Annotated in this window: 47 protein-coding genes and 1 pseudogene (1 of these 48 running past the window's edge); 28 read left to right on the top strand and 20 right to left on the bottom strand. The window is 52.9% G+C overall.

Features of this window, described 5'->3' with window-relative positions:
• On the bottom strand, positions 1-419 hold the beginning of the coding sequence (rutA, locus tag NYE92_RS00270) for a pyrimidine utilization protein A (protein WP_014604632.1). 673 nt of this gene lie to the left of the window's left edge; the window shows 419 of its 1,092 coding nt (coding positions 1-419); its start codon is at positions 417-419; its stop codon lies off the left edge, out of view.
• 398 nt (positions 420-817) lie between these two features.
• Between rutA and rutR the strand changes: the two genes are divergently transcribed.
• Positions 818-1,507, top strand: coding sequence for an HTH-type transcriptional regulator RutR (gene rutR, locus NYE92_RS00265; protein WP_014598333.1), 690 nt, complete (start codon positions 818-820; stop codon positions 1,505-1,507).
• A gap of 74 nt (positions 1,508-1,581) precedes the next feature.
• On the opposite strand, the gene NYE92_RS00260 is transcribed toward rutR, so the two are convergent.
• Together NYE92_RS00260 and NYE92_RS00255 are read right to left on the bottom strand one after the other, a co-directional pair.
• The gene (locus NYE92_RS00260) at positions 1,582-2,277 is read right to left on the bottom strand and encodes a hypothetical protein (RefSeq protein WP_259018305.1); all 696 of its coding nucleotides are present in this window, start codon (positions 2,275-2,277) and stop codon (positions 1,582-1,584) included.
• A gap of 153 nt (positions 2,278-2,430) precedes the next feature.
• Complete coding sequence (locus NYE92_RS00255; RefSeq protein WP_013027863.1) at positions 2,431-2,655, bottom strand: KTSC domain-containing protein; 225 nt, start codon at positions 2,653-2,655, stop codon at positions 2,431-2,433.
• A gap of 386 nt (positions 2,656-3,041) precedes the next feature.
• Between NYE92_RS00255 and NYE92_RS00250 the strand changes: the two genes are divergently transcribed.
• The 4 genes from NYE92_RS00250 to NYE92_RS00235 all read left to right on the top strand — a co-directional run bounded on the left by NYE92_RS00250 (position 3,042) and on the right by NYE92_RS00235 (position 7,608).
• On the top strand, positions 3,042-3,485 hold the full coding sequence (locus NYE92_RS00250; protein WP_014598335.1) for an antitoxin Xre/MbcA/ParS toxin-binding domain-containing protein: 444 nt from the start codon (positions 3,042-3,044) through the stop codon (positions 3,483-3,485).
• Positions 3,482-3,949, top strand: a complete 468-nt coding sequence (locus tag NYE92_RS00245; protein WP_013027861.1) for an RES family NAD+ phosphorylase — start codon at positions 3,482-3,484, stop codon at positions 3,947-3,949. The genes NYE92_RS00250 and NYE92_RS00245 overlap by 4 nt, the downstream gene beginning before the upstream one ends.
• Before the next feature lie 644 nt (positions 3,950-4,593).
• Positions 4,594-5,988, top strand: a complete 1,395-nt coding sequence (gene fliD / locus NYE92_RS00240; protein WP_014333136.1) for a flagellar filament capping protein FliD — start codon at positions 4,594-4,596, stop codon at positions 5,986-5,988.
• A 684-nt stretch (positions 5,989-6,672) separates the two neighbouring features.
• Positions 6,673-7,608: a flagellin gene (locus NYE92_RS00235; RefSeq protein ID WP_013027859.1), complete on the top strand. Its 936-nt coding sequence runs from the start codon at positions 6,673-6,675 to the stop codon at positions 7,606-7,608.
• A 61-nt stretch (positions 7,609-7,669) separates the two neighbouring features.
• Here NYE92_RS00235 and NYE92_RS00230 read toward each other — a convergent pair whose 3' ends face one another.
• Entirely contained in the window at positions 7,670-8,242 is a 573-nt protein-coding gene (locus tag NYE92_RS00230; protein ID WP_014598338.1) for an NADPH-dependent FMN reductase, read from the bottom strand.
• An 87-nt stretch (positions 8,243-8,329) separates the two neighbouring features.
• On the opposite strand from NYE92_RS00230, the gene NYE92_RS00225 reads away from it, so the two are divergent.
• The 9 genes from NYE92_RS00225 to NYE92_RS00185 all read left to right on the top strand — a co-directional run bounded on the left by NYE92_RS00225 (position 8,330) and on the right by NYE92_RS00185 (position 17,901).
• The gene (locus NYE92_RS00225) at positions 8,330-8,563 is read left to right on the top strand and encodes a DUF333 domain-containing protein (protein WP_013027857.1); all 234 of its coding nucleotides are present in this window, start codon (positions 8,330-8,332) and stop codon (positions 8,561-8,563) included.
• A gap of 39 nt (positions 8,564-8,602) precedes the next feature.
• Entirely contained in the window at positions 8,603-9,103 is a 501-nt protein-coding gene (locus NYE92_RS00220; RefSeq protein WP_014333134.1) for a GNAT family N-acetyltransferase, read from the top strand.
• A gap of 88 nt (positions 9,104-9,191) precedes the next feature.
• Positions 9,192-9,983 carry an MBL fold metallo-hydrolase gene (locus NYE92_RS00215; RefSeq protein WP_014333133.1) on the top strand — a complete coding sequence of 264 codons (792 nt, stop codon included), beginning with the start codon at positions 9,192-9,194 and terminating at the stop codon, positions 9,981-9,983.
• Between the two features lie 1,187 nt (positions 9,984-11,170).
• Positions 11,171-13,672, top strand: coding sequence for a glucan 1,4-alpha-glucosidase (locus NYE92_RS00210; protein ID WP_105080770.1), 2,502 nt, complete (start codon positions 11,171-11,173; stop codon positions 13,670-13,672).
• Position 13,673: 1 nt separating this feature from the next.
• Positions 13,674-14,678, top strand: a complete 1,005-nt coding sequence (gene gnd / locus NYE92_RS00205; RefSeq protein ID WP_014604624.1) for a phosphogluconate dehydrogenase (NAD(+)-dependent, decarboxylating) — start codon at positions 13,674-13,676, stop codon at positions 14,676-14,678.
• A 17-nt stretch (positions 14,679-14,695) separates the two neighbouring features.
• Positions 14,696-16,066: a glucose-6-phosphate dehydrogenase gene (gene zwf / locus NYE92_RS00200; protein WP_022622891.1), complete on the top strand. Its 1,371-nt coding sequence runs from the start codon at positions 14,696-14,698 to the stop codon at positions 16,064-16,066.
• 18 nt (positions 16,067-16,084) lie between these two features.
• Positions 16,085-16,780 carry an ROK family protein gene (locus NYE92_RS00195; protein WP_029571349.1) on the top strand — a complete coding sequence of 232 codons (696 nt, stop codon included), beginning with the start codon at positions 16,085-16,087 and terminating at the stop codon, positions 16,778-16,780.
• Positions 16,781-17,194: 414 nt separating this feature from the next.
• The gene (locus NYE92_RS00190; RefSeq protein WP_014604621.1) at positions 17,195-17,413 is read left to right on the top strand and encodes a hypothetical protein; all 219 of its coding nucleotides are present in this window, start codon (positions 17,195-17,197) and stop codon (positions 17,411-17,413) included.
• A 14-nt stretch (positions 17,414-17,427) separates the two neighbouring features.
• Entirely contained in the window at positions 17,428-17,901 is a 474-nt protein-coding gene (locus NYE92_RS00185) for a DMT family transporter (protein ID WP_029569538.1), read from the top strand.
• A 417-nt stretch (positions 17,902-18,318) separates the two neighbouring features.
• Here NYE92_RS00185 and NYE92_RS00180 read toward each other — a convergent pair whose 3' ends face one another.
• Positions 18,319-26,901: a glycoside hydrolase family 94 protein gene (locus NYE92_RS00180; RefSeq protein ID WP_259018294.1), complete on the bottom strand. Its 8,583-nt coding sequence runs from the start codon at positions 26,899-26,901 to the stop codon at positions 18,319-18,321.
• A gap of 157 nt (positions 26,902-27,058) precedes the next feature.
• Complete coding sequence (locus NYE92_RS00175; RefSeq protein ID WP_217267919.1) at positions 27,059-27,217, bottom strand: YnfU family zinc-binding protein; 159 nt, start codon at positions 27,215-27,217, stop codon at positions 27,059-27,061.
• 304 nt (positions 27,218-27,521) lie between these two features.
• On the opposite strand from NYE92_RS00175, the pseudogene NYE92_RS00170 reads away from it, so the two are divergent.
• A pseudogene (locus NYE92_RS00170) lies at positions 27,522-27,781 on the top strand (IS30 family transposase); the annotation flags it as partial.
• 432 nt (positions 27,782-28,213) lie between these two features.
• Here the strand turns inward: NYE92_RS00170 and NYE92_RS00165 are convergent.
• Positions 28,214-28,753, bottom strand: coding sequence for a chorismate mutase (locus tag NYE92_RS00165; RefSeq protein ID WP_013027843.1), 540 nt, complete (start codon positions 28,751-28,753; stop codon positions 28,214-28,216).
• 569 nt (positions 28,754-29,322) lie between these two features.
• Here NYE92_RS00165 and NYE92_RS00160 point away from each other — a divergent pair.
• Positions 29,323-31,251: a methyl-accepting chemotaxis protein gene (locus NYE92_RS00160; RefSeq protein WP_110015489.1), complete on the top strand. Its 1,929-nt coding sequence runs from the start codon at positions 29,323-29,325 to the stop codon at positions 31,249-31,251.
• A gap of 138 nt (positions 31,252-31,389) precedes the next feature.
• Here the strand turns inward: NYE92_RS00160 and arnF are convergent, their stop codons facing one another.
• From arnF to arnB, 7 genes are read right to left on the bottom strand one after another with little or no spacing between them, the layout of a single operon-like run.
• Entirely contained in the window at positions 31,390-31,767 is a 378-nt protein-coding gene (arnF, locus tag NYE92_RS00155; RefSeq protein WP_013027841.1) for a 4-amino-4-deoxy-L-arabinose-phosphoundecaprenol flippase subunit ArnF, read from the bottom strand.
• Complete coding sequence (gene arnE, locus NYE92_RS00150; RefSeq protein WP_014333104.1) at positions 31,764-32,087, bottom strand: 4-amino-4-deoxy-L-arabinose-phosphoundecaprenol flippase subunit ArnE; 324 nt, start codon at positions 32,085-32,087, stop codon at positions 31,764-31,766. Before arnE ends, arnF begins: the two co-directional genes overlap by 4 nt.
• Positions 32,087-33,748 carry a lipid IV(A) 4-amino-4-deoxy-L-arabinosyltransferase gene (arnT, locus tag NYE92_RS00145; RefSeq protein WP_014333103.1) on the bottom strand — a complete coding sequence of 554 codons (1,662 nt, stop codon included), beginning with the start codon at positions 33,746-33,748 and terminating at the stop codon, positions 32,087-32,089. The genes arnE and arnT overlap by 1 nt, the downstream gene beginning before the upstream one ends.
• A gap of 5 nt (positions 33,749-33,753) precedes the next feature.
• Positions 33,754-34,647 carry a 4-deoxy-4-formamido-L-arabinose-phosphoundecaprenol deformylase gene (arnD, locus tag NYE92_RS00140; protein WP_259018283.1) on the bottom strand — a complete coding sequence of 298 codons (894 nt, stop codon included), beginning with the start codon at positions 34,645-34,647 and terminating at the stop codon, positions 33,754-33,756.
• Positions 34,644-36,626: a bifunctional UDP-4-amino-4-deoxy-L-arabinose formyltransferase/UDP-glucuronic acid oxidase ArnA gene (gene arnA / locus NYE92_RS00135; RefSeq protein WP_014604617.1), complete on the bottom strand. Its 1,983-nt coding sequence runs from the start codon at positions 36,624-36,626 to the stop codon at positions 34,644-34,646. The genes arnD and arnA overlap by 4 nt, the downstream gene beginning before the upstream one ends.
• On the bottom strand, positions 36,626-37,606 hold the full coding sequence (gene arnC, locus NYE92_RS00130; protein WP_013027836.1) for an undecaprenyl-phosphate 4-deoxy-4-formamido-L-arabinose transferase: 981 nt from the start codon (positions 37,604-37,606) through the stop codon (positions 36,626-36,628). The genes arnA and arnC overlap by 1 nt, the downstream gene beginning before the upstream one ends.
• On the bottom strand, positions 37,607-38,743 hold the full coding sequence (arnB, locus tag NYE92_RS00125; RefSeq protein WP_014333101.1) for a UDP-4-amino-4-deoxy-L-arabinose aminotransferase: 1,137 nt from the start codon (positions 38,741-38,743) through the stop codon (positions 37,607-37,609).
• Positions 38,744-39,279: 536 nt separating this feature from the next.
• On the opposite strand from arnB, the gene NYE92_RS00120 reads away from it, so the two are divergent.
• A complete protein-coding gene (locus NYE92_RS00120; protein WP_158150445.1) occupies positions 39,280-39,666 on the top strand; it encodes a VOC family protein in 387 nt (128 codons plus the stop codon).
• Between the two features lie 35 nt (positions 39,667-39,701).
• Here NYE92_RS00120 and NYE92_RS00115 read toward each other — a convergent pair whose 3' ends face one another.
• Positions 39,702-40,013, bottom strand: a complete 312-nt coding sequence (locus NYE92_RS00115; RefSeq protein WP_013027833.1) for a hypothetical protein — start codon at positions 40,011-40,013, stop codon at positions 39,702-39,704.
• 176 nt (positions 40,014-40,189) lie between these two features.
• Between NYE92_RS00115 and NYE92_RS00110 the strand changes: the two genes are divergently transcribed.
• Complete coding sequence (locus NYE92_RS00110; RefSeq protein WP_041457878.1) at positions 40,190-40,474, top strand: hypothetical protein; 285 nt, start codon at positions 40,190-40,192, stop codon at positions 40,472-40,474.
• An 88-nt stretch (positions 40,475-40,562) separates the two neighbouring features.
• Here the strand turns inward: NYE92_RS00110 and NYE92_RS00105 are convergent, their stop codons facing one another.
• Complete coding sequence (locus NYE92_RS00105) at positions 40,563-41,369, bottom strand: MipA/OmpV family protein (protein ID WP_409035015.1); 807 nt, start codon at positions 41,367-41,369, stop codon at positions 40,563-40,565.
• A gap of 105 nt (positions 41,370-41,474) precedes the next feature.
• Between NYE92_RS00105 and NYE92_RS00100 the strand changes: the two genes are divergently transcribed.
• From NYE92_RS00100 to NYE92_RS00085, 4 genes are all read left to right on the top strand, one after another.
• Positions 41,475-42,167 (top strand): response regulator, encoded by a 693-nt coding sequence (locus tag NYE92_RS00100; protein ID WP_014604612.1) that lies wholly within the window; start codon positions 41,475-41,477, stop codon positions 42,165-42,167.
• The gene (locus tag NYE92_RS00095; protein WP_029569546.1) at positions 42,164-43,351 is read left to right on the top strand and encodes a cell wall metabolism sensor histidine kinase WalK; all 1,188 of its coding nucleotides are present in this window, start codon (positions 42,164-42,166) and stop codon (positions 43,349-43,351) included. The genes NYE92_RS00100 and NYE92_RS00095 overlap by 4 nt, the downstream gene beginning before the upstream one ends.
• 133 nt (positions 43,352-43,484) lie before the next feature.
• Positions 43,485-44,615 (top strand): efflux RND transporter periplasmic adaptor subunit, encoded by a 1,131-nt coding sequence (locus NYE92_RS00090; RefSeq protein ID WP_014604610.1) that lies wholly within the window; start codon positions 43,485-43,487, stop codon positions 44,613-44,615.
• Complete coding sequence (locus NYE92_RS00085) at positions 44,612-47,689, top strand: efflux RND transporter permease subunit (RefSeq protein WP_259018267.1); 3,078 nt, start codon at positions 44,612-44,614, stop codon at positions 47,687-47,689. Before NYE92_RS00090 ends, NYE92_RS00085 begins: the two co-directional genes overlap by 4 nt.
• Positions 47,690-47,855: 166 nt before the next feature.
• On the opposite strand, the gene NYE92_RS00080 is transcribed toward NYE92_RS00085, so the two are convergent.
• Positions 47,856-49,514 carry a methyl-accepting chemotaxis protein gene (locus tag NYE92_RS00080; protein WP_014333091.1) on the bottom strand — a complete coding sequence of 553 codons (1,659 nt, stop codon included), beginning with the start codon at positions 49,512-49,514 and terminating at the stop codon, positions 47,856-47,858.
• Positions 49,515-49,846: 332 nt separating this feature from the next.
• On the opposite strand from NYE92_RS00080, the gene NYE92_RS00075 reads away from it, so the two are divergent.
• Positions 49,847-50,194 (top strand): gamma-glutamylcyclotransferase family protein, encoded by a 348-nt coding sequence (locus tag NYE92_RS00075; RefSeq protein ID WP_014333089.1) that lies wholly within the window; start codon positions 49,847-49,849, stop codon positions 50,192-50,194.
• A 20-nt stretch (positions 50,195-50,214) separates the two neighbouring features.
• On the opposite strand, the gene NYE92_RS00070 is transcribed toward NYE92_RS00075, so the two are convergent.
• Positions 50,215-51,120 carry a DMT family transporter gene (locus NYE92_RS00070; RefSeq protein ID WP_064374353.1) on the bottom strand — a complete coding sequence of 302 codons (906 nt, stop codon included), beginning with the start codon at positions 51,118-51,120 and terminating at the stop codon, positions 50,215-50,217.
• A 169-nt stretch (positions 51,121-51,289) separates the two neighbouring features.
• Here NYE92_RS00070 and NYE92_RS00065 point away from each other — a divergent pair, with 169 nt between their 5' ends.
• The 4 genes from NYE92_RS00065 (at position 51,290) to NYE92_RS00050 (ending at position 54,295) form a co-directional block, all read left to right on the top strand.
• Positions 51,290-52,174, top strand: coding sequence for a helix-turn-helix domain-containing protein (locus NYE92_RS00065; RefSeq protein ID WP_210523870.1), 885 nt, complete (start codon positions 51,290-51,292; stop codon positions 52,172-52,174).
• Positions 52,175-52,340: 166 nt separating this feature from the next.
• Positions 52,341-52,640 carry a hypothetical protein gene (locus NYE92_RS00060; RefSeq protein WP_176017171.1) on the top strand — a complete coding sequence of 100 codons (300 nt, stop codon included), beginning with the start codon at positions 52,341-52,343 and terminating at the stop codon, positions 52,638-52,640.
• Between the two features lie 334 nt (positions 52,641-52,974).
• Positions 52,975-53,061, top strand: coding sequence for a magnesium transporter protection protein MgtU (mgtU, locus tag NYE92_RS23245; protein ID WP_353938854.1), 87 nt, complete (start codon positions 52,975-52,977; stop codon positions 53,059-53,061).
• A 199-nt stretch (positions 53,062-53,260) separates the two neighbouring features.
• Positions 53,261-54,295 carry an alpha/beta hydrolase gene (locus NYE92_RS00050; protein ID WP_259018261.1) on the top strand — a complete coding sequence of 345 codons (1,035 nt, stop codon included), beginning with the start codon at positions 53,261-53,263 and terminating at the stop codon, positions 54,293-54,295.
• A gap of 41 nt (positions 54,296-54,336) precedes the next feature.
• Here the strand turns inward: NYE92_RS00050 and NYE92_RS00045 are convergent, their stop codons facing one another.
• Complete coding sequence (locus NYE92_RS00045; RefSeq protein ID WP_259018260.1) at positions 54,337-55,797, bottom strand: mannitol dehydrogenase family protein; 1,461 nt, start codon at positions 55,795-55,797, stop codon at positions 54,337-54,339.
• Between the two features lie 742 nt (positions 55,798-56,539).
• Between NYE92_RS00045 and NYE92_RS00040 the strand changes: the two genes are divergently transcribed.
• Positions 56,540-56,734, top strand: coding sequence for a hypothetical protein (locus NYE92_RS00040; protein ID WP_013027819.1), 195 nt, complete (start codon positions 56,540-56,542; stop codon positions 56,732-56,734).
• A gap of 418 nt (positions 56,735-57,152) precedes the next feature.
• Here NYE92_RS00040 and NYE92_RS00035 read toward each other — a convergent pair.
• Positions 57,153-57,671, bottom strand: a 519-nt coding sequence (locus tag NYE92_RS00035; RefSeq protein WP_309600918.1) for an aromatic amino acid transport family protein, incomplete at its 5' end; no start/stop codon positions are given.

Genomic DNA, 57,671 nt, shown 5'->3' with positions numbered 1-57,671 from the left:
CGGCGGGAAAAATAGTCATCGCCAGGCCACATGCCCATTTGTTCGTATTCCGGTTTCTGCCAGCCGGTTACCACGTTCACGCCGAACCGGCCGTTGGAGATGGAGTCAATTGTGGCAGCCATGCGCGCAACGATTGCCGGTGGCATGACCAGGGTGGCGGCGGTGGCGTAGAGCTGAATGCGGGACGTTACGGCGGCCAGACCGGCCATCAACGTGAATGACTCCATGTTGTGTTCCCAGAATTCCGTTTTACCGCCGAAGCCGCGCAGTTTGATCATCGAGAGCGCGAAGTCGAAATGGTAGTGCTCTGCTTTCTGCACAATAGTTTTATTCAGTTCGAAGGTTGGCTTGTACTGCGGCGCAGTTTCTGAAATTAGCCAACCGTTGTTACCGATAGGAATAAAGACACCGATTTTCATAGCTCACCTCGATTGAAAATAATTGGGACGACAACAAGGGCTTGCGAAAATCTCTGCGCGGCTTAAGTGCGTCCTGCGGGTTCCTGTTGCACCGTGCTGAAATCTCCTGACGTAAGGACATTTGCAAAGCGGATGCCAGTTTTTAAAAAGTCATTTAAAACAGAATGTTATAGGATTATGTAGATTTATAATGGAGTAAATGGTCTAAAACAGACCATTTACTCAAAAATAACTGCACGTTAATCAGGCAGAGTTGAGCGCAAATGGTGCAGTTTTGTTAAATATTGGTTGTGCTAGGTTGTTATCAGGTTGTGTTTATAAATAACGCGTATGACGATAGTCGCCTTAATGCCTATTTGTTATGCTTTTGGCCTTGTTGTGTGTATCAGGGAAATGTTGTGAAGCCATTGTCCGAAAACCCGGGATCTGACGCCGGAGAAAACCTCGCCGCGAAAACGCCATCAAAATCTGTGACGCGACGTTCGCGAGCGGTTGCTGCCAAACGTGGCGCTATCATGGCCGCTGCACTGGAATTCTTCTCACTGTATGGCTTTCACGGCACCCGTCTTGAGCAGGTTGCTGAACGCGCGGATGTCTCGAAAACCAATCTGTTCTATTACTTTCCCTCGAAAGAAGATTTATACATTGCGGTGCTCAAAGGGCTGCTGGATATCTGGCTGGCACCGCTTAAAGCACTGCAGTCCGATCAGCATCCTCTGGAAGCAATACGGGAATATATTCGTCTGAAGCTTTGCGTCTCCCGTGACCATCCTCAGGCCTCAAGATTATTTTGTCTGGAGATGGTTCAGGGCGCACCGCTGCTGAAACAGGAGCTGGGCGGCAGCCTGAAAACGCTGGTGGAGGATAAATCGGACGTGATTCGCGGCTGGATTAAAGATGAGTTGATCGCACCCATCGATCCGATGCAGTTGATTTTTATGCTGTGGGCCACCACTCAGCATTACGCAGATTTTGGTGTGCAGGTTGAGGCGATTACCGGTAAAACACTCAGCGATCCTGTGTTTTTTGAACAAACGGTGAAGAGTGTCCAGCACATCATTACCGAAGGGATTCAGATTCGGGCGTAAAAATGGCGGGCAGAACGCTACTGTTCCAGGCCGTTTACACCACAGGCTAAACTGGCCTCGCATCTCTCCCGGCGTCATTGCCGTAATGCGTGCGCAAAAAACTTCACGCCGTTAGGCCAGGCCCCCGGGTGGCCCGCAAACGCAGTGGCTGCATTGCCGACAAGCAGGTTATGGGTTCCGGCCTGGGTGATGTAGGGCCCCTCTGCGCGCAATTTCGCCAGCGTAATTAATGAAGGTCGGACAATAACGATATGGCCAGGCCTGTGCTTATCGGGACTTTCATAGGAAATCACGACCAGCATTCCCTGGTTAGCAAGCTGCTGTGCATGTAGTGCATCGGCCGCCCTAATCCAGCCCGCCTGACGCCCTTCCTGACTGTCGAACCAGCGTGTCTGCGCGCTTGCGAGCAATATCTGGCTGTGCTCTGGTGGCCTGAGCATATACACACCCAGCCGGGCCCCCATGGCCGCCGCAAACGCACTGCAGTGAGTATGATTGCCGGGGCCTGAATAGTCATCCGGCTTGTCAGGCTGACCGGTTTCCCAGTTGACGTGATGATGATTGAGCCATAAATGCTCAACGTCCGACCGATCAAGCACGGTGAGGATCGCCTGAGCGGCAGGCGTGACGGGACCACAGCAGGGTTGCTCAGCGGAGCGCGCGGACGAGGGAATGTTTTCGGCGGCAACCGTTATTCCTGTCAGTGCAACGAGTACCACAGCCATGCGGGTGACTAAACTTAAAAAAACGCGGATAAGCGATTTTTTCATCGTTACCTCACTGCGCAGACAGAAAGATCAGCCTGCAGGGATAATACTGGCAGCCAGCAACAGGCAGACCCGAATGTGTCTGGTTATCCCTGCCACGTCAATGCCCTGAAAACGGTGACGGCGGTCAATGTTTTCAGGGCTTCAGCAATGCGCTTAGGCATCACTCTTTTGATACATGGAGAAGAAACGGTTGTCGATACTTTCGCGGAAAAAAGCGTCCTGATCGAGGGCAGCACAGAATCCCTGATAGGTATGAGCAGGCACGGCAAGCCAGCGACGGCAGGTGCCATTGCGGTATTCAAGTTCCAGTACGCCTGACGTCGGGTCGAATCCCGCACTGCGGAAAAGAGAGGAAGAATTAATATCGTGTCGTTTCATAACGGATAGTCCCTATCGGTTGAGCCCAGTACCTGCGTTTAAGAGCGGCAATATAACACAGTCATCGATAAGAGTTGCCTTGGGTAAAAATCTTGCCATGTTAAAAAATGATGCCCTGTCTGTAGAAGCCACACTGACTATGGTGTACCTGTAATGACGTCCAGCCAAATGCGTCGTTCGTAGCCGTTTTTCCTTTGTTTTCAGTCACGCTTTTACGTTTTCTTGTCAGACCCGGCGCTGACCGTCAAGGCGGTATAACTTCGTATCTCTGTCTGCAGCCAGAGAAATGATAAAACGACTTTATTTTCTTATGATGACAGTGCATCAATAACTGATTGAACGATATCACCATTTGGCTATAATAGAACAACCAAATGGAGGTGATGATGAAACAGTTCACTTTACCCGTATCCGCTGCAGAACCGGATCGTCTATGGCAATTTGCTGGCCTGAGCAGTGCTGACGGCGTGATGCTGATGGATCAAATCGATGATGGTCTGGACGGCACGGTAGCCAGTCGCATTGTCACCTGGGCGCAAATCTCTCAGGCAGAACTGCGCCGTATGACCGGCATTGCGGGCTCAACCTTCACCCGCGGCGTTAAAAGCCGCTTTACTGCGGAGCAGAGCGAACGGCTGGTGCGTTTTATTCGCGTGATGGATCGTGCGGTTGAGCTGTTTGAGGGCGATAAAGAAAAGGCACGGCAGTGGCTCAATGAGCCTGCGCGCGCCTTAGGCAATAAAAAACCGGCTGATCTGGTCGCGTCAGAAACCGGGGCTTATGAAGTGCTGAAACTCATTACCCGGCTTGAACACGGTGTGTATTCTTGAAGCTCTATCGCATGACCAAAACGCGCTATCTGGGGTCGGCCTGGAGCGGTTTTGGTGCCCGTGAAGGCGGCGGACGCTGGAACAGCGTCGGCGTATCGATGGTCTACGCTTCTGAAACTGCTTCCCTCACCATGCTGGAGACGCTTATCCATCTGCAAAGCGCCAGCGTGCTGGACTTTTTTACCCTCATGAGCATTGACGTTCCCGACAGGCTGATTGAATGGATTGATATCAAGCAACTGCCTGACGACTGGGCCGCACCGGAAGCGCCTGCAGCGCTGCGTTTATTTGGTGATGCCTGGATACAAAGCGGGGGATCGGTCGCACTGCGCGTGCCCAGTGCCCTTTCGCCCGTGGAATCGAATTATCTTCTCAATCCCGAGCATCCTGAATTCAGTGCGATCGTCAGACAGGCGGTAAACATCCCCTTCCTTTTTGACGCACGTTTTTCCCGACAGGTATAAAGCCGGCGCATTAATATGCACCTCTTCACGTCGCCCTGCGCCCTGACATCGGGTTGGGCTCCGCTTTGCGATATGTGCTTCAACGTGCACCTTTGTTAACGTTTCGATCGCTGCCGTAAATGGATGTAACAATCGTAAACTTAACGCGCAGCGAAAATATTTTTTACCGGAAACAGGGAAGAATACGCAATAAAAAGCAGTCATCCACCTTTCTGGCCCGGTTGTAAACGCATTGATTAGCGACGGATATTTTCAGGATACCGCATAATTTGCATTAAGTATTTTTCCGTTTTTTGCATCAATTTGTCGTCGATCGTGGTTTAAACAGGATAAGCAGAGTGAATAACTGAGCCATGATGATTAGGAAAAATGAATTTGGCTTAAGGTGGAGGATGCTGGCTAAATGACTGATTAATCGCTGATGTGTTTGCAGACGGCACCGATGTAGATTATTCAAAAGCCAAATTAACCGCCCCGGAAGAATTTCAAATTGTTATTGCGTTAACAATTTTTTACCTCCTTAACAGAAAATTGATGGTTAAGTAATGACAATAAACCGATTTGCAACAACATTTAAAATCAGAAAAACCCCTGATTAATGCATTGTATTTTTAATTCTGGTGTCACTTCATCAGGACAAGAATATGGCAAGCATAAGCACACTTGGCGCTGGTACTAACCTCGACCTCAACACGTTATATGATAATTTACAGTCAGCTGAGCAGGCGCAACTGACACCGATTACTAATCAGCAGGCGTCTTATAATGCGCAGCTGACGGCCTGGGGCGTGGTTCAGAGTTCAATGTCGAAATTGCAAACGGCCGCCTCTGCGCTGGAAAATGCCTCGAGCATTGCCACAACCAAAGTCACCAGCTCAAATACCGCCTTTACTGCCACGCTTGCCAGCGGTGCCGCAGCCGGAAACTATTCCGTTGAGGTCGATCAGCTCGCCGCCGCGCAGTCTCTGCTTTCTAAGTCCGCCAGCAGCGAAAGTACCGATCTCGGTGACAGCAGCATGGCATCACGTACGATTACCATCAGCCAGTCTGGGCAGAAATCGCCGCTGACCGTGACCTTAAACCAGGATCAGACCAGCCTGACAGATATCCGTGATGCAATTAACAAGCAGCAAGGTAGCGTTAATGCCAGCGTGATTATGGCAAACGATAACACCTACTATTTGTCCCTGACCGCACGTGATAGTGGTACCGCGAATGCGATGACCGTCAGCACCAATGACTCGACGCTGTCACAGTATATCAGTTACAGCAGTGGCGGCAGTAATAACGGCATGACACAGCAGGTTGCTGCTCAGGATGCTCAGTTGAAGATAAACGGTTTGGCTATCACGCGCAGCAGCAACATCGTCACCGATGCGCCTGAAGGGGTCACACTGAATCTGAATAAAGTTAACAGCGGTTCCCCTGAAACCTTATCTATCGCCACGGATACCACGCCTATGGCGACGGCGATTCAGACGTACGTTGATGCCTATAATTCCCTGCAAAAAACCATTGCAGATCAGACAAATTATACACCCGTGCAGGAAGGCCAGGCGCCAAGTACCGATAATGGCGATCTGCTGGGGGATAATACGTTAATGAATATCCAGACCAGCCTGCGCAGCCAGTTTTCCGATCCTCAGGGTAGCGGAAGCATTCAGGTACTCTCACAACTCGGCATTACCCAGGACGATAAAGGTGACCTGACGGTAGACAGCACCAAGCTGAATGCCGCCTTAACCAATCAGCCTGCAGATGTTTTAAGTTTTCTGACCGGTGATGGCAAAACTACGGGGTTCGCGACGCAGGTGACCAACAGACTCAATGATATGTTAGCCAGCAACGGCACGGTATCAAACGCGACGACAGGGATTAATACCTCGCTAAAACAGTTGTCTGATCAATATAACAACGTTAATGATCAGATCACCGCGGTCATGGCGCAGTATAAAACGGAGTTCACCAATCTGAGTACGCTGGTGTCTTCAATGACGCAGACGGGGGATTACCTCTCTGCACAGTTCGCAAAAATGTAATTCTGGTTTGGCCGAAATTTTTATCTTCCGCGCTGATGGTACACCTTGCCATCAGCGCGCTGCCGTTTGATGTTGTCTTTTCCCAGACCGGTTCCCCGTTCGTCCCTTCTCTGCTTAAGCTGAACACGAGAAACCCGTTCAACATTATTACCCGTCCGCTAACCGATGTCCCCGGGCATGAGAGCCAAGGCTGAACTCCCGTCGTTTTTCATGACAAACTGGTTTTAACGCTGCCAGCAATTTTCTTGACTACGGACGTCTGTCTTTCTTGTGGGGAAATGTAAAAAAATAATTATTATCATCGTAATGCCGGATAATGATATATCTTACTTTTTAATTAGGGAGAGTTAATGTAATTTCCTTAATGAGAGGCTGTGTTACAGAAAAAACATGACTCATCATACCATGCGGCTAATAATGTAAATATTTAATCATCTGTGCTTTTTGATGATAAATGCTGTAACAAAAGGTTTTTAACCTTTAAAAAGTTATTCTTCTGATTGAGGTTTGTGTGTGCTTATAATAACTTTTTTCTGAGTTTTTTCTGTATTTACAACTTCACCGCCCTGTAAAAAAAACCATTCACTAATTAATCTTAACTGGCGTCTTTTCATTAAAGTTTGGCGTAGTCAGCTCGATAATAATAAGGCGTAAATAATACGTTTCTATAAGAAGGAATTTACCATGTCAGTGATCAACACAAACGTTCTGTCGTTAATTACTCAAAACAACCTGAATAAGTCACAGTCATCATTGGGTACGGCTATCGAGCGCCTGTCATCAGGCCTGCGTATCAACAGCGCCAAAGATGACGCGGCCGGTGAAGCGATTGCTAACCGTTTCACATCGAATATTGACGGCCTGACGGTTGCCGCACGTAACGCCAATGACGGTATTTCATTGTCTCAGACGGCTGAAGGTGCACTGGATGAAATAAACAACAACCTGCAGCGTGTCCGTGACCTGACTGTTCAGGCTCAGAACAGCTCCAACTCAGCATCTGATATTGACTCAATCCAGGCTGAAGTTAACCAGCGTATGCAGGAGATTGACCGCGATACCAAGCAGACAGATTTCAACGGTCTGAAAGTCCTCAACACAGGATCGGGTAGCAGCACTTACAATTTCCAGGTCGGTGCGCAGGATGGCCAGACTATCGGTATCACTCTGAGTTCCAGTGACAGCTTCGATCTTGCTGCGGCCGGTAACGCCTCGTCAGGCACCGTGCAGAATACCAGCGTGACCACTGGCCAGACAGTTAACGGAACCGCCCGTAGCACTGCGGCTATTGGTTTTGACGTGCTGAAGGGTGCCGTAACCGGCGGTAGTGGTGGCACCGCATCAGGCAGCACCCCACTGGCGGATATCGATAAAGCCATCAAGGCCGTCGACAGTCAGCGCAGCCTGCTGGGTGCATCTCAGAACCGCTTTGAGTCTACAATCAGTAACCTGAATAACACCGTGACTAACCTGACTGCAGCACGAAGCCGTATCCAGGATGCGGACTATGCGACGGAAGTGTCGAACATGTCACGCGCGCAGATTCTGCAGCAGGCGGGCTCGTCGGTACTGGCCCAGGCCAATCAGGTACCTCAGACTATGCTGTCTTTACTTCGCTAATCGACAATTTAAGAACCACGCTTTTTGCAGAGCGTGGTTCTTCTCAGAGGATTAACTTAAATCACCCCTCGCTTACCCTGCGAATAAAATCACTGAACGCGGCTAACTGTTTTGCCAGATGTTCCAGCGTGCCTTGCTCAATCACCTTCCCGGCCTGCTCATCGACTTTATTCTGGATCGCCCCACCCATAAATTCCGGCTTGTTCAGCACCATGGCATCGAGAAATACCAGAATCTGACGCAGGTGATACTGACAACGTGCTCCACCAATAGCGCCCATGGAACTGGTTTGAATCGCCACCGGTTTACCCGCCAAGGGTTGATTCGGTACGCGAGATAACCAGTCAATGGCATTCTTTAAACCGCCAGGCACGGAGTAGTTATATTCGGGTGTGACGATAATGACGCCATCAGCCTCGCGAATACGTGCAGCCAGCGTGTCAACCGTGGCGGGGAATCCCTCTTCTTGCTGAAGATCCGCATCGTACAGTGGAATATCCCGAATGGATGGCAGTGCATCTATGGTCATCCCCTCTGGCGCCAGCTGTGGGAGTGCACGTGCGATCATTGCGTTGTACGAGCCTTGCCTCAGGCTTCCCAGCAGCGTGACGATTTTTAACGGTTTGTCAGACATCATCCTTCTCCTTTTGAGTGGCTATAATGATTTACCCGATAAATCCGGATAGCATGTGAATGCGCTCTTCAACAACAAGCAGGTTATATGAGAACCTTTTTACCGATTTTACTCTCTCTGCTGCTCTCTGGCTGTCTGTCCTCACCCTCACCGCGTGAAACATCGACATCACAGCTGGCTAATCCTGCATCCCAACATTGCCTTGCTGTCGGCGGCAAAATTGACAGCGTGAAAACAGCGGCTGGCGAAGAGGGATACTGTACCTTGCCTTCGGGAGAGCGCATAGATGAGTGGGCATTGTACCGCCGCAATACCCCGTAAAACCGGACGGCGGCATCATCTTTAAGGGAGTATCGCATTATGCCTACCCCGGATAACTATCTCGTCCGGCAAGCAACGACGCATGACCTGGCAGGCATCACGGCACTGCTTCAGGAAAACGCAGCGGGCAATGGCGGCGCGCTGAATGGCGATTTCCCCGCCGAAAAAGTTGCCGGCATGCTGAATCACCCTGGCGCCATAGTGGCAGTCGCGCAGTGTGCGGCAGGGATTGCCGGCGTGTTATTTAGCACCTCATCATTCCGGCAAGGCCCGGAGGTGGTGAACGCCATGTTGCGCGCCTGGCCGCCCGGGAAGCAGTGCTGGATTTATGGCCCGGCCTGCATCAGCACCCGGGCCCGCGGTCAGGGCCTGCTGCTGCGTCTGTACGATGAACTGCGCAGTCACTACGGTACTAAGGCCCCGGTGCTGTTTATCCAGGCTGACAATCGTCGATCAATTCAGGCGCACGAGCGTCTTGGCATGACCCAGGTGGCGCAGTTTTACATCAACAACGTCCACTTTTTGGTCTACAGCCATTAATTGTCCTTCACGCCCTATGGCACAAATTGAAACCTGCACCTGATACAGGCTCTAAAATTAATCTGAAAGGGTTAAGGGAGAGCGCAGGATGATCAAAATTTGCCTCACGTGCGGCACGTCATATCAACAGCAGGATGTTCACATTGATCGCTGTAAAATCTGTGAGGACGAACGTCAGTATGTCCCGCCAACAGGACAACAGTGGATTTCACCTGAGGCGTTGCATGCGGCCCATAGTAATAAATGGTCTCAGCTGGAAAAGGGATTATTCAGCCTGCAAACGGTTCCTGAATTTGCTATTGGCCAGCGGGCTTTTCTTGTAAAGGGCGCGCAGGGCAACGTACTTTGGGACTGCATTCCTGATCTTGACGATGCCACGATTGACATCGTTCGTGCCCTGGGCGGCATCAGCGCGATTGCGGTTTCTCATCCTCATTACTACAGCACCATGCAAGACTGGGCAGCGGTCTTTGATGCCCCGATTTACCTGCACGCCAGTGACAGCGAGTGGATTATGCGTGACAGCCCCTATCTGCGGTTGTGGGAAGGTGAGGCAAAAACCCTCATGCCTGATGTGACACTGTTACGTCTGGGAGGACACTTTGAAGGTGGAACCGTGCTGCACTGGGCAAAGGAGGATGGCATCGTGCTGTCTGGTGATATCGTGCAGGTTAGCGCAGGGTCAAACGCAGTCTCTTTTATGTGGAGTTATCCCAATATGCTTCCTTTACCCGCCGCGACAATCACTGCGATCGTCAATCGACTTCAACCCTATGATTTCAGGAAACTTTACAGCGCATTTGAAGGGCGCGATATTATTGCCGATGCCAGCAGTGTGGTGAAGCAGTCGGCGCAAAAATATATCGATTGTTTACGCTAACCGCGGCGGACAGCTCCAGCGCTGTCAGCCATCAAGCTCATCGACCAGATCTACCTGCAAAGGTTTTCGCGTTTTGCGCACGTCGATATGCGCCAGCGCGCGCCTCAAGCAAGGCTTCCGCCTGAGGCGTCAATCGATTCATCGGCCTGACGAGTGATGAGCCCGGCGTCCTGCAGGCGGCTAATCAGCCCAGACGCGCCGTGCGGTTTTAAAATCAGCCGCTCTGCAACCTAACCACCGTTGCCGTTGCTTCTCGCGCTACCCAAATAGTCAGTGGCGCCTGATGTTGCTGTGGTGTCAATCTCACATTGCGTGCCTGACTATCACTAAAGGCAATAAATCTGCGTAGTTCCGTGCGGAAGTTGGCCAGCAAGATGTAATCAGCATCTGTCATTTTCGGCTGTGACATACAGTCACCTTTAGCGATGGGGTTTATGTCGTAACACGATGTAAGTTTTCTGCTTTTAGACATTGCAAAAAAAGACATTACGCAGGGGCGCACTGTCGATTTACCTGCCAGGCTCAACGTAGCTGGCCACAGGGTATCTCACGCTGCCTTGCCCGATCGGGCCTTGTACATTAGATATCTGACCTACCCTGCTATCACGTCCGCTACGGGCACAAAGCGATCGTTGAGCCAGACCTTTAGCCTGACCAGGACTACAGCGATAAGTGCAAAGATGCGGCTCAGCGCCGTACGCCCGACGTAGTCGGGCAAAGCCCTTTAAATGATGTGATTTCATGCGGTTAGCTGAAAATCCAGACGGGAGAGCGGTGCTATCAGGACGCACGTTCTTGCGCTGCCGGGCATCAGTCGGGTTCGTCTGAAGCAAGGCGCATCGTCGCCCTGGCTACCCAGAGATGGGGCGCGGGTTTAGTGTCCGCGCGATGAAGGGGAGCGGGTCGCGGCGGTTAATGAGTCAGTGAGAAAGACGTTCATGTGCGGATGAAGGTGAGCGGCGAAAAGTCGTCTTGTCGTGAATAATTTTCGGTGTTGCTGCGCTGATAGGGATGGTTGATTCAACACACTATCAGCGCTATATAAATCTTGGAGTTTGGTTCTACATTGCTCAGGCGCAAGGTGAACCGGGTTGCCCCGGGACAGAAAAGCCGCCGCATGAAGCCAGGATTTACTCCGCAACGTCGTCGTCTAGATTTTTTACGCAGACCGCCAAGGTATCCTAAAAATGTCAAACGCTGACAGCGACGCCGTCCCGTTGCAAACGTGCATGAAGCATGACGACCCGCCATTACGCGCAGGCGTTGACGCCGCCCCGGGAAGGCCAGGAATTGAAGCCCGATGGACATCGAGTGCCAAGAGCGGAATCGGCACGGCCCTTTCATCAGACTCGCGCGTCTGGTTCACCTTGAGCCACGGCGTTCTCAACGAAATCTATTATCCACGCGTTGACAGCGCCTGTACCCGCGATTGCGTCTTCGTTATCACGGGGCCTGAAGGTTATTTCTCCGAAGAAAAGCGCGACTGCCTGACCGAAACCCGACCCCACTCGCCAGGCATTCCGGCCTTCACCATCACCAACACGGCGCGTGACGGCCTCTACAGGCTTGAGAAGGACATCATTACTGATCCGGCCCGTGACTGTGTGCTGCAGCGGGTCCGTTTCACCGCGTTGAAGGGGAACGTTGAGCATTACACCGTCACCGCACTGCTCGCTCCCCATCTGGTGAATGCCGGACAAATGAACGCCGCCTGGATCGGCGAATTTGACGATAAGCCAGTGCTTTTCGCCACCGGCCGCTCCCGCTATCTGGCGCTCGTCTGCGACATCCCCTGGACGGCAATGAGCGCCGGGTTTGTCGGTATGTCAGACGGCTGGCAGCAGCTTAAAGAACAGGGACGCCTTGTGAACCAATACCGGCGGGCAGACGATGGCAATGTCGCGCTTGCCGGAGAGCTGGCGTTCACCAGCGCCTGCAGTGAAGCCACGCTGGCTATTGGTTTCGGCCAAACGGAATCCGAGGCCGCAGCGGCGGCAACCGCCAGTCTTAACGCGGGCTTTGATAAAGCGCGCGATGGGTATATTCGCAACTGGCAAGCGTGGCAGGACAGGCTCATTCCACTCGATCAAGAAGCGCGAAACGGCGTCAATACATACCGGGTTTCAACGGCGGTACTGGCCTCGCACAGAGCCGCTGATTGTCCCGGCGCCGTTGTCGCGAGCCTGACGATACCCTGGGGATTTTCGAAGGGCGATGACGATCTTGGCGGCTATCATCTGGTCTGGCCGCGAGACCTGGTCGAAACGGCAGGGGGTTTCCTGGCCGCAGGCGACGCCGACCAGGCACTCGCCATTCTGGAATATCTCCGTCGTGTTCAGGAGCCCTCCGGGCGCTGGCCACAGAACCTGTGGCTGGATGGAAAACCCTACTGGCCAGGCATCCAGATGGATGAGTGTGCATTCCCCCTTCTGCTTATGGATATGCTGCGCAGACTCGGCTATCTCGACAATAAAGCGCAGAAACGCTTTATGCCTATGCTACGCCGCGCGGCCTGCTACATTTTGACCAACGGCCCGGCGACCGCGGAGGACCGCTGGGAGGAAGACTCAGGCTACAGTCCGTTTACCCTGGCGGTCGAGATCGCTGCACTGCTTGCCGCCGCGGATCTGCTTTCGATAGACGGAGATGAAGCGGCGGCAAACCACCTGCGAGAAACCGCAGACTGCTGGAATGAGCAGATTGAAAAATGGACCTTTGCCGGGGATCCCCATTTTTGCACCTCGATTGGCATTTCCGGTCACTATGTCCGCATCGCGCCGTCGGGCGCAACGGATGAGGTCAGCGCATCCGGCAATACCGAGATTCGCAACCAGACACCGGATCGGGCGCTTCTGCCGACCGCTGATGTGCTGAGCCCGGATGCCCTGGCACTGGTGCGTTTCGGCCTGCGTGCAGCGGACGACCCGCACATCCTTGATACGATAAAGGCTATTGACCACAGTCTTCGGGTCGATTTACCTCAGGGGCCATTGTGGTATCGGTACACCGGTGATGGCTATGGCGAACACGCAGACGGCGCGCCGTTCGACGGTATCGGCCAGGGGCGTCCATGGCCTCTGCTGGCGGGCGAACGCGCGCATTACGAGCTGGCAGCGGGCAGGCACGACGCGGCTGAGGCGCTCCTGGCCACGCTGGAAAAATCGGCAGGCTCGGGCGGGCTGTTACCGGAACAGGTATGGGACGGCCCCGATATTCCCGATAAGGCGCTGTTCTTCGGGCGTCCTTCCGGTAGCGCCATGCCGCTTGTCTGGGCACATTCCGAACATATTAAACTGCTGCGATCGCTTCGCGATGGCGCGGTCTTCGATATGCCACCCCAAGGCGTTGAACGCTATATCAGAAATCAGACCGGATCGCATTTGCGCATATGGCGCTTTAACAACCGCGTATCCTCCCTTCCTGTCGGGAAGCAACTGAGGCTGGAAACGGAAGCGAACGCCCTGGTGCACTGGAGTACGGATGACTGGGCTACCGTTTCTGACTCCCCGGCGCGCTCTTCGGGGCTTGGAACCTATTATGTGGACCTGCCTGTACAGCACGAAACCGCAGGAACCCGTGTTGTCTTTACCTTTTACTGGCCTGACGTTGAACATTGGGAAAACACCGATTTTACCGTTCACGTCGTAAATGAACCGAACGATCAAACCCGCATTGGCAATGGAGAATGATATGCAGATTGGAATGGTAGGTCTCGGCCGCATGGGCGCCAACATGGTACGTCGCCTTCTTAAACAGGGCCACGAATGCGTCGTTTACGACGTGAACGCCGATAACGTTGACGCACTGGTTAAAGAAGGCGCAACCGGCGCGTTATCCCCTGGCGATCTGATTACGAAGCTGGAGGCGCCGCGCGCGGTCTGGCTCATGCTCCCCGCGGCGATAACACCAAAGATTGCGCGGGAGTTCGCAGCAGCGCTGAATAAGGGCGACGCTATTATCGATGGGGGCAACTCCTTTTACCGTGAAGCTATCGACCTCGCCGGGGAATTTTCACCTCTCGGAATCGACTATATCGACGTCGGCACATCGGGTGGCGTTTGGGGCCTCGAGCGTGGCTACTCCCTGATGATTGGCGGCCCGCAGGCGGCTGTGAAGCGCCTGGACCCGATTTTTGCGTCGCTTGCGCCCGGTGCCGGTCAGAACATTGCGGAAGATGCGGCCCTGGGCACGGCGCCGAGAGGTTATCTTCATTGCGGGCCAGCAGGCGCCGGACACTTCGTCAAGATGGTACATAATGGCATTGAATATGGTGTCATGGCCGCCTATGCCGAAGGCCTGAACATATTAAAAGCCGCCAATAGCGGAACCGGCGAGCGGGAGGCTGATGCGGAAACCGCGCCCCTTTCCAGTCCGCAATATTATCGTTTTGATATCAATCTTCCCGCCGTTACAGAGGTATGGCGACATGGCTCGGTGATCGGCTCCTGGCTGCTGGATCTGACAGCCGAGGCGTTGAAACAGGACCCGAATCTTAACCATTATGATGGCCGCGTGTCTGATTCCGGTGAAGGGCGCTGGACATTGCAGGCGGCTGTCGACACGGGCGTTCCTGCTCCGGTTCTCGCGTCTGCTCTTTTCGGGCGTTTCTCTTCTCGTGGCGAAGCACTGTTTGCCGAAAAAGTCCTCTCAGCCATGCGGCATGCCTTCGGCGGCCATTTGGAAAAAACCAGGTAACGCGGAGGTACACAGCGATGGCGCAGCAACGATCAGATGTGCTGGTAGTGTTCGGTGTCACCGGCGATCTTGCCTACAAGATGATATTCCCTTCTCTTTATGCAATGGTGAAGCGTAAAACGCTCAGTACGCCCATTATCGGTGTTGCATTTGAAGACTGGACGCGTGACCAGTTGATCGCGCGTGCAAAAGAGGCGGTTGAAAAACATGTCGATGTGGTCGATCAGGCGGTCTTTGCCGCACTGGCGGACAGGCTTTCCTACGTTTCAGGCGATTATCGATCTCAGTCAACATTCGACGGGCTGCGCGAGGCGCTTGCCGGTCATCATAACCCGCTCTACTACCTTGCCATTCCCCCCTCCCTGTTTGAAACGGTTGCGGGGGGGCTGGCAGAGGCCGGTATCGCGAAAAACGCCCGACTTATGGTGGAAAAGCCGTTTGGCCGCGATCTCGCTTCGGCAAAACAGCTGAACGAGGTGCTGCACAAGGTTTTCGATGAGGACGCGATTTTCCGCATCGACCACTTTCTGGGCAAGGAGGCTATCCAGAACCTCCTCTACTTTCGCTTTGCGAACAGCTTCCTTGAACCCATATGGAATCGTGAACATATCGAAAGCGTTCAGATCACCATGGCTGAGGACTTCGGCATCAAGGGACGCGGCAAATTCTATGACGAAGTTGGCTGCATCCGTGACGTGATTCAGAATCACCTGGTTAATGTGCTTCTGTTACTTGCCATGGAACCGCCCTCCTCCGGCGCATCCGACGATCTGGTTGATGAGAAAGTCCAGGTGTTAAAGGCCATGCCGCCGCTGTCAGACGATGACGTGGTTCGGGGTCAGTTTGAAGGCTATACCGATGAACCGGGTGTCGCCGCGTCTTCTCCGACGGAGACCTTCGCTGCGGTTCGCTTTCAGATTACAACGTGGCGCTGGAGTGGCGTTCCCTTCTATATCCGTGCTGGGAAAAATTTACCCGCGCATGCCACGGAAGTGGTTGTGCGCTTCAGGCGACCGCCAGTTACCCTTTTCGATGAAATTACCGACGAGCCCGCCAACTATATCCGCTTTCGCCTCGGCCCGGATATTACGATCGGCATTGGCGCGAGACGCAAGGCGTCCGGCGAAAAGATGCGGGGTGAAGCGGTCGAACTCACCGCGCTGGACGATGGTCTGGGCGATATGGCGCCCTACGAGCGGCTGATTGGCGATGCCATGGCGGGCGATCGTCAGCTTTTCACCAGGCAGGATGCAGCAGAGCTGGCCTGGAAAATCGTCGAACCCGTACTGAAGGATAAAACCGTTCCACCTGCCTACAAACCAGGAACCTGGGGGCCTGCCGCTATGGCGGACTTTATGCCCCCCGGCGGCTGGGTCGATCCCGTTTGAGCCTATGGAGAATTACCAATGACGCGGCAAACTAAAAAAAAGAAAGATCATGTTGTTTTGTCCATCGACATCGGCGGAAGCCATGTGAAGATCCTCTCCAGCACTGGCGGGGTAAAAAAGAAGGCAGATAGTGGAAAAAACATGTCGGCCGCAGACATGGTTGCCGCGGTTAAGACCCTGGCTGAAGGCATGTCCTATGATGTGATCGCGATGGGATTTCCGGGTCCCGTCGCGGACAATAAACCCATTCGGGAGCCCGCCAACCTCGGTGAGGGCTGGGTGGGGTTTGACTATGCAGGCGCCTTTGGCTGCCCTGTTCGTATCGTCAACGACGCCCTGATGCAGGCGCTGGGTTCCTATCAGGGCGGACGCATGCTGTTCCTCGGTCTTGGCACGGGACTAGGGGCTGCGATGATCATCGAAAACGTCGCTCAGCCCATGGAGATCGCTCACTTACCTTATCGCAAAGGCAATAGCTACGAACACTACGTAGGTGAAGCCTACCGGGTAAAAAAGGGGAACAAAAAATGGCAGGCGCGGGTTTTTGACGTGGTGGAAATGCTGACCACCGCGTTGCAGCCTGACTACGTGGTTTTAGGCGGAGGAAACGTAGATGAACTTGACTCACTCCCGCCAAAGTGCCGGAAAGGCGACAACACACTGGCATTCGAGGGGGGATTTCGTCTCTGGAACGATCCGAGCTTAATTACTTGATTTCAAAGCGTTGATTCGATGGGAAATATTTTCCTGAATCACGAATAGCCTTTTTTCTGGCGGAGCAGCAGCAACCATCATGGTTCAGCCCGCCTGAAAAAAATGCCCCCATCCTCCTCCACAGACGCGCATTTTATCTACACAACAGAAGCAAAAAAGCGAGGGCGCTATGCGCGCCATAACTCCATCATGCGTTCCCCCTTGCCAAACCCTTATAGACATGGGGATTCGTATTGAGCGGGAGCCAAACCCAAACGTCATTGTCAGGCTCATCACCCGGCTTCATCACGCCCTGATGACATCTCCCGAGCTCATTGACAGACCAGGTGTGCGCCGGAAAACGTCGGAGACCTGCGCCAGCGCTATCCTTTCAGCGGCCTCCTTAGCCCTGAAACCGGCAAGGTGTTTGAATTTATGTTCGACGGGATCAATACCTTTACACCCCGCCATCTGGTGTTTTTTACCTCCGACCTCCATTCTGCATTTCAGACGGCGTTAGCCGGGAAAGCGGGTGTGGACAGTGAACGCCTTCGCGCAGCCATTGATGAATCACGTGAATACCTTTTTTCGGCAGCAGGGTATGAGCCAGACATCTTTGCGGAAAAATTCCTGCCGCTGGTGCAGGCAAACTAACTGAGATGAACAGCATGAGCGCGATTTATTACGTACTGGCTTTTGCAGCAGGTCTGGGTATTACCCTGCAGACAACATTGAACAGTCAGCTTGCAAAAGGGCTCGGGGGCGACCCGGTCACCGCCGCGTTATTTTCCTTCACGGCCTCGGCGTTGAGCCTCGGCGTTTACTCGCTGCTACGTGGAGGGGTTTTCACCGCCCTTGCTGCCATCCCTTCACAGCCTCTGTGGAGTCTGGCGAGCGGACAGATCGGTGCCTGTGCGTTATTCAGCTATGTGGTACTTGCACCAAAAATCGGTTTTTCAGCCCCGCTCGGGTTGGCGATTGTCGGACAGTTGCTCTCATCACAGGTGATCGACCATTTTGGTCTGTTGGGCACCATAAGACAGCCGGTTTCGCTCATCAAGATGGGCGGCGTGTTGGTCATGCTGACCGGGCTCGGCATCATGCTTTTTGGCGACCGGCTTACCGAGCATTTTCTGTATTAACCAAGCGACACTGCTGGTTAGGGACGTATGTCCAGTCGCAGACGTCCCTGACCTTCGGTTCGTTCACCCTCGCAACTTTTATCCTCCTGGAGAAATAACATATTTTCAGTAGCAGCCCATGTCAGCAATTTGCTGGGCGAGTGCCCCTCTGGTCCCAAAGAACATGCAGACTTTACTGGACAGATATTGATGCTTGCCTTTCAGGAAGAGACCGGCGAAGTCATGCGCTGGCCTCTGCCTGAACGCCTCGGATGGATTGTCCACAACTGATTTATATGTTGCGCTCTCAAGGGGGCTGAATCTGTTACGATCTTCTTCGGTCGTGATGAGTTCTCACTATAATAACTCTCCATAGACTGCCCCTAAACGATCGAACCTTAGTGTTTATAAGGTCCGCTTCTGGCACAGAGCGGACGGTCAGCGCTGAATAATATCGACATTGTGATTTTGTCCATCATCCCGCAAAGGAATGCTGTCATCCGGCAGGAGCGTGCCATCCATAGTCACTCGAGGTTCACCGTCGTGACGAGAAATGCTAATGTAATACTGACTGCCCCCGTGTTGATAGGTCAGGCTGATCGAAGGCCAGTCATCAGGTAAGTGAGTGCGAATAACCAGCGTCTCTCCGTGCCGTTTTATTCCGAGTAACTCTTCAGTCACCAGACGGTAGGCCCAGCCTGCGGAACCGGTGTACCAGCTCCACCCGGCACGGCCGGTATGAGGTGCAACGCTGTATACATCTGCACTCATCACATAGGGCTCCGCCTTGTAGATGTTAACGCCTTCAGTCTGCAGCGTGTGGTTTACCGGATTGATCATTGACCATAGTTGCCACGCTCGCGCTTTTTGTCCCATCCGGGCAAACGCCATGACCGCCCAGATGGCGCCATGCGTGTACTGCCCGCCGTTTTCCCTCACACCCGGAAGATAACCCTGTATGTAACCGGGATTAGGACCATGACCATCAAACGGTGGCGTTAGCAACTTGATCAATCCTGCATCGTTATCCACCAGATAGCTGTCGAGTGACTGCATAGCCTGCGCACTGCGCACTGGATCAGCTGCGCCGGACAAAACGGACCAGCTTTGTGCAATCGCATCGATCCAGCACGCCTGCGATTCTCTTGTCCCCAGCGGCGTACCATCGTCAAAGTAGCCGCGGAGATACCATGCACCATCCCAGGCGTAAGATTCGAGATTTTTTTGCAGGCTCAGCGCTTCTGAATAGCACAATGCTGCCACGCGTTCATCCTGGCGCTGTTCAGCCAGCGCCGCAAAGCGTTGCAAAATATCGTAGAGGAAAAAGCCGAGCCAGACGCTTTCACCTTTGCCTTCAATACCGACCAGATTCATCCCGTCATTCCAGTCACCTGCCCCCATTAGCGGCAGGCCGTGCTGGCCGAAGTTTAGCCCCCGCTCAATCGCTTTTACGCAGTGCTGCCACAACGTCTCTTCGAGGTGGCTGATAACCGGCGTATCATAAACTGATTCTTCGCCGGGCTTGAGCGGACGCCCTTCAAGATAGGGAATCTGCTGCGCCAGCACGCCAGTATCTCCCGTTGTATCCACATAGTGACAAGCCGCAAGCGGAAGCCACAGGTAGTCATCCGAACAGCGGGTTCGCACGCCATTACCCTGCGGAGGATGCCACCAGTGTTGCACATCCCCCTCAATAAACTGCCGTGAGGCACACAGCAGGATCTGGCTGCGCAGTCGCTCCGGTGCAACGTGGCTCAGCGCCAGCGTATCCTGCAACTGATCGCGGAAACCAAATGCCCCACCGGACTGATAGTAGCCGCTGCGCGCCATGATGCGACAGGCTAATGTCTGGTACAGCAGCCAGCCGTTTACCAGCAAATCAACGCTGCTGTCGGGCGTCTGCACAACGACCTTATCAAGCACGTTGTGCCAGAAATGGTGAACCTGATTCAGCGCCTGACGCGCATTATCCTCATGCAGAAAACGGGCAAGCGTTTCCTGTGCCTGTGCCGGGTTATCGGCCACGCCGAGGACAAAAACATAGGTTTTCTGGTCACCGTCAATAAGGGAGGTTGTCGACTGTAACGCGGCACAGGGATCAAGCCCGGCTCCCGTTTTACCCGAGAGTCTGCGAAGCGTCATGGCGGCCGGGGCGCGCAGTGAACCATTACGCCCGATAAACTCGCGGCGGTCGCCCGTTACCGTACTCTGAGGATCGTTAACGGCGAAAAAGGCGGTGCGTTCCCCGCCATTAGCACCGTAGAAGTTATTGGCCATGACCGCACTTCCCCCCGCGAGGCCGGGCGAATGCGTGATGATATGTGCAGCAGAGTGGTTGCGCGTTGCCCCAAGTGTCCATTCCACGTAGCCGGTGACAGACAATTTGCGTGTACGGCCCGAATGGTTGCTGAGCTTCAGTATTGCAAGCTTAACCGGCGCCTGCTCGTCCACCAGGACTGTCAGTTCGCTGTCCAGTCCATTTTCACGGTGGGCAAACACGCTGTAACCAAAACCGTGGCGGGTAAGATAATCGCCCTGACCGCGCACGGGCAGGGTCATGGGTGACCAGCATGCGCCGCTTTCTTCATCACGCAGATAGAATGCCTCCCCGCTACGATCGCTTACCGGATCGTTTTCCCACGGCGTTAAGCGATATTCGTGCGCATTTTCGAACCAGCTGTAGGCCTGGCCTGCTTCAGAAATCACGCTGCCAAAGTTCTCGTTTGCCAGCACGTTTGACCAGGGCGCTGGCGTCGGTTGGTTTTCTCTCAGCAGGATCTGATACTCGCGACCGTCCTGAGAAAAGCCACCGTATCCGTTGAAATGGCGCAACAGGTGAGTTTCCGGTATCCAGTCGGCGTGATGATTGCTCTCTGACGTCACCGAGGGCACAAAAGGCCTGACGCGTTTTTTTGTTGCGTGAATACGCTGGTTAAGTTGTTCATTGATGCCGTCAGCGCGATCGTCCAGGCTCAGACAGGCCACGCTCATCAGCAACTGCTTGTCTTCGACAGACAAATGCTCACCGTTACGGACAAAAATCCCCCCGGGTTTATCTAACAGGCTGGCTTCAGAACCGGCATAGATTAAATCCATAATCTGCGTCTGCAGCGCCTGCTGGTAACCTCCAGGGCTGTTATTAAGAATCACCAGATCCACCTCCAGCCCTTTCAGTCGCCAGTAGCGATGTGCCTGAATCAGCGTGGTGATAGAAGCAATTTTTTCCTCGCTGGTCAGGCTGATCAGCACAATCGGCAAATCACCTGAGATCCCCCAACCCCACAGGCCCGACTGACCACGTCGGTTTCGGCTAATGGCCTGTTCGTCACCGCGCAGTTCCTGACAGGGATAAAGTACCGCGCTGGCGAGGCGGTTGAACAAAGTTGCGTCATCTTCGCTGGCATTCATCTGCCGTAACACAACCAGACTGTGGGACCAGGCCAGTTCAAACACGCGATCGGCAATAGGATGATCGCGGTATTTTTCCATCAGCGCGAGGCTTTGCTGACGGTTTTCGCTGACGCCAAAAACGATATCAATGGTCACCGGCTGTCCGGGCTGGAGTGTAATCGCGTGGCGTATCGACAGTATCGGATCCAGCACGGCGCCGGACGTGTTGCTGAGCGGCCCGTTCATGCTGACCGCCTGGGCATCAGCCGGGCTTTTTCCCCGGCCGATGAATCCCGCTCTGTCGGTGTCGAATGAAACGTTCTCTGAACAATCGCCATGCACCACCATCATATGAAACAGATACGGGCTCTGTTCATCCGGCGAGCGTGCACGCCGGTGGCACAAAATGGCATCATGCCTGGGATCGGCTTCCGTCTGAATAAACAGGTTGCTGAACGCCGGGTGCGCCTGATCGCTGATGTCCGAGGCAAGCACCACTTCAGCATAGGTCGTCAGCTCGAGTGTTCGTGGGCTTCGGCCTCGATGCATCAGGGTGACACGACGCAGTTCGATGTCATCTTCCGGTGAGACCACAACCCGGGTTTTCACGCTGAGCGAGCCGAGCACGCGCCTGAACTCGGCCCCCGCATCGGTAAAGATGATTTCATCGCTGATGTCCGCACTGGCCCCCAGAGGGTGACAGGTATTGCTCCACACCTCGTCAGTGAGCGGATCCCGGATATAGCAGAACGTTCCCCAGTTATCACGGGTGCTGTCGCTGCGCCAGCGTGTCAATGCGATGTTGTTCCAGCGACTGTATCCCCCACCGCCTGGCGTTATCATTAGATGGTAATGCCCGTTGGACAATAATTGTATCTCGGGGGTCGGCGTATCCGCATGCGTGAAGATTCGCGGTTCATAGCGCACAGGCTTAATTCTTCCCTCATGGGACTCAAAATGACGACGCGGGCTGTAGAGTTCAACCTCATCGGGTACGCGCTCCTGTAACAGCAGGCTGGCCGATCTGAACGCCGGACTCGACATGAATCGCCCGGCCATAGGGGCATCAAGCAGCAGATGCCCCAGCGCCTGGAAAGCCATGCCCTGATGGTGCGCCATCCAGGATTGAACAACCAGGAAAAGCTGCCCGGTTGCCAGTCGCGATGGCGTATAGTCCAACGCTTCATAAAAACCATATTCGCCGCGCGCGCCGTTTTCCTGCAGCCTGAGCAGATTGTCGCAGGCCTTTTGCGGTGAAACCAACAGCGCCAGCAGCGTGGCATAAGGGGCCACCACCATATCGTCGGCGAGTCCGCGCCGGAGACCAAGGCCGGGTACGCCAAATGCCTGATACTGATAATTATGTTGAACATCAAACGCATGGTAGCCAGACTCAGAGACGCCCCACGGCACGCCACGCTCTTTGCCCCAGTTTATCTGCCTGATTACCGCAGATTTGCTCATCTCATCCAGCAGACTGCCGTGCCAGGTTGGCATCACCAGATTCGGCATCAGATATTCAAACATTGAACCGCTCCAGGACATCAGGGCAGTTTCACGATCGATGGTGGTAAACAGTCGGCCAAGTGCATACCAGCTTTTAAGCGGCAGCTGATTCGTCGCAATAGCGACAAAACTGGTCAGGCGGATTTCTGAAGGCAAAAGATCGTAGTGGCTTTTATCCAGCGTGTTGGTATCGCAGTTGTAGCCCACACTTAGCATGCTGGTAGCCGTGTTATACAGAAACGTAAAATCCATTCGCGCATGGTCAGCGAGACGTTGTTCAAGTTCGCTGATAATCGCCAGTCGCCGCCGGGCCTGGGTCATAACGGCTGTCGGCGCGATAACCGCCTCAAGGGTGATTCCGCCAGCCAGCTCACTCAGCGTAGGCAGGGCCTGTGCATGATATGTCACCGGTAGCCAGCCAAGCAGCGTCGTCCATTCATCACAGAGCTGCTGCAGTTGACTGACCAGATGCGCCGTCCAGCGCACCACCACGCGGCTTTCCTCCTGAGACAGCCGGGCCAGTTCGTTGCCGTGCACCTGCATTTTTTTGAGTTCGCTTAACCACTGCCCTGAAGGTAACGATGCAGCATTAAGGCACTGCGTGCGCAGCACGCCCAGGCTGGCTGGCGCGTTATGGCCCCAATATTTTTCCAGCACATGCAGAGTATCATTCAGCCCCTCCAGTAGGCGTACGCCGTTGAAAACGGGCTGATGACGCATGGCTGACAGCCCTTCGCGCAGTGTCAGTAAGTGGCCGGCCATATTGCCGCTGTCAACGCTGGAAACATAACGCGGGCTGAGTGGCGCAAGCGTGCGGGTGTCATACCAGTTATACAAATGTCCCCGGTAATGCTCCATCTTATCCAGCGTGTCGAGCGTCTGCGTGATGCGCTGCAGGACATCCGCGCCAGAGAGATAACCGAAATCCCAGGCCGTAAGGTTCGCCAGCAAGGACAGTCCGATATTGGTGGGTGACGTGCGATGCGCGATTTTTGGCTCCGGGATTTCCTGATAATTGTCCGGGGGAAGCCAGTTTTCCTGCGCCGTCGCGAAGGTCTCGAAAAACGCCCAGATTTCTCTGCTGGTCTGACGCAGAAGTCGTTTCTGTTGCGGGTCAGGCAGAAACGCCTTACGCGCTGGCGGGCGGCTCAGTCCACTCAATAATAGCGGTGCCAGGCACCATGACAGGCTGATGATCAGGGCCAGGGTCAGCCATTGTGGCGCCAGTAACAGCGTCAGAAGCGTGAGTGCCGCACCACAAGCCACATTCAGCCACATTACCCGATAAAAACGAAAGGCAGAAAGTTGGGACTGAAGGCTGTCCGGACTGTGGCTTGACCATTGCGTCAGGTTGCGCTGGCTGATGCCAAGGCGCCAGAGCGTTACGGCGATCGCATACAGCGAATAGCCCGCCTCATGGGGCAATAAAATAAAATTGAGTCCAATCCGGGAAAGTCGCTTCAGTGCCCCCGCCGTAACCAGCACCAGATGTTGCCTCAGAGGACGACGATGCGGCTTGTTGGCAAGATCGATAAGGATACAGAGCACAGCAGGCAGCAGCCAGACCAGGGCCAGAACGCCCAGCCAGTATCCCGGATTCGGCACCCACAGCAGCGCGCTAAACTGCAGCACCAGTAATGCGGGGGCGACCAGGCTGCGGCGCAGGTTATCAAACAGCTTCCAGCGAGAGAGCGCTGACAATGGGTTTTTATCCCGCGTCCCATCCGCTTTTCGGACCCGCAGCTTAAGCCAGTTAAGCAGTTGCCAGTCGCCACGGATCCAGCGCGTACGGCGTGCGACGTCGGACAGATAGTTGTTCGGGTACTGCTCGTAGAGTAAGACCTCGCTCAGCAGCCCGGCGCGGGCATAGCATCCTTCCAGAAGATCGTGACTGAGCACCAGATTTTCCGGGCAGGTGTTGGCCGTGGCCTGGACAAAAATATCCACGTCGTAAATTCCCTTGCCGACGAAGGAGCCTTCTTCAAACAGATCCTGATAGATATCTGAAGACATCATGGAATAAGGGTTATTACCCGGTACGCTGCTGCGCATCGCGGCATAGCGGCCCTGACCGTTACGCGGCATCTCTTCTGCCAGCCCCGGTTGTAAAATACCGTATCCTTTGACGACCCGCTGACATCGCGGATCGTATTCCGGCTTGTTCAACGGATGCGCCATCGTTGCGACCAGCTTATGCGCGGTATCACGTGGCAGGAGCGTGTCGCTGTCCAGCGTGATGACATACTTAATCTGTCTGGGTAAGCGGTTCGCGGGCATGCCCGCAACGCTGGAAAATTGCGTGTCTGGATGACGTAACCAGCTGTTCAGCAACGCCAGCTTGCCCCGTTTGCGTTCATAACCCATCCAGATCCCCTGCGATGCATTCCATTCAGGCGAGCGGTGGAGCAAATAAAAGCGCTGATGGCGGCAAGGATAGCGCAGGTTAAGCCGGTGCATTTCTGACATCGCCTGACTAAACAGTGCGCGTTGTTCATCCGTACTTTCAGTCGCCGCGTCAGCAAAATCGGTAAGAAGCGCGAAACAGAGGTTATCGTCCTGGTTGCCAAGCCAGCACACTTCAAGGCTTGTGAGGAGCGTGCTGAAGCCGGCGTGACTCGTCAGCATGCAGGGGATCGCCACCAGCGTGGAGGATGTCACCGGAATCCCGTCAGAAAAGTCCATTCGTGGCAGCGGTCGGGGAGTCCGAAAGCGGGTCGTCGCTTCACTGAGTATATCGCTGACCAACTGACTCAACGCCACAATCAAAGGTAAAGCCAGTAGTAACAACCACCAGGCCATACCCAGACTCGCTGTGTCATACAATATTGCGGCGGTGGCCGCCGTGGTTAACAGGCTCATGCTCCCAAGCCAGGATAACAGAGGATATCTGTTGAGACTGTGCCGCAAGCGTTTGAGGCCAGAGCTCGCCACCGACAAATGGTGATCTAACTGACGCCGCCCTTCTCCCATCAGATAATATCCAATGTGATGAGAGGGCATGCCCGGTTGGGTTGATGCTGACAACGCCAGTATGCGGCTTGCCACGTCGGGCTCACTGAGCTGACTTTCCCGGGCCAGAATCTCAATCACATGGCGATAATGATCGCGGGTATCAAAATGCATACAGGAATATATGCCCGCCGGATCGCGACGTAACGTCTGCTCAACCACACTAATGTTCTCGACGAAATCAGCCCAGTTGGTTTCATTGAGCAGGCGTAACCCGGCAATACTGTTGCTGACGGAAAGTTGACTGGCCGCAAGCTGTTGGTTGAAGCGATGGATCAGTAACTCGGTTGTGAGGCCTTGCTCGGCAAGGCGTTGTTCTACCCAGCCCAAGGGTAATGCCAGCGCATTCCCCTGCCCGTGCAGACGACGAACCATTTCCGCGACAAAGGCACTGCTCAGTGGCGGCCGGGAACGCGCCATGTCGGCGATCACCAGAATGAGGTCAGCTGGCGCATGTTCGGCGCAGTCGGTCATCCGCGTTATCCAGCTGTCAGCAAGGCTGCGTTCCTGCTGAGCCTGAACCACCTCAATACTGACCCGACGCAGATTTTCAATCAGCGCCAGTCGCAACATACCGGGCAACGCCCAGACTTCCCCTAACGTCAGCGGCGTGACCTGTTGGTAGGCGCCGATGTAGCTGGTCAGACTGGCGGTGTCCCAGCGTCCGTCACCATGCGCAACCGCCTCGGTAGCAATATCATAGATACGCGGACAAGGGTGCGGAGACGCGAGTGAAGGGAGACCTTTGCCAAAGCTGGTCGGCAAGTGCTGGCGGACGTTGCGAATTTGCTCCTCAATCAGGTAGTAGTTGTCCAGCAACCACTCCCCAGCGGGCATAATGCTGGTTTTTTTACCGGCGTTAAGCGTGTAACAGTTTTGTGTAATAACGGCTTCGTTATCACTTAATCGTTTGAGCAGGTAGTACGGCATCTTGTCCGGCGACAATTTATGCGTATGCGCCAGCTTTTGACCATAACGCTCAAGCTGAGGCGTTGAGAACAGCTCCGGGCGCGGAGTGTTTTCCCCCATAGGGTCATTGGAAGAAAACGATGCGCGCCCTGGCGCTTTTGTCATGATACGGGCGCGGCGAAACCATGCCCCAGGATTTATTTTCATAGTCTTGCTCTCATGCGACATTAACGCGCAGGAGCAGTTGAGAAATCAGTTCAGAAACGTTCTCTCAGGATGGGCGTAAGGCATCAGGGATTTATCAGCTGCAGGTCCAGGTCTTTACGGTATAACAGGGAAGATCGTCGGATCTGAAAGTCAGGTGCTAACGTGGAGAGACAAAGAGAGATTTACATCCCGGACAAAGCATAGCCTGTTTCAGGCGAATCTTTGAGGCAGGCTGGGAGGAACTTAAACCGCAGGCAGGACAGACTACCGTGGACGGAGCACTCATGAACTTCCTTGCGTAATCGAGAAGAGACATGGTGGTTACCCTTTAGAGGAATGAAACTCATACTATCACAGTTGATTAATTTCCAATCGATTTGTTTCGTTTTTACCTGCCTGCAAGTGAGCAGTTACATAAAGTGGGAGGATTATTTAATTTTGCCCCTGGAAAAAGGCGTCACTTTCATACTTTTTCTAAAAAAATATTATTGCTAAAAACCTCAGTTTTTTACTGACTGTCAAAAAAAAGCGCTTGCGACGGTTATTTATGCCCTGTTTTTAAGCGCTTCCGAGAGTATCAACGCTCTAAACAATCAGGGGTGAGGCTCCTTTAAGAACTGATGACCCGCCACACCCGGTTTACTGTAGCAGCAGACATCCAGATTTACTTCTGCGATCCTCAATCCCCTGGCAATGTGGCTGAAATGAAAATACGAACAGGTTGCTCAGACAATATTTTCCAAAGGGAACTAACTTATCGGTTCACAGCCAGCAAAGACTAAACAGTGTTGCAAGGCAGCTCAACGAAAGACCGAGAAAAACGCCAGACTATGAATCACCCGCAGAAGGGTTCAATAAATGTGTTGCATCTATCGGTTGAACTCACAGCACAAAGCGGACGTTTTAATCTGAATTAACCCCTGCATGCAGTGAGAGCCGTGTTTCGAATGGCGCTTAAGCGGCATGACGGCGCCAGAGGACGTAAAAGATGGCGCAGATGATGAACGGCCCCTTACGCCCGACGTAGTCGGCTACAGCCATATAAATCGTGACATTCCCTACCTTTCTTTAAACAGCCCTGCAGGCTTTCAGCAATGAAGAAACGCAGGTAACCCGGATGAGCGTGCTTTCACCGCGAAAGGCGCAATTGCCGGGTTACGAAGCGTCAACTTCCTGCTGACGCTTCGGGGAGTTAAGGATTCTTAGAGTAAAAATTGCGGTACCCGTTAAGGTAGATAACCTGTCACGTTGCAAACGTATGAGAAGACGTTCAAGGATGTTGGACGTACATTCCGCCGCGCGCGGCGGACCGTTATTTTTTGAGCCGAATGTGCTCCAGCCCCAGCAAAACGTTATTGATGTCGTTATCACTCAGATGCTGGACATTCAGCTGCTGATGTAGCTGAGCTAAATCGCCTTTGGTAAAACCACCCTGTGACAGCTGCTGGTTGATGGCTTGCAAAATCTGTCCGTCTAACAGATTAATCTGCTGGCGCAACTCTGCCAGATCTTTCGCGGGTGGGACGGCATGCGGAGCACTCAACCAGTCTGCCAGATAACGATACTGAATCGCTTTACTTGCATCCATCAGTCCCTGAAAAAAAGCGGTCACAGACTGTGGATCGAGGCCAGCTTTTGCCGATTTCTCTTTGGCTTCGGCTAACACATCCTGTTCCCGAGCCAGGTCTTCAATCGGCTTATTGTGCGTTTTTTTGAAGGCTGCAACATCCTTCATTAACAGCATTCTCTCATGCAGTGCCCGAGAGAGTAGTGAAACGGGTTCTGACGCTGGCGCGGCGGCGGCAGAGCCGCAGAAAATTAATGCAGCAAGAAGAAAGGTCATATATTGCATGTTTGGTTAGCCTGTTTCCAAATAGTTGAAAAAGATTAATCAGATTAAACGTACCTCTCAGGGAGCGAGTTTCATAGAAATATCATTTAATCTCTGTAATTAACTAATACAAATTATAACTAGAATGTTAATCACTAAGCTGGCGATGTTAAGAGAAAGTAACGTATTTTTTCTGCACATTTAAGTTTCAGGGGTGATTATCAAATCTTTAAGATGTTAATAAATACCCGCCGGAAGGCAGATCAACCAACCTATTGATTTTAAAATCTTTTATTCTTGGTAAAGATTTTTAAATTTTATATTTTTTCTGGTTTCAAATGAAAAAAAAAGTCAGCAAAAAACCTGCTTAAATTATTCGCCCCCTAACTATTATGGGCTTAACTGTTAATACTAAACCATAAAAAAGTCGTAAAACAGCGCTTAAACAGACTGATGTCACAGTTGTGAATTTATATTTCAAATTGTCTTTAAAGTTTTCATGGTGGTAGTCGATAAGTTTCATTAAGCAGTGTGGGGTTAATACAGGCTGCAAAACACGCTTTCTTTTTCCTTCCTGTCAGGGTGAAATTATGTTTATTACACGTACGTTTTCCGATATGAAAATAGGAAAAAAGCTGGGGTTGAGTTTTGGCGTGCTTATCGTTGCGACCCTCGCGATAGCGCTTCTGGCCTTTAAAGGTTTCCAAAGCATTAAAGAGAATTCAGCAAAACAAGACGTTACCGTCAACATGGTCAATACACTCAGTAAAGCGCGCATGAACCGTTTACTGTATCAGTACACGAAAGACGAGCAGTATGCTCAGGTCAACGCCCGCGCACTCAACGAATTAAGCGCCCATTTTGACACGTTAAAGAAATTTGACTGGAACGCTCAGGGTGAACAACAGCTTGACGTTCTGGGGAGCGCGTTACAAAGCTATCAAACCCTGCGCCAGGCATTCTATCTCGCCTCCAAAAAGACCTTTGCGGCTTCTGCGGTTATTCAGGGTAACGATCTGCTCACGCTTGGGCAAAGTCTTGATGGGGTGAATATTCCCGCTCAGCCAGAGGTAATGCTGCAGGTATTACGCTTAGCCTCATTACTGAAGGAGGTCGCCGGTGACGTCGAGCGCTTTATTGACAAGCCCACTGAAGCCAGTAAAGTCGAAATTTACGGTAATATTACGTCCATTGAGCAGATCCGAACTCAGCTTTCGGCGCTCGCCATTCCTGAGATCCAGACGGTCCTTAATACGCAAAAAACGGATCTGACGCAATTAAAGCAGGCTTTCACGGACTATATGACTGCCGTGGGTGCAGAGGCCGCTGCCTCTTCACAACTCAGTGCAGTGGCCGAAAAGTTAAATACATCTGTGGCTGAGCTCTTTGACTACCAGGCATCTGAATCTACCAGCGCTCTACTTAACGCTGAACGTCAGATCGCCGTCGTTGCCGCATTGTGTATCCTGCTCAGCCTGTTGGTTGCCTGGCGTATTACGCGCGCCATTACGGTACCGCTGAAAGAAACGTTGAGCGTGGCTCAGCGCATCTCTGAAGGCGACCTTACCGCCACGCTTTCAACCACGCGGCGCGACGAACTGGGCCAGTTGATGCAGGCGGTCAGCGTGATGAACGAAAGTCTGCAAAACATCATCACCAACGTGCGCGACGGAGTGAACAGTGTGGCGCGTGCCTCTTCTGAGATCGCCGCCGGTAATATGGACTTGTCATCGCGCACTGAACAGCAGTCTGCCGCCGTGGTGCAAACCGCTGCCAGTATGGAAGAGTTAACTTCCACCGTTAAGCAAAATGCTGAAAACGCGCACCATGCCAGCCAGCTTGCAACGGAAGCATCGGCGAATGCCGGACGGGGCGGTGACATCATTCGTAACGTAGTCACCACCATGCAAGGCATTACAACCAGCTCAGGTAAAATTGGCGAAATCATCAGCGTAATCAATGGAATATCTTTCCAGACAAATATTCTGGCGTTGAACGCAGCTGTTGAAGCGGCACGGGCGGGCGAGCAAGGTCGGGGTTTTGCAGTTGTCGCCGGCGAAGTCAGAAATCTTGCGCAGCGCAGTTCTGTGGCGGCGAAGGAAATCGAGACGCTGATCCGTGACTCACTGCATCGTGTTAACGAAGGGTCCACGCTGGTCGATCAGGCGGGATCGACGATGGATGAAATAGTCTTGTCCGTCACGCAGGTGAAGGACATCATGAGCGAAATCGCGGCGGCTTCCGATGAGCAAAACCGCGGCATATCACAAATTGCTCAGGCAATGACAGAAATGGATACCACAACACAACAAAACGCCGCACTGGTTGAAGAGTCTTCAGCCGCCGCCAGCTCGCTGGAGTCTCAGGCAGAAGAGCTGGAAAAAACGGTCGCCGTGTTCCGTTTGCCCGCGAACAAGAGTGGAATGGCCGTTAGCCACAACACAGCAAAATCTGTGACCAAAGCGCCTGTCTCTCTTCGTCAGCCCAGTCCAGCTGAGGGTAACTGGGAAACGTTCTGACTGTGATGATAAAAAACGCCGGCATAATGCCGGCGTTTGTGTTTGATACGCATCAACGCGGTTCGCCAACCCTGCCCCTGCTCTTTCGGCATAGCCAGACGTTAACTGCCTGACATGGCTCAGAGCGAAACCGTGCTTTCAGCTCGTTTTTCCTGGCTTGACGCACAGACAAAGTAAACCCACCAGGATCAGAAATACCCCCGCCATCGCGCCCGCATGGAACGGCTCTGCAAACAGCGGAAGGCTGATCGCCAGCAACCACACCAGCACGTAGCTGATGCTCAGTAGCGGATAAGCCCGGCTCAGCGGCAGGTGGCGCAATGCTAAAAACCAACTCACCATCGAGCAGGCATACGCCGTTAAACCGCCACACAGCACCAGCAGCGGTAGCCAGTAAAGCGCGTATTGCGTTATTAACATCGGCAGCGCGGGCAACTGGTGCATTGCCCAGCGCAGCATCAGCTGGGCAAGCGTCACCAGTAAGACGCTGCACAGTGCCAGCAGGTAGCCTCTCATGCGTAACTCCCTATGATGGCCACGCCCACCACAATCAGTACGGTGCCCATCCACTGCCAGCGGGTCATTCTTTCCTGCCAGACAAAGCGCGCGGCCAGCGCGACCAGGATGAAATTAATACTCAGCATTGGATAAGCCAGGCTGACGGGCAACCGCTGCAGCACCAACAGCCAGACGACCATCCCCAGCGCCAGCAGCGCCAGGCTGGCAACCAGCCAGCCTGTAAGTCGTGCCCGGTTGGTCTGACGCGCCGCCTGCTTTTGGCAGAGCTGACCGGCACAGGTAAGCAGACTGGTCAGCAGGACCAACAACAAACTCATCACTCATCAGCCTGGTTATAGTGCAGCAAAAGCATCCGACCGTTACGGTAAACAGCATCCGCAGGCGGTAAGTCTGTTGGCGTCGCTTCTCCACGATCCAGCATTAAAATCAATGAGACATTGCCCGCTTTACGATGTGCCTTAAGCCACTGCGGGAAATCTTCGCTGCTGACATAGGAGGAATGCGCATCAGGGAAGCTGAGGCCATATTGCAGTTCGCCTTTTTGACTGTATGCAATGATATCGCTACGCTGCAACGTCCAGGCAATCGCAGAAGAGACGCCTGAATTATCGCTTAATATGTAGCGGCTATTGGCAAGGCTGCTTTCAATGCTGCGAATAAACACCTGAGGTTGCTTCGTGTTTTCAACGCCTTCAGGAATGGCCGAACCCACACAGAGTGCCAGAGCCAGCGGGCTTAGTGCCGCTGCCAGCCAACGACTTTGTGGCGATTTCAGGCTGAAAAGCCCCGCAATTGCCCAGCCAGCAAAGGACAACACGGCCATAGACAGCGCCAGCAACTGATGCGGTCCATAGAGCGGTCGATGACTCAAACCCCAGGGCGCAAATACGGCTAATAACGCAATAATACAGGCCGTACCGAATACGATATTTATCCACGCATTGATGGTAAAGACTCGCGTGTTCTGGCGGGCTTTTTGCCAGGCATAGCTGGCCATCAGCAAGGCCAACGGCGCAAAGCAGGGCAGGATATACGTTGGCAGTTTGCCCTTTGCGATACTGAAAAACAGCAGCGGAATGACCACCCAGCTCAGGAGATAAAGCGCACCGGGAGACTGTTTGCGTTCGCGCCAGCCCGACCGCAATGCGCCAGGCAGCAGCGCCAGCCAGGGAAGCGCACCGGCGATCAGGACGGGCACGTAATACCAGAAAGGCGCTTTGTGTTGGGCATTCTCTTCTGCAAAACGCTGAATATGCTCGACCCAGAAAAAGTAATGCCAGAAGTCAGGTTGCTGCTGCTGAATCGCGATCGCCCAGGGCGCACTGATTAATGCCGCGCTGACGATGGCAAGCGGGCCAAAAATAACCAGTTCGCGGAAACGCTGGTGCCAGATGGCCCAGGGCAGGATCGCTATCACCGGTACGGCAAGAGCCAGAAAACCTTTGGTCATAAAGCCCATACCGCAGGCCAGCCCTAACAGCAGATAACGCACGACCCTTTGCGGGTTAGTTTGTGCCTCACTGGCATACCAGTAGCTGCACATAGCGGCCACCATCCACAATGTCAGCATCGGGTCCAGCACCGCGTAACTTCCGACGCCGTAAACCAGCAGCGAGGTTAAAAAGATCACGCTGGCCGTTAGCGCCACGCTGCGCTGCGCAAAAATACGGCAGCCCAGCCAGAAAATCAGCACTGCGCTCATCAACGTTGAGAAGACCGAACCAATCCTGACCGCAAAGTTATTGTGGCCAAAAATGGCCTGACCTACGGTGTTGAACCAGTACCCGGCTATCGGTTTTTCAAAATAACGCAGACCGAAGAAATGCGGCGTAATCCAGTTACCGTTTTGCAGCATTTCCCGGCTGATTTCGGCATAACGTGTTTCGTCAGGTTGCCAGAGATTACGGAACTCCAGAGGGACTAAATAATAGAGGATAAAAAGTGAAACCAGTAATAGGGTCTTTTTGGTGGCAGTCATGGTGCTTACCTTGTTAAATTCTCACAACCCAACCAGCCTTCCCGGCCAGCGATATGACCACGAACCACTTTACCCACCGGTAAGGTTTCGAGGTCTGCAGGTAAGAGTTCGCTCAGCGGGCAAAACTGTATTCCCTGCTCACGGGCGCGCTGCAACAACGTATCACACGCACTAAGCTGGCTGATACCTTCCACTTCGGCATGGATGGTATAAACCGGCGTGCCCTGGTCAGCCTGAATTTTTTCCAGAATGTAGTCGTTGAAACGTTCGGCGCTGAGCGTGGGTCCGACGACCTCGTCCCATGTCGGTAAGGTGACAGGGATCTGAACCGTACCCAGCTCGCCATTTCTTAACTGTGGGCGAAACGGCCTGGTACCACGGCAGTCGCTGTTGTACTGAAAGCCAAACGTTTCTTTTGCCTGGATTACGCGACCATCAGCGCGCCATCCGGCCACCGCTGAGCAGGTCACCGGTTGTCCTGTTATGGCTTCCAGCGCATCGCGCCCTAACGCTATCTGTTGAATGAGCTGCGGCGCTTTCCAGACGCCCGCCCAGGTTTGCCAGGCAAAATGATCCCAGGCATGCAGACCGACCTCATGGCGATCGGCGGTTGAGCGAATGATATCGCTCATCCCTGCCCCGATCCGCTTTCCTGGCCAGGCCGTTCCGGCTAACAGAATGTCCCAGCCATAAAGGGATGCTGCGCGTGAGCGCAGCATTTTCCACAGAAAGCGTGGTTTCATCAGACGCCATAAATGGCGTCCCATGTTGTCGGGTCCGACACTAAAGAAAAACGACGCCTGGAGATCATGTTTATTGAACAGATCCAGAAGCGCGGGGACGCCAAGTTTTGTCCCGCGCCAGGTATCTACATCAACACGCAGACCAACCTTTCTCATTCCTTGTCGTCCTGAAGCTCAACGGTACGCAGGAAGAAGTCGAGCGTATTATCAATCGTGGTGTTCATTTCCACGGTAGGCGTCCAGCCGAGCAGACGTTTAGCATTACGGATTGATGGCTTACGGTGTTCAACATCCTGATAGCCCTTGCCGTAGTAGCTGCTGCTCTCCACTTCGCGGAAGCCGGCAAACGGTGGGAAGCTGGCACGCAGCGGATGACGTTCAAAGCTTTCCAGCAGACGCTCAGCCAGCTCTTTGATGCTGGCTTCGTTATCCGGGTTACCGATGTTGATGATTTGTCCGTCGCAATTATTGTTTTTGTTTTCAATAATTTTAAACAGCGCTTCGACACCGTCGCTGATATCGGTAAAACAACGCTTCTGGCGACCACCATCAAACAGCTTGATGGGCGATCCTTCCACCAGGTTTAAGATCAGCTGAGTGATCGCACGTGAACTCCCAATTCGCGCCGCGTTCAGGTTGTCTAAGCGCGGGCCCATCCAGTTGAAAGGACGGAACAGGGTAAAGCGCAGCCCTTCTTTTTCCCCGTAAGCCCAGATAACGCGATCCAGCAGTTGCTTGGAAACGGAATAAATCCAGCGCTGTTTGTTAATCGGACCCACGACCAGATTTGAGTGATCCTCATCGAAATTCGCATCGGTACACATGCCGTACACTTCAGACGTCGAGGGGAAAATAATGCGTTTGCCGTATTTAACGCAGTCGCGGACAATTTTGAGGTTTTCTTCAAAATCCAGTTCGAAAACGCGCAGCGGATTACGGGTATATTCAATCGGTGTTGCGATGGCCACCAGGGGCAGTATCACATCACATTTTTTGATGTGATACTCAATCCACTCAGAGTGAATACTGATGTCGCCTTCAACAAACTGGAAGCGTGGATGTCCGACAAACCGGCTAATCGCATCAGAACCGATATCCAGACCAAAGACTTCGAAATTGTCATCCTGCAGCAAACGTTCGGTCAGATGGTTACCGATAAACCCGTTCACACCCAGAATTAAGACACGGGTACGGCGTTTTACGGCTGCAACGGCCTGTGAATAAAGCAGTGCGCCATTCACCATGCCCAGATGCTGAGCCAGCTGAACACCGTTCATGTACACGCTGTTTGCGGTCTGGCCGGTCTGAATCTCCAGGGCGCCTTCTCCACAGGCCACGACAAATGGCTCTGCAGACAGCACGGTGCCGGGCCTGACGTTATGCGGGGTGGAGAGTACTTTTGCTTTCCAGACCACGAATTTGGTGGTGCCGGCAAAGGCAAACGCGCCCGGCCACGGATCGGTCACCGCACGCACCAGATTATTAATTTGGCTGGCAGGCAGCGCCCAGTTAATCCGGCCATCTTCTGGCGTACGACGGCCCACGACCGTGGCGTCCGCTTCATTTTGCGGGGTGCCAACGATGTTGCCCTGTTTCATGGCAGGTAAAGCACTTTCAAGAAGCGCGCTGGCGCAGTCAACCAGCTTGCGGTGCAGCGTCAGTGCGTTATCTTCATCGGCGATGGCGACACGCTGCTGAGCAATGATCTCGCCCGCGTCCGCTTTTTTAACCATGCGGTGTAAAGTGACACCGGTTTCGGTTTCTCCGTTGACCAGCGCCCAGTTTAATGGTGCGCGTCCGCGATATTTTGGCAGCAGTGAGCCGTGAAGGTTAAAGGCACCCTGCTTCGCACTGTTCAGAATCTGATCGCACAGCAGGTTACGGTAATAGAAAGAGAAAATCACATCGGGTTCAGCCGATTTGATGCGATCGATCCACAGAGGATGGTTAACCTCTTCCGGGGCATAAACCGGGATAGAATTTTCAGCCGCGATTCGCGCCACTGAGCCAAAAAAGTGATTTTCTGACGCCGTGTCGGCATGGGTATAGATCGCGCTGATGGTAAAGCCCGCTTTTAACAGCGCATTGATGCCCGCACAACCCATGTCGTGATAAGCGAAGACGATAGTTTTCATTACTCGGTTTCCTGTACAGAACGGTCTTTCTGAGGATTGATAACACGTTGAATAAAATAGCGAGGTCTGGCACGAACATCGTTGTAAATACGGCCGATATACTCGCCAAGCAGCCCCATACCAATAAACTGCGCGCCGATGAAAATAAACAGCACGGCAAATAACACGAAGACGCCATCACCGGCCCAGGCTGCTCCGAAACACAGTCGCAGAAGAATTAACACCACGGAGAAGGCAAAACCAGTCAGCGCAATAAGGCTGCCGAGCACGCTCAGCATACGTAACGGGGTCGTGGTCAGGCAGGTCACCAGGTCATACATCAGGTTGATTAAGCGCATGAAGCTGTATTTTGAACTGCCGTGCTCACGTTCAGCATGAGTGACGGGCAATTCGATCGTGCGTCGTGCAAAGGTATTCGCCAGAATAGGAATAAACGTGCTGCGCTCGTGGCAGTTCAGCATGGCATCAATGATGTGGCGACGGTAAGCCCGCAGCATGCAACCATAATCACCCATCGATTTTCCGGTCACGCGCTGAATCATCTGGTTGATGGTGCGTGATGCCTGACGGCGGAACCAGCTGTCCTGGCGATTCTGGCGAACGGTGCCCACAACGTCATAGCCTTCCTGGGCGGCAGCCACCAGACGCGGGATCTCTTCAGGTGGATTTTGCAAGTCTGCATCCAGCGTGATAATCAAATCTCCGCTGACGTGACTGAAGCCCGCCATGATCGCGGAGTGCTGGCCATAATTACGGTTAAGTAGCACAGCCACAATATGGCTGTCCGGCAGCGAGGCGGCGTCAGCAATCATTACGGCTGATGCATCCTGGCTCCCGTCGTCAACCAACAGGATCTCATAGTCCAGATTAAGACTTTTACAGGCATCATTCGTGCGCTGAATTAATGCCGGTAAACTTTCCTGCTCGTTATAGACCGGGATCACTACCGATACTTTTTCAATCTCTTTATCGTCGAACATTTAAACCCCAGTCAGTTCACGTAGTGCGCTGATAACGCGTTCAACGTCATCATCTGTCATGTCGGGAAACAGCGGAATCGAACAAATGCGCTCGCTGTTCCACTCAGTCGCGGGCAACGATAATTGCGGATAGTGCTCGCGGTAATATTTGTGTGTGTGGGCCGCGCGGAAATGGAGGCCGGTTCCGATATCCTGCTCTTTAAGCTTCTGCATCAGCGCATCGCGAGAGAAACCACATGCCTGCTCATCCACACGGATGATGAAGAGATGCCACGCATGCTGGTGCGACCAGGCGGGCGGAACCAGCGGCTTGAAGGGCGTATCTTTCAGCGCCTCCAGATAGCGTTGCGCAATGGCCGCGCGGCGCTGGTTGATTTCAGGCAACTTTTCAAGCTGGACCAGCGCAATGGCCGCGCTGATATCAGGCAGGTTGTATTTAAAGCCGGGCATGATGACTTCCGCCTGCGGCTGACGGCCATGGGTTTGTCTGTCAAAGGCATCGACGCCAAGGCCATGAAATTTGAGGCTACGGATCCGATCGGCAAGGGCAGCATCGTCGGTCACGACCAGACCACCCTCGGCGCAGGTCATATTTTTGATAGCGTGGAATGAAAAAATAGCATTGCCATGCCCGCCAACATGCTTGCCCTTGTAATACGTGCCGGCCGCATGTGCCGCATCTTCGATGACCGGAATGCCATGGCGTTTGCCAATAGCATAAATGGCATCGATATCGGCGGGTGCGCCAGCGTAGTGGACAGGGATGATCGCTTTGGTATTTGGGGTGATTGCCGCTTCAATGGCTTCAGGCGTGACCATCAGGTTATCGACGTCAATATCGATCATGACCGGTGTGGCGCCCAGTAAAGTGATGATGTTGAGTGTGGAAACCCAGGTCAGTGAAGGGGTAATAACCTCATCCCCTGCCTTAATGCCCAGCGCCATCAACATGACGTGCATACCGGCGGTGGCGGAAGTCACGGCGATAGCGTGTTGATTTCCGGTCAGCTGGCAAAATGCACGCTCAAGTTCTGCACATTTTGGCCCGGTAGTAATCCATCCCGATGCAAACACATCACGTACTGCAGACAGTTCAGTTTCACCCAGAGATGGGCGGGAAAACGGAAGAAACGCCATCAAGTAATATCCTTAAACTGTTTTGCCGTTTTTCTACAAACTGAGATGAATTTTGAAATGCAAAAGTGAGAAAAATGCAATTGAACGTTCATCAAACGTCGTCAAAATCGGCAAAAAACAGGCAAAATCACAAAAATCTGGCAAGAGAAATAAAACATTAGAAAAATATTTATTTCACACCGGTCTCAAATCATACGCCCGGAACCTTAACCAAACATTAAACACCTTGAGAAATTAACAAATTGACATGATATTTCTCACTTTTACCAGACTAATCACATTAAATAAACAGATATGTTTGACAGTTGCGTGAAGGTACTAAAAAGACAGTTTGGCGTTCAAAAAAGTCTGAAGACAAAATTGACAGAATCGCTACGATCGGGGAAAGTCACAGAGGCGAATCGCGTTATTTATTAGTCGTCTGGCCCGCTTTATTCGACAGAAAATCTCACTTAACCACAATTTTATTGAAATTCAGGGTGTTACCCGTAACCATGCGTCCCAATGAAACCTCAGCCACTCAATACTGGAACCCGATGGTGCCTGAACTTGCCGTGACGGATTTTGCGGCATCCTGGGCTTTTTACGTGGAGGCGATCGGTTTTAAGGTGAGAATCAGGCGCGAGAATCCTGACTTTGCCTATCTCTGTTATGGTCAAGCACAGCTAATGATTGAACAGGTGCACGATGGCGGTTGGCTCACCGCTGAAATGGCCTATCCTCTGGGACGAGGAATAAACTTACAGATTGACGTTCCGGACATCGAGACGCTCTACAGTCGTCTGCTCAGATTGAGTACGTCCCTCTTTCGGCCGCTACGCGAAAATTGTTACGACACGGGGGAACGCGTCGAATGTCAAAAAGAGTTCCTGGTTCAGGACCCCGACGGCTATCTTCTCCGCTTTTGTCAGCCTGTCGGCTGATTTCATCAACCGACGGGCGCACCGATATTGAGCATTTACAGCGGCACGATTTCGCTCACCTGATGCTGGAAAACATAGGGGTCAGAGACTAAGGCAAAGGCCTTATCATCCGGCCAGGTCACGGCGACGTGGTAATTTTCACCCGCAAACTTTTTCACTGCAGTTAAATCCTCCCAGTACGTCGCCAGAAAAAAATGCTGCCACTCTCCCTGCGCTTCCTGATGCACGAAAGCGGCTTTATTCCCTGGCGTCGCCAGGGCGTGCTCAACCCCCGTCTTTTGTAGATGGCGGGCAAACCCTTCGGCATGTTCTCGCGGAACGCATCCGTGCCATGTCCTGACAATCATTTTTTCTCCTTAAGACCAGTCTGCATTAGAGGGTAATACCTTGATTTTACACATCACTCTTGAAAAATACGGAAAAATTTTGCCTCGCACTGGCACAAATCCTAATTTGTTCTACATTTACTGGCCCGACCAGGGATAACGACATTAATCACAGCAATAACTTAACGGTAACAAACATGGAATTGAGCAAATTTGAGGTCAGAACTGGCCTGTGGCCACACATGCATTTCACCGACATCGAATACGATCAGCGCGGCAGCAGCTACGAAATTTATGCCACTGATGTGACGCATCAGACCAAGAGTAAGCTGTTTATTTGCCGGACGGTTGATGAACAACAGGCGAGACTGCTGGCTGAGCAGTTCAGGATCTGGCTGCCTAAGATCAACAGCAAAAAGCGCAAAGCAGCCGCAAAGAAATCGCCAACAGGCTATAACCGGATTGCATGCCATAAAGGTTAAGCGCTGACAGACCTGTTTTGGGGGTTGGCTTAACCCTCACAGGAACTCAGCGCCCGCAGCCGTCAGACAATCCTGTTGGTCTGGCCTGTCAGAATGAGTAGGTGATTGCCGCCGTCACGGAGGCCCCCCCGCGGCGGAAGACAATTGGACTGTCCGCCGCGTTTTTATCCAGCCAGCTGTAATCGCCGATTAAACTGGTTCCCCATCCTGAAGCAAACTGATGGCTCCATGTCACACTGGCATCCGTCCCATAGAAGCCGCCATGGGCGGTGTAATCGGCGTACCCGCTTCGGACATGCTGCTCCCTGCTTACCCCGTAAAACGTGTTGATATAGCGCGCATCCCCAAACAGTCCTGCTATCTGCAATGCTACAGTGTCACTTTTCGTCTGCCATGGAATGAGGGTGACCGATGTCTGATACTGAGCACCCTGGCTGTCGCTTAGCGGAAGCGTCGCTTTTCCTTCCACGATAAACCAGGGCGTTACCGACCAACCGAGAGCCAGGGCGGTATTGACAACCGGATCGATATTCCCCATGCCTTTCAGGCTGTCGTCCCCTGCTCGCCACGACGAATCACGGTCTGAGCGACCCAGACTCAATCCCAGTGTATGCTCCAGGTAAAGGCCGTTTTCAGTCTGTAAGTCGTAACCTATCCCTTTCTGAGAATCAAAAAATATCGGCCCCTCGCGCCACTGAATAACCGGAACGGCTTGCCAGTGATGCTGTTTCGCCCCGCTGTAACGTGGTGCATCGTTTGCCGCCAAACCCACTGTCAGGCTGTTTTCCGGCGCAGAACTGTCATCTGCCCTGGCATTCAGAACACTTAGCGTCAGCATTAAACTGACCATGTGAAGCGCATGTTTTCCGGTTATTATCACTTTGCTTGATCTCATCAGTTGGTGTCATGAAGGCGACATTGTCGCGACCAGGCTGGAGTATAAAAACAGCGTGTCAACAAAAGCCCAGGAAACGATGGAGAAACGGTCAAGGTGGCCCAAATGAAAACAAAACGCGTATTGATTATTGAAGATGACGCCGATGCCGCCAGCGTACTGGAAGCCTATCTGAAACGTGATGGCTACGACGTGATGGTCGCCAGTAACGGCATGACGGGGCTGGAACAGGTCGGGCGTTGGCAACCTGACCTGATATTGCTGGACGTCATGCTGCCGGTGATGAATGGCACCGAAGTGCTGGCCGCGATCAGACGCAGCGGTGACACGCCCGTTATTATGGTAACCGCGATGGGAGACGCGCCAGACAGAATCGGCGCGTTGCGCTATGGCGCAGATGACTATGTCGTTAAACCCTACCATCCCGGCGAGGTGGTCGCGCGTGTTCAGGCCGTACTGCGCCGCGCGCGGCAAGCGAAAGTGGCGGATGATAAGCTCTGCTGGGCAGGGCTGGAGGTCGATCCTGACTCCCTGACCGCGGTGGTTAACAATGCACAAGGCACTCACCGACTCGATCTGACGCCAACGGAATTTTCCATTCTGGTGACCTTAATGCGCGCACCCACTCGCCCGTTCAGCCGTCTGTTTTTGCTCGAGAACTGTCTGCCAGAGAGTGATGCGCTTGAACGCGTCGTTGATACGCACGTCTACAATCTCCGCCGCAAGCTTGAGGCCGCAGGGATGACAGAGATTTTACCCGCAGTGCGCAGCGTGGGTTACAGGTTCAGACAACCATGAAGCCAGACAGCAACGATTCAATGTGGCGCTGGATCTGTATCCGCATACTGATTCTCGGCTTAGGCGGCGTGATTCTTATCGCCTTTTGCATGTGGCTGAGATTTGCCCTGCAAATACTCTGGGTTTACTACCGTATGCCCGCCGCACTCTGGGCAGAGTTTTCCCAACTGCGCCTGCATCCGGAGCAGGATCCGGCTCGCTTTCATCAGATCGTCGATCAATGGTGGGGCGTTGGCTTTTCCGACCCTTCTATTGCGTCTTCGGACTGGATTACCGTAGCCGTGCTGGTCGCTTTCATTATTCCCTTTTTTGTGGTGATGGGATTGCGCTTTGCCTTGCCGCTGGCAAAACAATTCAGCCAGTTGGCGCACGCGGCGCGTGATGTCGCACGGGGAAAATTCAGCACCTCGGTCGGTCAGGTAAAAGGCGCGCCGCAGGAGTTAGTTCGGTTCACCGATGACTTTAACCTGATGACTCAGCAGCTGGCGCGCTATGAGCGTGAGCTTAAAGCCTCACATGTTGCGATTGCCCATGAACTCCGCTCGCCCTTAACCGCGGCCATGGGGCGACTACAGGGCATTGTGGACGGCGTGTTTGAACCCGAACCTCGGCAGTTTTCCATGATTATGAAGCAACTGACGCAACTGAGCCGGCTGACAGACGAGCTCCATCTGCTGTCGCTAGCCGATGCCGGTCAGCTGAGCCTGAATCTGTCCCGGTTTAATCTTGCTGACCTGGTGCGGGAAAGGGCTTCCTGGCTGGCGCTACAGGCGGAGGCTGAGCAGGTGGAAATAGATGTTCAGTCACCAACATCGTTGCCTTATACGGGCGATGCTTTCCGCTTCGGTCAGGTGATCACGATTTTAATGGAGAATGCATTGCGCTATGCGGCCGAAGGCAAGCGAATTTCCATTGATGCGCACGCCTCAGACTCCGCCATCACCCTGCAGTTTCGTGATTATGGTCCGGGTGTCGATCCTCAGTTCTTAAGCGTTATCTTTGACCGTTTCACCCGGGCAGACTCCTCCCGGGCCCGTCATTCTGGCGGGAGCGGTTTGGGATTGTCTATTGCGAAAGCCATCGTTGAGGCTCACGGCGGTGCTATCCGTGCCAGCCTGCCGCCTGAAGGAGGATTACACATCATGATTACGCTGCCCATAATAGAAAGCCTGCCAGCAGAGTAGGACCGGCAAAAGTGAAGCCTGCGCGCCCTGCGCCAGGCATTTTTGCTGACCTTGACCATTTCTTGATGATTCATAAAAGGATTCTGGACATAAGCCACGTTAAATGAGGCTGTCTCATTTAAGGAATCCGGCTATGACAGATTTTATTCCTTGTTTTGCTCGCCAGGCGCTGCGCCACCTCACCCTCTTCAACGCTGCTGTACCGCCACTGTTCGTGGTGGGCATCTTGATACTTGCAGGGTGTAGAGATGAAAAGCCTGCCCAGCGGGACACGCTACGTCCCGTCCGTACCCTGACGGTACCGCCCTTTTCCAGTGGCGGTCTTATGACGCAAACGGGTGAGATCCGGGCGCACGAAGAAATAGCATTAGCGTTCAGACTGGAGGGTCGGGTAACCGCCCGAACGACCGATATGGGTCAGCACGTTACCGCAGGTCAGGTGCTTGCGACATTAGAGAGTAACGCTGCCCAAAATCAGCTCAGCAGCGCGACGGCCGATCTCAACAGTGCACGGGCATCGGAGCGCGTTGCCGCTCTCACGCTTCACCGTATGAAGCTGCTCATGCCGGGCGGTGCCATCTCCCGCGCGCAGTTAGATAGCGCGCAAGGTGACTGGCAGGTCGCCGTTTCCCGCCGTCAAAGCAGTGAGGCTGCGCTTAAAAATGCGCGCGATAATATGGCCTGGACACAGCTCACCGCACCGCGTGACGGCGTGATCACCTCGATAAACGTTCAGCCCGGGCAGGTGGTGAGTGCGGCGCAGACGGTCATGACGCTGGCAGCCGACGGCAAGCGCGATGCCGTGTTTGACCTCGCCGAACCTACACTCACAGAAAAGGCGACAACCACGCCGATCCGGATCGCGCTGTTATCCAATCCTGCGCTGAAGGCGGACGGGCAGTTTCGTGATATCAGCCCGCAGGCCGATTCACAAACCCGCACCTGGCGGCTTCGCGTGACGCTGACCAATCCGCCAGCCGATATGGCACTGGGTTCAACGGTACTGGGCACTTTTCCCGGAAAAGTGGACCAGGTCATTGCGCTGCCAGCCAGTGCACTCACGCGAGCCGGGGAGCGGCCTGCCGTCTTCGTCGTTAACAGCAAAACCCAGCAGATTCAGGTCAGGCCCATCCAACTGACGCGGTTTGATGCACAGCAGATCTATCTCAGCGCTGGCGTGCAGCCGGGCGAGCGCGTGGTCACCGCAGGCGTAAAAACATTGCTGCCAGGCGAGCGCGTCAGGCTTGAGGAGAACGACAAATGAAACCGGACAGCACTCTGCACGGCGTTAACCTGTCCGCCTGGGCGCTAGCGCACCAGCAGCTGGTGATCTTCTTTATGCTGTTAGTGATGACGACGGGTGTTCTCAGCTACATCGATCTGCCGCGTAATGAAGATCCCGCCTTTACGATTAAAACGGCGGTGGTGTCGGCACAGTGGCCTGGCGCCACGGTCGAAGACACCATGCAGTTGGTCACCGATACGTTGGAAAAAAAGCTTCAGGAAACGCCTTCGCTGGATTTTATTGAAAGTGAAACGCGGGCTGGCAAGACGGTGATATTTGTTAATCTGCGCGATGATACGCCCCCGGCACAGGTTCCAACCATCTGGTACCAGATCCGGAAAAAAATGCAGGATATCGCCCCAAGCCTGCCGCAAGGCGTTCAGGGCCCAGGCGTCAATGATGAGTTTGGTTATACGTTTGGCACCATTTATGGTTTTACCGCCGATGGCTTCAGCCCACGTGAACTGCGCGATAAGGTCGATAATATTCGTCGTGACCTGATGGATGTGCCTGACACGGGCAAAATTACCCTGTTGGGTGAACAGGAGGAGCAGATTGTTATCGCCTTCTCACCCAGGAAGCTGGATGGTATGGGCCTTACGCTTCAGCAAGTCAGCGATGCATTAACGGCGCAGAATGCCGTGGCGCCCGCGGGGGAAATACGCACCGATAAAGAGAATATTGCGCTTCGTGTCAGCGGTGCGCTGACGACGGTGGCAAACCTGGAGGCGGTTACACTGCGCATTGGTCAGCGCTTTATCCCGCTGTCGGATATTGCGACGATCTCGCTTCAGCCCTCACAGCCACCCTCTTCCACCTTTCGTGTCAATGGTGAGCCCGCCATTGGGCTGGCGGTTTCCATGGCCCCTTCTGGCAACATGCTCAGATTTGGCCAGGCACTCAATCAGCGGATGGCAATTATCGCCAGCCAGTTACCGCATGGAATCAATATGATAAAAGTCGCCGATCAATCCACCGTCGTCAAAACGGCGGTTAGCGGATTTGTTCAGGTGCTGGCGGAAGCCGTCATCATTGTCCTGGCGATATCCTTTTTTTCACTGGGTTTTCGGGCGGGGCTGGTGGTCGCGGCGGCGATCCCGTTGGTGCTGGCCATGACGTTTGTCGGAATGACGTTTGCAGGGATAGGTTTGCAACGTATTTCACTGGGCGCCTTAATTATTGCACTCGGGCTGCTGGTTGATGATGCGATGATCACGGTGGAAACCATGGTGTCACGCATTGAAGCAGGCGACAGCAAATGGCAGGCGGCAACATTTGCGTTTAAAACCACGGCCTTCCCTATGCTGACGGGCACGCTGGTGATGATAGCCGGTTTTATCCCAGTGGGCTTTGCCGCCTCCAGCGCGGGCGAATATTGTTACTCGCTTTTTGCGGTTGTCTTGATTTCTCTGCTCTGCTCCTGGGTGGTGGCTATTCTGTTTTCACCCGTGACAGGCACCTGGCTGCTGACCGATAGCGCCCACGCAACGCACAAACAGCCGGGGCTGATGGGCCGATTTTATCGCCGCCTGCTCGATCAAACGCTTAGGTATCGCTGGACGACGGTCACTCTCGCCCTCCTGCTGCTGGGCATGGGGATCTTCGGCACAACGCTGATGCAGGGGGAATTTTTCCCCGCTTCAGACCGCCCTGAGCTGTTAGTGAACCTGACATTGCCCGCGAATGCCTCTCAAACCGAAACCACCCGGCGAACCGGACAACTGGAAAACCTGATACGCAGCGATAACGACATCGATCATTTCTCCAGTTATGTCGGCTCTGGCGCGGTACGTTTCTATTTGCCGATGGAGGTCTTGCTGGACAATGAAAATACTGCCCAGCTGGTGGTGGTTGCGAAGAGCCTTGACGCTCGTGACAGAGTACGCAACAAGCTGGATCACATCCTGGCACGTGACTTTAGTGATATCACCTCGCGCGTTTCGCCCCTTGAACTGGGGCCACCGATTGGCTGGCCGCTAAAGTACCGCGTTACAGGCCCCGACTACAGGCAGGTTCGTGAAATTGCGGAAAAACTGGCCTTACAGCTGTCACGATCGCCAAATACGCGTGAGGTGAATATGACAGCAGGTGAACCCGAGCGGGTTATCAGACTTGATGTCAATCAGACGGCAGCGCGTGCGGTTGGTGTCTCTTCTGAAAGCATTGCCTCCATGCTGAATACTGTGACGTCAGGCAGTACGGTAACCACGATCCGTGATCGTAACCGACTGATTGATGTGGTGCTCAGGGGAAACGATGAGGAACGGCAAAATACCGATATCCTCAACGGTCTGATGCTGGATACCGCCTCTGGACAGAAAATCCCACTGGGTCAGGTTGCGACATTGAAATGGCAGCTTGAGGATCCGGTTATCTGGCGACGTCAGCGCCAGCCTTACATTACGGTGCAAACCGATATTGCCCCTACGGCGCGTGCTGAAAACGTTTCAGATCAGCTGAAGCCCGAACTGGATACATTCCGCGCGTCCTTGCCTGCCGGCTATCATATTGAAGAAGGCGGTACCGTCGCCGAATCGGATAAAGGTAACCGATCGGTGTTTGCGGTGTTGCCGGTCACGCTGAGTGTGATGCTTATCCTGTTGATGCTGCAGTTGAAACGCTTCTCAAGAATGTTGCTGGCGCTGCTGATGGCCCCTTTCGGCTTACCCGGCATCGTTATCGCCATGTTGCCGAGTGGAACGCCAATGGGATTTGTTGCGCTGTTAGGGATTATCGCGCTGGCAGGCATGATCATCCGTAACGCGGTGATCATGATCAGTGAGGTGGACAGTAATACTCAGGCAGGCATGATGCACAACGAGGCGATTTATCACGCGGCTATTCATCGCGCCCGACCAATATTACTGACGGCTTGTGCGGCGATATTCGGCATGTTGCCCATCTCCCGGCAGGTGTTCTGGGGGCCAATGGCGTACGCCATTATCGGCGGTCTGGTCACCGGAACGCTGGTCACGTTAACGCTGTTACCGGCCTCGCTCAGCCTGGTCATGCAAAGAGAAGGACGCCGTCAGAATCAGGTGCAAGATCAGTGAGTGATAACCGGCAGTAACAGGGGGCCTGATCAGGCCTGCCTGTTACCCAGGACAACAAGCGACACGTAGCAGAAAAGACGTGCATCGGGCAATAAAAAAGCGCTGTCGTACACAGCGCTTTTTGTCGCCAGCAGGCACCGGCGGGCTTAGATCCCTAAAGAAGGCATCAGAAACTTTCCCAGTTAACCTTATCGACGTTGACTGCTTTCAAATCCGGCCTTTTCAGTGCGGGTACTGACGGGCTCACCGGCACACTGGCTGGTGAAGCAACCTGGGTGACACTGTCATTAACCTTAAAGGTTGAAACCAGTCTCGACAGCGTTTCTGCCTGCTCCTGCAGAGATTTAGACGCCGAAGACGCTTCTTCAACCAGTGAGGCGTTTTGCTGCGTCACTTCATCCATTTGCCCGATGGCCAGATGAACCTGCTCAATGCCTTTACTCTGCTCGGCCGTAGCGGCCGCAATTTCATTGACTAAATCAGCGACCTGTTGAATAGCATTGCTGACGTTGTCTGAATTGCTGCCCACGCTTGTTGCCTGCTCAAGGCCCTGCTCAACTTGTGAAACTGACACGTTGATAAGATCTTTAATCTCCCGGGCTGCGGACGAAGAGCGCTGTGCCAGATTACGGACCTCAGAGGCGACGACCGCGAACCCCCTGCCGTGTTCACCGGCACGTGCCGCTTCTACCGCGGCATTAAGCGCCAGGATATTGGTCTGGAAAGCAATCCCCTCAATAAGCCCGGTGATTTCAGAAATTTTGGCAGAACTGCCGCGAATGTCGCCCATCGTCGTCAACATTTGACTGACTGCGGAGCCGTTTTGTTTGGACAGCGTATTGGCATTATTTGCCAGATTGCTGGCCTGGACCGCACCTTCCGCATTCTGACGCACGGTATCGCTCAGCGTCGCCATACTGACTGACGTTTCTTCCAGTGAAGCCGCCTGTTGTTCCGTACGCGATGACAGGTCTTCATTGCCCGCTGCGATTTGCGTCGCGCCCGTACTGACAGATTGCGCTGAATGGTTCACAGACATCAGAGTGGTGGATACACGTTTCAACAAATCATTAAACGCTGATGCGGTCTGGCCTATTTCATCGTTTCTGAGGACAGGCGCTGAACAGGTTAAATCAAGGTTATTACTGACGGTCGACATCGTATCTTTAATGCTGGTCAGGCTTCTTTTAATTCCCAGAATAATACTGACAGAGAACAGGCCGAGTAACACAATAACCAGCACGGATGCACTTGTCATCATCCAAAACGTCTGTGAATAAATACGGTTATTCTCTGCTCTTAATCCATCACCAATTTTAATATTCAAATCGATTTGTTTGGTGAAGTCAGACTCCATTTTGCGGGCAGCGGCGCCAATGCCGTTTTCGCCCTGAAGCTGTTCTAGCGACAGGGCATTATCGTGACTGCGCGAAGCTGCAAGAAATGCCGGAAGCGTGCTACGAACCGCGTCAAGGTTACGTTGCGCCTGTACCGTCATCGCTTTATCTTCATCACTGGAAATATCATTCGCCATATAGTAGTCATTCAGCGATTTAATATTATCAAGAATGCCATTGATTTTATCTTCAGCTGCGGACTGTTTCGCGCTGTCGGCCATCGACTGATGACGATACAATGCCAGCCCGAGCTGGTTAGTTGCACTGATTGACTTGTTCAGATCTTTAATGCTGGGTATCGCATTCACCTGAACATATTCAAAGCGCGACTGGAAACCGGATATCACGGATAATGAAACAGCAACGAGCGCACAAAGTGATAACGCCAGCAATGAAAATGCCAGCACCAAACGCTGGGTAATAGTCATAAAAGCCCCTGAGTGTGAAATTGAAAAAAGGTTATCGCAATGCATTCTTATCGGCACAGTACAAACCAGCTTTACCTGTTAATCAGAGATATATTTAATTTCTAAAACTTGATAAATAGAAAATAAAGACTAAGTCACTCAACCGCTGACGGGAATAAAAAATAATGACTTGCCTCAGCCTTTAGCGATTAAACCCTGTTCTATTTGCGCGTTGCCTTGCATAAGGTTGTTGTTTATCAGCCTGATATACAGACTCGTGACCTGATCGCCCCTGCCTGATGACAACGACATTCCAGACAGGTAAGGTGGCATTTTTTGTGACAGAGACGAATATGGAAAGGTTGTTTGTTTATGGCACCCTGTGTCCGGGCCGCAGTAACGCCTCTCTTCTGGAGAACATCGGTGGCGCCTGGCAGGCCGGAGTTGTCCGGGGCGTTTTTTTTACTGAAGGGCGCGGCGCGGCTGCAGGCTTCCCCGGTATTGTTGTGGACGATCGCGGGCCACAAGTGCAGGGCTTTCTTTTTTCCTCGGACAATCTGTACCTACACTGGCCGATGCTGGATGAATTTGAGGAGGGTTATGACCGGATCAGCGTTAAGGTGGCCCTGGAAAACGGTGACAGTGTCACCGCATGGATATATCAACTTCAGCCGCAGAGCATTCCGCAAGCCAGTGAATAACGCCTTATCTGATCACTGCTTTATAGCGTGCCCGGCATGGGTTTCGGTTTTGGCCAGCGCAAGGGACGTCCGAACATCACCAGGTTACCGCCCAGGATCATCAGCAATCCCACCACGCTGTGGCTTTGCCAGTGATAGCCTTCATAAACCGTCGATAAGGTGAGGGCAACCAACGGAAACATCAGTGTTGTGTATGCGGCTTTAGCGGCGCCCGTACGTCTGACCAGGGTGAAATACGCCCAAAACGCAATGACCGAACCGAATATGGACAAATAAAGCAAGGCACTGAGGTAGCTCAGTGTCCAGAGCGGTGAGAAACTCACGCCACGAAGCAGAGCGATAATGCCCATGACCATTGCGCCGTATAACATAGCCCAGGCGTTAGTGGTCATGGTTTCCAGCTGTCTGCGCTGATGCCGCAGGCTGATCATGTTGCCCAGAGAAAAGCCAAACGTGCCCAACGCCGACAGGCCGATGCCTCGCCACAGTCCACCGCTTGCGCCGCTGATGTGCAGATCGTCCCAAAACAACAGGATCATGCCCGTTAATCCCAGCGTGACCGCAAACCAGAAACGCGGCTGGGGGCGCTGCCCAAAAAACAGATAACTGTTTACTGCGTTATACAGCACCGCCATGGAAAAAATCACGGACTCTAAACCGGTATTGATATAACCGGCGGCGGTGTAAAAGCACCAAAAATTAAAGCAAAATACACAGCAGCCCTGCAAAGCGCAAAACAGATGATCGCGCGGCGCTAATCTGCGCAGGCGCCCCATTATCTGCAGGAGCGTCAGCAATAAAATACTGGCTATGGCGAAGCGCCAGAAAACGGACACCGTGACATCAACGGGCCCTTGTTGCAAAAAGATGGCAATCCAGGTTGTACCCCAGATAACCACGACCACAGCATAGAGTAATGCGTTCATGCTTTTTCCTTTAAACGAAGCAGAACACAGTGTCCCAACTGATGAGGACGCACGCTTCTATGAACCTGCGTCTGATTTGCAAAATCTTGCGCATTTTAACGATACAGATCTGGCTACCTGCCGGCTCTCGCCCTAGACTGAGCCTCTGATGAACGGGCGGAAAAGAGTTATGTCTCGCGTTTACGACACGTTTGAAATACTGCGTCAAAATAAAGCTGTGTTGCGCGAATCGGTCATGCTTAACTCCGGCATCCGGCTGGCAGCGTGGCACAACAAGCAAGACAGGATTACCGTAAACAGTAACCATCACACGCTAAGCCTGTATGTTGCCGATGGCTATGAGAGTTACCACAAAACCGCTTCCGGCTGGCGAAACGGCGGTGGACCAGATAAATTCTGCCTGATGCCGCAGCAGAGCGAATCCACATGGGACGTACGTAATAACCTCTCTTTTGTGCATCTCTATTGCACAGATGAGCATTTACGCGATGTGGGCGAGAAAATATGGGATCGCAGCCCGCTGTCGATTGCACTGGATGAGAAAATATTTTGCAGTGATGCCAGTATCACCACGTTGTATCGCCAGTTCTTACTCAGCTGTGACTGGCAGCAGCCCGCGAATCACCTCATGTTGAGCACTGCCAGCACCCTGTTATTAACTCATCTGATCCAGCACTATTCCAGCGTTCAGTGGCGGCCTCCGGCGGTAACGGGTGGACTGGCCCCCTTTGTATTACGCAATACGCTGGCTTTTATTGATGCGCACCTGGAATTGCCCCTCACGCTTGATGCACTGGCCACTCAGGCAAACCTGAGTGAGTACCATTTTGCCAGGATGTTTCGCCAGTCGCTCGGTATTGCGCCGCATCAGTACGTTATGCAGCGCCGCATGGAAAAAGCACAGCAGATGGTGCAGTCAACCTCGCTGCCGTTGACGCAAATCGCACTGGATACTGGCTTTAGTTCGCTAAGTCATTTCAGCCACCGCTTCAAACAGGTGACAGGCTTGACCCCTTCGCAACTGCGAATGGCGAATGGCGTGAAAGCGCCCTGAATCAGAGGCACTGGTAAGGGCTGATAACCGTGGCCGGAAATCAGCAACGATAATTTCATGTCTGAGTAACTTAAACCTATCCTCACTCACCCACAGGTATTGGCTTTACTCACGTTGCATCCTGATTATACTAGGCACGCATTCATTCAGGCTTCATGGTATCGGCGTGATTGAAGGTTCGGATGGCTGTTTCGCAAAGCCGACCATGATTACCCGCATGACAATCGCCATTCTGGTCAGCCAGCAGTTAACGAATGAGGACTGTGGTCATGTTACTGTTCAAAAACGCGCTATTCCCTCCTCCCGCAAAGCGAGTGCAATCGCTGTAAGCCTTATTGACGCGATGTCTTGCTGTCGCCGCAGTTATTCCTACACGATCAGCGTAACAGCAGGCTGGATCATCCCTTTTTTGTCGCCATGCATGCGGATAGCCGCACAGGAACATGACGCCAAAATCAGCCGATAAAGAGGCTTACTGCCTATCGTGAAACCGTCAGACTTATCACCTGATGCAACAATGATATCGAGCGGCGTAATAAAGAGGTGCCTCTGCCGCCGAAACATCAGCGCACTCGGGCCGGGATAACAGCGCGGCTTCCTGACAGGCAGAAGCCGGACGCTGTCTCACCGGGTGACGTTAATGTTCACATCAACGGATGCGATTAACCGTCATCATAATGACAAGGAAGCACATCATGAAGTTTTCATCTGAAAGCGCAATTTCGTTCATTTTTCTTTTAACCGGCCTGATCCTGACAGGATTGGGTATCTGGCAAATACTGACGCCGTGAGGTGACGCTATGCGTAAATTCACGCTTGATCGGATTTTTATTCAGGTGGTTGCTATCGCAGTCGTTTTTATCCTGCTTACCATCGTCATTCGCTAATCTCATCGGGCCAGACCGCCACAAGGTTTGGCTCGCGCCTCATCACTCCGCAATCTTTCCCCCAAAATCCGGCTTTCATAATCTCGCTCAACTTCTCTTTGCCGTTTATGCATTACCGTCTGATTGCTGAAAATGACAGCCTTAATGCAGGTTTTTTTGTTCAATTGAGAGCATTTCTCTCAACGTCTGGGGAAAAATTATGAATCTATGCCACAATTTTTTAATTGGTGGGTTAGCAGTAATGATGACAATGGGGAGCGCGATGGCGACAGAGCATAACGATCTGACGGGTTATCGTGAGGGTGCAAAGGTTATTCAGGTCAAACCAACACGCAATCAGATAGATGCCATAAGTGGCATCGTTTATTCACAAATCACGACGGCACGAGAGACCAGGCCGCTCCATATGTCGCTGTTAGTGCCCCGCACCGACGCGCCTAAACCCGCCATCATTTATTTTCCCGGTGGCGGTTTTACCAGTGCCAATCACGATAAGTACATCCAGATGCGTATGGCGCTGGCAGAGGCTGGCTTTGTTGTGGCCGCTGCGGAATATCGCGTTGTACCGAATACCTTCCCGGCTCCGGTAAATGATGGTAAAGCGGCAGTGCGCTATTTGCGACAACATGCCGAGACATACGGCATTGATCCCGCGCGCATTGGTGTACTCGGCGATTCGGCTGGGGGATGGCTTGTGCAAATGCTCGGCACCACACAGGGGGAAACGGCGTTTGATCGCGGTGATTTCACCGATAAATCCTCTGATGTACAGGCAGTGGCAACGCTATATGGCATATCCGACCTCCTTAACATTGGCGAAGGTTATGCCGATGAAATTCAAAAAGTTCATCAGTCACCTGCGGTAACCGAGGCATTGCTGGTGCACGGTCCAGCCTTTCGTGAGTTTGCTGGCGCAAGCATCATGGACGATACGGCAAAAGCACGGCATGCCAGCCCTATGGGACATTTACGTAACAGCAAGCCGCCTTTCCTGATTATGCACGGTGATAAAGATTCTCTTGTATCGCCCCATCAAAGTGCGCAGCTGTTTGATGCCCTCAGGAAAGCCGGTGAGAAAGTGGACTACGTTGTGGTGAAAGGGGCAGAGCATGCCGACCTCACCTGGTACCAGCCGGAGGTTATCCAGGAAGTCGTAAGCTGGTTTACGCGCGAACTCAAACCAGATACGGGCGTCGTTGCCGACCAGTCTGGCCGTCCAAACGATAACCTGTAATCGCCAGGCAAGCCACTGCCCGTGGCTTGCCTCACTGAAGATTAATGCGCAACGGCAGCGGCTACCGCGCCTTTCGCCCCTTTATCAAGCAGAAGCTGATAGGCACGGGTTACCTGCTCCACAAAGTACGCATTATTTGCCAGCGCCTCACCAAAAATGGCATCGATACCTAATAATGCTTTCACCCTCGCCTCGCCATCAGCACTGGATCCCACAGCAGCGTTCAAAGTGGGTAATAACGGGTCGATCACTTCAATCGGATTTCCCTGCTCGTCTACGCCTGAGACATAGCGCATCCAACCGGCAATGCCCAGGGCGAGCAGGTCAAAATCACTTTCGTTTCTGAGATGCCAACGAACCGAGTCCAGCCAGCGCTGAGGAAGTTTCTGGCTGCCATCCATGGCTATCTGCCAGGCACGGTGCTTTAACGCAAGGTTTTCAAAGCGCGCGATCAGCAGGTCAGCATAACGCGTCAGATCCACGCCCTTAACTTGCAATGTCGGTGCCTGCTCCTGCAGCATCAACGTTCGTGCTGCCCGTCTGAAATCGGGATCCTCCATGCAGTCACAAATATGTTCATAGCCCGCCAGATAACCAAGATAGGCCAGAAATGAGTGGCTGCCGTTTAACATGCGCAACTTCATTTCTTCGTACGGGACAACATCGTTAACGAGTTCTGCGCCGGCCTTTTCCCACTCAGGACGTCCGGCTACGAAGTTATCCTCTATCACCCATTGCCTGAAGGGTTCACAGGCCACCGCCAGAGCATCCTGCACTCCTGTCACCTGTGCAATTTTATTCAGGCTTTCCTGGGTAACGGCGGGTACGATACGATCCACCATGGTAGAGGGAAAGGTGACGTGCTGTTCGATCCAGCTTGCCAGTTCGCGATCGCATTGCCGCGCATAGGCGCAAACGACCCCGGCAATCACCCTGCCATTTTCGGGAATGTTATCGCAGGACATGACGCTGAAGGCGGCTAACCCCGCCGCTCTGCGGCGGGCCAGCGCTTCAACGATGATGCCTGGGGCGGAATGGGGCTGATGGGGCTGTGCTAAGTCAGCTACGATGAGGGGATGGTCACGCATCAGTTCGCCTGTCGCGGGCGCGTGGCAGTAGCCCTTTTCGGTAATCGTTAACGACACAATGGCAACCTGCGGCTGGCATAGCGCCTCCAGCACGGCTTCAGTGCCATCAACCTGCGCATGAAGCGCCTGCCTGACGACGCCAACCACCCTGCCTGACCACGCACTGGCGGACATTTCTGCCACGGTATAGAGAAAATCCTGACGCTTGAGATCGGCAATCTGTTGCTCACCGCCGATAAGATTGACTTCAATATAACCCCAGTTGCTGCTGTGTTCAGCAGCAAGAACGTCTGCATAGACAGCCTGATGGGCACGGTGAAACGCACCAAATCCGAGATGAACGATTTTCAGAACCAGATTATGGCGATCCCACTGTGGAACGGTGGCGTTAGCACTGAGTAATTTATTTGGCATTGTAATCTCACTGTTAATTAAAGTTATTATTTGGTTATTTCCGGCATGATTCGCTGTGTCCTTGCGTGACATAACAGCATTGATGAAAAAAAGGGGTAATTAAAATTAAATGACCGCCGCGACAAAATGATCAATTAGTGGATTGCAGATTGTGCGTTGAACAATTTTTTCGTCAAAACCAAGATTATCGCTATGAAAATATGCAAGTCCACTACCATACCAGAAGCAACACCTGAATTGTGACATGTGCTGGGATGAGATAGCGAAATAAATAACACGCATTTAAGGAATACACCTCACAAGCCTGTTTCCATGAGGTTAAATTGGTGGTTTTTATGTTATTAATATTTTAAGACATAAGTAATCAGAGACAGCATCTTCCCTGGCGAAAAATGCTTAGATCCGGAAAAAGGCGTAATGCCTGACAGGGCGTCATGTAAAATAAATTCAGATTTAATCAACACGTGTGATGCAGGAAAATGAACCCTTCATAACTAGCTCCATTATGACAACACTGTTTCATCGTCGGTCCGATCAAGTTTGAGTTAGTTATTTCTTACGCGATTCGCGATGGCTTTCATTGTGACAATTTAATGACATAGATGTACATCAAGTATTTATAATTTAATGCTTACCATGAGGGAAACAGAGCATCAGGTAGCACTGATTCCTCATTTTTCCGGCGGATTACCACGCATAATTCCAGCTGTGTTCATGACATCCATGAACCAAGGAGGAAATTATGTGGAAATTGAACTCTGTGATTGATATGCAAGGAACAAATCCTTACCTCATTCTTGTCAATAACCTTGGTGATACCCGACTGTTACCCTGTAAGAATATTAATCCTGCCTTCTTGAGAACCCTGAATTTTTCTGATCTTGAAACCAGTCTGTTAACTGAACGAGTAAAAATCAATAATAAATCAGCAAAATAAATACCACTGTCCCGATCTCTCCTGGCCCTCTGACTGGTTTTAATGAGGGCCGCTCTTGTTAAAACCCCAATTCACATTGCTCAGACCTCATCTCAGGATGTTGCCATGAAGAGATGCAGGTTTGCCTTCAGGTAAGATTCCGCGCAACGCGACTGCAGCAGCAGGGTATTACCCTTTAGCCTGCTGCCTGTCATCACACCTTGAATAACAGGTCGTTATACGCTTTGTCGATCGGGGCTCACTGAGCCCTGACACTGAGCTTCAGCCAGCTTGTCCGTGGGAGCATCGCGGCTGAAGCCTGAGAAGTGTTGAAGACGTGAGTCGCTCAGCCCCCGGCAAGGGACACTGGTCTAATCAGGCAGCATGAGAGCACAGGATGGTGATGGTGATAAGGTGCACACATCGCGCTCGCTTCACTTTAGCTAAACGAAGGCAGCAGCCGGAATACATCAAGTACCACCGTCAGGTAAACGAATCCCCCCACCACGATAACCAGATTAAGGATCATGTTATTACAGGGTGCGGTATAGACTGCAGTGGGAAAACGCTTGCGGGCCGCTTTCACAAGAAAAGGCGGCAGAATAACGCTCCAGATCGTAAAGGCCAGACCGGCATAGCCAATTGCATAGACAAAGCCACCGGGCAGGATGAAACAAACGACAGCGGGTGGCAAATACGTTACCAGGGCCGTCTTAAACCGGCCAGAACGGTCGTCTGAAAAATGAAACAGATCGGCAATATAATCGAAAAGCCCCAGCGTCGCGGCTAGCAATGAACTGGCTACCGCAAAATTACCAAAGAAAGTGAGGATCAGATCCATAGACGTGCTGGTAAATAAGCCCCCTATTGCCTCGACAAATACATCAATATTCCCCCCTTTGGCGATAATGGGCGAAAAATCGGCGCGGCTGATATTGCCCATGGTGACGACCAACCA

The organism is Pantoea sp. B566, assembly GCF_024793925.1.
GTDB lineage: Bacteria > Pseudomonadota > Gammaproteobacteria > Enterobacterales > Enterobacteriaceae > Pantoea > Pantoea ananatis.
Note: the sequence above shows the minus strand (reverse complement) of the source record. Positions and strands in the feature narration are given on the sequence as shown.

Coding starts and splice junctions, on each gene's coding strand:
- NYE92_RS00175 (WP_217267919.1), bottom strand. CDS start 27,217: ATGTCTCTTCTCGATTACGCAAGGAAGTTCATGAGTGCTCCGTCCACG.
- NYE92_RS00085 (WP_259018267.1), top strand. CDS start 44,612: ATGAAACCGGACAGCACTCTGCACGGCGTTAACCTGTCCGCCTGGGCG.
- gnd (WP_014604624.1), top strand. CDS start 13,674: ATGCAGATTGGAATGGTAGGTCTCGGCCGCATGGGCGCCAACATGGTA.
- arnC (WP_013027836.1), bottom strand. CDS start 37,606: ATGTTCGACGATAAAGAGATTGAAAAAGTATCGGTAGTGATCCCGGTC.
- NYE92_RS00120 (WP_158150445.1), top strand. CDS start 39,280: ATGGTGCCTGAACTTGCCGTGACGGATTTTGCGGCATCCTGGGCTTTT.
- arnE (WP_014333104.1), bottom strand. CDS start 32,087: ATGAGTTTGTTGTTGGTCCTGCTGACCAGTCTGCTTACCTGTGCCGGT.
- NYE92_RS00165 (WP_013027843.1), bottom strand. CDS start 28,753: ATGCAATATATGACCTTTCTTCTTGCTGCATTAATTTTCTGCGGCTCT.
- NYE92_RS00225 (WP_013027857.1), top strand. CDS start 8,330: ATGAGAACCTTTTTACCGATTTTACTCTCTCTGCTGCTCTCTGGCTGT.
- NYE92_RS00260 (WP_259018305.1), bottom strand. CDS start 2,277: ATGAAAAAATCGCTTATCCGCGTTTTTTTAAGTTTAGTCACCCGCATG.
- NYE92_RS00235 (WP_013027859.1), top strand. CDS start 6,673: ATGTCAGTGATCAACACAAACGTTCTGTCGTTAATTACTCAAAACAAC.
- NYE92_RS00075 (WP_014333089.1), top strand. CDS start 49,847: ATGGAAAGGTTGTTTGTTTATGGCACCCTGTGTCCGGGCCGCAGTAAC.
- NYE92_RS00190 (WP_014604621.1), top strand. CDS start 17,195: ATGTTCGACGGGATCAATACCTTTACACCCCGCCATCTGGTGTTTTTT.
- NYE92_RS00045 (WP_259018260.1), bottom strand. CDS start 55,797: ATGCCAAATAAATTACTCAGTGCTAACGCCACCGTTCCACAGTGGGAT.
- NYE92_RS00250 (WP_014598335.1), top strand. CDS start 3,042: ATGAAACAGTTCACTTTACCCGTATCCGCTGCAGAACCGGATCGTCTA.
- NYE92_RS00100 (WP_014604612.1), top strand. CDS start 41,475: ATGAAAACAAAACGCGTATTGATTATTGAAGATGACGCCGATGCCGCC.
- NYE92_RS00255 (WP_013027863.1), bottom strand. CDS start 2,655: ATGAAACGACACGATATTAATTCTTCCTCTCTTTTCCGCAGTGCGGGA.
- NYE92_RS00080 (WP_014333091.1), bottom strand. CDS start 49,514: ATGACTATTACCCAGCGTTTGGTGCTGGCATTTTCATTGCTGGCGTTA.
- arnB (WP_014333101.1), bottom strand. CDS start 38,743: ATGGCGTTTCTTCCGTTTTCCCGCCCATCTCTGGGTGAAACTGAACTG.
- arnT (WP_014333103.1), bottom strand. CDS start 33,748: ATGACTGCCACCAAAAAGACCCTATTACTGGTTTCACTTTTTATCCTC.
- arnA (WP_014604617.1), bottom strand. CDS start 36,626: ATGAAAACTATCGTCTTCGCTTATCACGACATGGGTTGTGCGGGCATC.
- zwf (WP_022622891.1), top strand. CDS start 14,696: ATGGCGCAGCAACGATCAGATGTGCTGGTAGTGTTCGGTGTCACCGGC.
- arnF (WP_013027841.1), bottom strand. CDS start 31,767: ATGAGAGGCTACCTGCTGGCACTGTGCAGCGTCTTACTGGTGACGCTT.
- NYE92_RS00215 (WP_014333133.1), top strand. CDS start 9,192: ATGATCAAAATTTGCCTCACGTGCGGCACGTCATATCAACAGCAGGAT.
- NYE92_RS00195 (WP_029571349.1), top strand. CDS start 16,085: ATGACGCGGCAAACTAAAAAAAAGAAAGATCATGTTGTTTTGTCCATC.
- NYE92_RS00095 (WP_029569546.1), top strand. CDS start 42,164: ATGAAGCCAGACAGCAACGATTCAATGTGGCGCTGGATCTGTATCCGC.
- NYE92_RS00050 (WP_259018261.1), top strand. CDS start 53,261: ATGAATCTATGCCACAATTTTTTAATTGGTGGGTTAGCAGTAATGATG.
- NYE92_RS00110 (WP_041457878.1), top strand. CDS start 40,190: ATGGAATTGAGCAAATTTGAGGTCAGAACTGGCCTGTGGCCACACATG.
- NYE92_RS00220 (WP_014333134.1), top strand. CDS start 8,603: ATGCCTACCCCGGATAACTATCTCGTCCGGCAAGCAACGACGCATGAC.
- NYE92_RS00070 (WP_064374353.1), bottom strand. CDS start 51,120: ATGAACGCATTACTCTATGCTGTGGTCGTGGTTATCTGGGGTACAACC.
- NYE92_RS00160 (WP_110015489.1), top strand. CDS start 29,323: ATGTTTATTACACGTACGTTTTCCGATATGAAAATAGGAAAAAAGCTG.
- NYE92_RS00180 (WP_259018294.1), bottom strand. CDS start 26,901: ATGAAAATAAATCCTGGGGCATGGTTTCGCCGCGCCCGTATCATGACA.
- NYE92_RS00185 (WP_029569538.1), top strand. CDS start 17,428: ATGAGCGCGATTTATTACGTACTGGCTTTTGCAGCAGGTCTGGGTATT.
- NYE92_RS00065 (WP_210523870.1), top strand. CDS start 51,290: ATGTCTCGCGTTTACGACACGTTTGAAATACTGCGTCAAAATAAAGCT.
- arnD (WP_259018283.1), bottom strand. CDS start 34,647: ATGAGAAAGGTTGGTCTGCGTGTTGATGTAGATACCTGGCGCGGGACA.
- fliD (WP_014333136.1), top strand. CDS start 4,594: ATGGCAAGCATAAGCACACTTGGCGCTGGTACTAACCTCGACCTCAAC.
- NYE92_RS00040 (WP_013027819.1), top strand. CDS start 56,540: ATGTGGAAATTGAACTCTGTGATTGATATGCAAGGAACAAATCCTTAC.
- NYE92_RS00090 (WP_014604610.1), top strand. CDS start 43,485: ATGACAGATTTTATTCCTTGTTTTGCTCGCCAGGCGCTGCGCCACCTC.
- NYE92_RS00105 (WP_409035015.1), bottom strand. CDS start 41,369: ATGAGATCAAGCAAAGTGATAATAACCGGAAAACATGCGCTTCACATG.
- NYE92_RS00115 (WP_013027833.1), bottom strand. CDS start 40,013: ATGATTGTCAGGACATGGCACGGATGCGTTCCGCGAGAACATGCCGAA.
- NYE92_RS00230 (WP_014598338.1), bottom strand. CDS start 8,242: ATGTCTGACAAACCGTTAAAAATCGTCACGCTGCTGGGAAGCCTGAGG.
- mgtU (WP_353938854.1), top strand. CDS start 52,975: ATGCGTAAATTCACGCTTGATCGGATTTTTATTCAGGTGGTTGCTATC.
- NYE92_RS00210 (WP_105080770.1), top strand. CDS start 11,171: ATGTCAAACGCTGACAGCGACGCCGTCCCGTTGCAAACGTGCATGAAG.